The 57,165-nt window shown below is 66.0% G+C and carries 57 protein-coding genes (2 of these 57 running past the window's edge); 45 read left to right on the top strand and 12 right to left on the bottom strand.

All coding sequences use genetic code 11. From position 1 onward, the window contains the following. The 6 genes from rpsE to map all read left to right on the top strand — a co-directional run. A protein-coding gene (rpsE, locus tag CH295_RS00895) for a 30S ribosomal protein S5 (RefSeq protein ID WP_032397534.1) crosses the window boundary here: on the top strand, positions 1–42 show its final stretch. 630 nt of this gene lie to the left of the window's left edge; the window shows 42 of its 672 coding nt (coding positions 631–672); its start codon lies beyond the left edge, outside the window; it ends in the stop codon at positions 40–42. Next, positions 42–221, top strand: a complete 180-nt coding sequence (gene rpmD / locus CH295_RS00890) for a 50S ribosomal protein L30 (protein ID WP_008718256.1) — start codon at positions 42–44, stop codon at positions 219–221. Before rpsE ends, rpmD begins: the two co-directional genes overlap by 1 nt. A gap of 2 nt (positions 222–223) precedes the next feature. Beyond that, complete coding sequence (rplO, locus tag CH295_RS00885; RefSeq protein WP_032397532.1) at positions 224–667, top strand: 50S ribosomal protein L15; 444 nt, start codon at positions 224–226, stop codon at positions 665–667. A gap of 315 nt (positions 668–982) precedes the next feature. Then, entirely contained in the window at positions 983–2,305 is a 1,323-nt protein-coding gene (gene secY / locus CH295_RS00880) for a preprotein translocase subunit SecY (RefSeq protein ID WP_032397531.1), read from the top strand. Further along, positions 2,302–2,856 carry an adenylate kinase gene (locus tag CH295_RS00875; protein ID WP_094739494.1) on the top strand — a complete coding sequence of 185 codons (555 nt, stop codon included), beginning with the start codon at positions 2,302–2,304 and terminating at the stop codon, positions 2,854–2,856. The genes secY and CH295_RS00875 overlap by 4 nt, the downstream gene beginning before the upstream one ends. Further along, on the top strand, positions 2,856–3,653 hold the full coding sequence (gene map / locus CH295_RS00870; protein ID WP_094739493.1) for a type I methionyl aminopeptidase: 798 nt from the start codon (positions 2,856–2,858) through the stop codon (positions 3,651–3,653). The genes CH295_RS00875 and map overlap by 1 nt, the downstream gene beginning before the upstream one ends. Before the next feature lie 16 nt (positions 3,654–3,669). Here the strand turns inward: map and CH295_RS00865 are convergent, their stop codons facing one another. Beyond that, positions 3,670–4,563, bottom strand: coding sequence for a glycosyltransferase family 2 protein (locus CH295_RS00865; protein WP_170945696.1), 894 nt, complete (start codon positions 4,561–4,563; stop codon positions 3,670–3,672). A 348-nt stretch (positions 4,564–4,911) separates the two neighbouring features. Here CH295_RS00865 and infA point away from each other — a divergent pair, with 348 nt between their 5' ends. The 9 genes from infA to CH295_RS00820 all read left to right on the top strand — a co-directional run bounded on the left by infA (position 4,912) and on the right by CH295_RS00820 (position 10,231). Further along, positions 4,912–5,133, top strand: a complete 222-nt coding sequence (infA, locus tag CH295_RS00860; RefSeq protein WP_005140011.1) for a translation initiation factor IF-1 — start codon at positions 4,912–4,914, stop codon at positions 5,131–5,133. 89 nt (positions 5,134–5,222) lie between these two features. Beyond that, positions 5,223–5,336: a 50S ribosomal protein L36 gene (rpmJ, locus tag CH295_RS00855; protein WP_025347279.1), complete on the top strand. Its 114-nt coding sequence runs from the start codon at positions 5,223–5,225 to the stop codon at positions 5,334–5,336. Positions 5,337–5,540: 204 nt separating this feature from the next. Continuing rightward, the gene (gene rpsM / locus CH295_RS00850; protein WP_008718227.1) at positions 5,541–5,915 is read left to right on the top strand and encodes a 30S ribosomal protein S13; all 375 of its coding nucleotides are present in this window, start codon (positions 5,541–5,543) and stop codon (positions 5,913–5,915) included. Further along, the gene (gene rpsK / locus CH295_RS00845; RefSeq protein ID WP_027496331.1) at positions 5,915–6,328 is read left to right on the top strand and encodes a 30S ribosomal protein S11; all 414 of its coding nucleotides are present in this window, start codon (positions 5,915–5,917) and stop codon (positions 6,326–6,328) included. Before rpsM ends, rpsK begins: the two co-directional genes overlap by 1 nt. Positions 6,329–6,349: 21 nt before the next feature. Continuing rightward, positions 6,350–6,955, top strand: a complete 606-nt coding sequence (gene rpsD / locus CH295_RS00840; protein ID WP_032397528.1) for a 30S ribosomal protein S4 — start codon at positions 6,350–6,352, stop codon at positions 6,953–6,955. 99 nt (positions 6,956–7,054) lie between these two features. After that, the gene (locus CH295_RS00835) at positions 7,055–8,119 is read left to right on the top strand and encodes a DNA-directed RNA polymerase subunit alpha (RefSeq protein ID WP_008718222.1); all 1,065 of its coding nucleotides are present in this window, start codon (positions 7,055–7,057) and stop codon (positions 8,117–8,119) included. Between the two features lie 34 nt (positions 8,120–8,153). Continuing rightward, positions 8,154–8,741, top strand: coding sequence for a 50S ribosomal protein L17 (gene rplQ / locus CH295_RS00830; protein ID WP_032397527.1), 588 nt, complete (start codon positions 8,154–8,156; stop codon positions 8,739–8,741). A 5-nt stretch (positions 8,742–8,746) separates the two neighbouring features. Continuing rightward, the gene (truA, locus tag CH295_RS00825) at positions 8,747–9,643 is read left to right on the top strand and encodes a tRNA pseudouridine(38-40) synthase TruA (RefSeq protein WP_094739491.1); all 897 of its coding nucleotides are present in this window, start codon (positions 8,747–8,749) and stop codon (positions 9,641–9,643) included. A gap of 30 nt (positions 9,644–9,673) precedes the next feature. Continuing rightward, positions 9,674–10,231 (top strand): NADPH-dependent FMN reductase, encoded by a 558-nt coding sequence (locus tag CH295_RS00820; RefSeq protein ID WP_094633697.1) that lies wholly within the window; start codon positions 9,674–9,676, stop codon positions 10,229–10,231. 7 nt (positions 10,232–10,238) lie between these two features. Here CH295_RS00820 and eccE read toward each other — a convergent pair whose 3' ends face one another. Further along, entirely contained in the window at positions 10,239–11,933 is a 1,695-nt protein-coding gene (gene eccE / locus CH295_RS00815) for a type VII secretion protein EccE (RefSeq protein WP_094739490.1), read from the bottom strand. Positions 11,934–12,068: 135 nt separating this feature from the next. On the opposite strand from eccE, the gene eccB reads away from it, so the two are divergent. Further along, positions 12,069–13,523: a type VII secretion protein EccB gene (eccB, locus tag CH295_RS00810; RefSeq protein WP_037188294.1), complete on the top strand. Its 1,455-nt coding sequence runs from the start codon at positions 12,069–12,071 to the stop codon at positions 13,521–13,523. Between the two features lie 8 nt (positions 13,524–13,531). Here the strand turns inward: eccB and mycP are convergent, their stop codons facing one another. From mycP to CH295_RS00795, 3 genes are all read right to left on the bottom strand, one after another. Beyond that, complete coding sequence (gene mycP / locus CH295_RS00805; protein ID WP_373453613.1) at positions 13,532–14,923, bottom strand: type VII secretion-associated serine protease mycosin; 1,392 nt, start codon at positions 14,921–14,923, stop codon at positions 13,532–13,534. Continuing rightward, positions 14,920–16,494, bottom strand: a complete 1,575-nt coding sequence (gene eccD / locus CH295_RS00800) for a type VII secretion integral membrane protein EccD (RefSeq protein WP_170945695.1) — start codon at positions 16,492–16,494, stop codon at positions 14,920–14,922. The genes mycP and eccD overlap by 4 nt, the downstream gene beginning before the upstream one ends. 128 nt (positions 16,495–16,622) lie before the next feature. After that, positions 16,623–17,612 carry an LLM class flavin-dependent oxidoreductase gene (locus CH295_RS00795; RefSeq protein ID WP_094739488.1) on the bottom strand — a complete coding sequence of 330 codons (990 nt, stop codon included), beginning with the start codon at positions 17,610–17,612 and terminating at the stop codon, positions 16,623–16,625. Positions 17,613–17,843: 231 nt separating this feature from the next. Between CH295_RS00795 and eccCa the strand changes: the two genes are divergently transcribed. From eccCa to glmM, 8 genes are all read left to right on the top strand, one after another. Then, positions 17,844–21,842, top strand: a complete 3,999-nt coding sequence (eccCa, locus tag CH295_RS00790; protein WP_094739602.1) for a type VII secretion protein EccCa — start codon at positions 17,844–17,846, stop codon at positions 21,840–21,842. Next, positions 21,839–23,296 (top strand): type VII secretion-associated protein, encoded by a 1,458-nt coding sequence (locus CH295_RS00785; protein ID WP_141216923.1) that lies wholly within the window; start codon positions 21,839–21,841, stop codon positions 23,294–23,296. The genes eccCa and CH295_RS00785 overlap by 4 nt, the downstream gene beginning before the upstream one ends. Before the next feature lie 159 nt (positions 23,297–23,455). Further along, on the top strand, positions 23,456–23,821 hold the full coding sequence (locus CH295_RS00780; RefSeq protein ID WP_141216922.1) for a WXG100 family type VII secretion target: 366 nt from the start codon (positions 23,456–23,458) through the stop codon (positions 23,819–23,821). Positions 23,822–23,885: 64 nt separating this feature from the next. Further along, positions 23,886–24,167, top strand: coding sequence for a WXG100 family type VII secretion target (locus CH295_RS00775; RefSeq protein WP_068051312.1), 282 nt, complete (start codon positions 23,886–23,888; stop codon positions 24,165–24,167). Between the two features lie 82 nt (positions 24,168–24,249). Beyond that, positions 24,250–24,618, top strand: coding sequence for a TraR/DksA family transcriptional regulator (locus tag CH295_RS00770; RefSeq protein WP_094739601.1), 369 nt, complete (start codon positions 24,250–24,252; stop codon positions 24,616–24,618). Positions 24,619–24,816: 198 nt separating this feature from the next. Beyond that, the gene (gene rplM / locus CH295_RS00765) at positions 24,817–25,260 is read left to right on the top strand and encodes a 50S ribosomal protein L13 (RefSeq protein WP_037188282.1); all 444 of its coding nucleotides are present in this window, start codon (positions 24,817–24,819) and stop codon (positions 25,258–25,260) included. Further along, positions 25,257–25,781, top strand: coding sequence for a 30S ribosomal protein S9 (gene rpsI, locus CH295_RS00760; protein ID WP_032397516.1), 525 nt, complete (start codon positions 25,257–25,259; stop codon positions 25,779–25,781). Before rplM ends, rpsI begins: the two co-directional genes overlap by 4 nt. A gap of 107 nt (positions 25,782–25,888) precedes the next feature. Then, a complete protein-coding gene (glmM, locus tag CH295_RS00755) occupies positions 25,889–27,244 on the top strand; it encodes a phosphoglucosamine mutase (RefSeq protein ID WP_094739485.1) in 1,356 nt (451 codons plus the stop codon). A gap of 4 nt (positions 27,245–27,248) precedes the next feature. Here glmM and CH295_RS00750 read toward each other — a convergent pair whose 3' ends face one another. Next, the gene (locus CH295_RS00750) at positions 27,249–28,289 is read right to left on the bottom strand and encodes an LLM class F420-dependent oxidoreductase (RefSeq protein WP_037188278.1); all 1,041 of its coding nucleotides are present in this window, start codon (positions 28,287–28,289) and stop codon (positions 27,249–27,251) included. A 152-nt stretch (positions 28,290–28,441) separates the two neighbouring features. Here CH295_RS00750 and CH295_RS00745 point away from each other — a divergent pair, with 152 nt between their 5' ends. The 3 genes from CH295_RS00745 to CH295_RS00735 are packed head-to-tail and all read left to right on the top strand — an operon-like array spanning position 28,442 to position 30,824. Continuing rightward, the gene (locus tag CH295_RS00745) at positions 28,442–28,747 is read left to right on the top strand and encodes a type VII secretion target (protein WP_094739484.1); all 306 of its coding nucleotides are present in this window, start codon (positions 28,442–28,444) and stop codon (positions 28,745–28,747) included. After that, positions 28,744–30,558, top strand: a complete 1,815-nt coding sequence (locus tag CH295_RS00740; RefSeq protein ID WP_094739483.1) for a hypothetical protein — start codon at positions 28,744–28,746, stop codon at positions 30,556–30,558. Before CH295_RS00745 ends, CH295_RS00740 begins: the two co-directional genes overlap by 4 nt. After that, a complete protein-coding gene (locus CH295_RS00735) occupies positions 30,555–30,824 on the top strand; it encodes a hypothetical protein (protein ID WP_141216921.1) in 270 nt (89 codons plus the stop codon). The genes CH295_RS00740 and CH295_RS00735 overlap by 4 nt, the downstream gene beginning before the upstream one ends. A 22-nt stretch (positions 30,825–30,846) precedes the next feature. Here CH295_RS00735 and CH295_RS00730 read toward each other — a convergent pair whose 3' ends face one another. Further along, complete coding sequence (locus CH295_RS00730) at positions 30,847–31,707, bottom strand: dienelactone hydrolase family protein (protein ID WP_037188269.1); 861 nt, start codon at positions 31,705–31,707, stop codon at positions 30,847–30,849. Positions 31,708–31,807: 100 nt separating this feature from the next. On the opposite strand from CH295_RS00730, the gene glmS reads away from it, so the two are divergent. From glmS to tsaD, 8 genes are all read left to right on the top strand, one after another. Next, complete coding sequence (gene glmS, locus CH295_RS00725) at positions 31,808–33,670, top strand: glutamine--fructose-6-phosphate transaminase (isomerizing) (RefSeq protein WP_037188267.1); 1,863 nt, start codon at positions 31,808–31,810, stop codon at positions 33,668–33,670. Positions 33,671–33,678: 8 nt separating this feature from the next. After that, on the top strand, positions 33,679–35,112 hold the full coding sequence (locus CH295_RS00720; RefSeq protein ID WP_094739482.1) for an NAD(P)H-hydrate dehydratase: 1,434 nt from the start codon (positions 33,679–33,681) through the stop codon (positions 35,110–35,112). A gap of 80 nt (positions 35,113–35,192) precedes the next feature. Beyond that, positions 35,193–36,395, top strand: a complete 1,203-nt coding sequence (alr, locus tag CH295_RS00715) for an alanine racemase (RefSeq protein WP_179274863.1) — start codon at positions 35,193–35,195, stop codon at positions 36,393–36,395. Positions 36,396–36,398: 3 nt separating this feature from the next. Further along, entirely contained in the window at positions 36,399–37,418 is a 1,020-nt protein-coding gene (locus CH295_RS00710; RefSeq protein ID WP_037188263.1) for an alpha/beta fold hydrolase, read from the top strand. After that, a complete protein-coding gene (tsaE, locus tag CH295_RS00705) occupies positions 37,411–37,920 on the top strand; it encodes a tRNA (adenosine(37)-N6)-threonylcarbamoyltransferase complex ATPase subunit type 1 TsaE (protein ID WP_094739481.1) in 510 nt (169 codons plus the stop codon). Before CH295_RS00710 ends, tsaE begins: the two co-directional genes overlap by 8 nt. Positions 37,921–37,972: 52 nt before the next feature. Further along, positions 37,973–38,644 carry a tRNA (adenosine(37)-N6)-threonylcarbamoyltransferase complex dimerization subunit type 1 TsaB gene (gene tsaB / locus CH295_RS00700; RefSeq protein ID WP_094739480.1) on the top strand — a complete coding sequence of 224 codons (672 nt, stop codon included), beginning with the start codon at positions 37,973–37,975 and terminating at the stop codon, positions 38,642–38,644. Further along, positions 38,641–39,132, top strand: coding sequence for a ribosomal protein S18-alanine N-acetyltransferase (rimI, locus tag CH295_RS00695; RefSeq protein ID WP_502694455.1), 492 nt, complete (start codon positions 38,641–38,643; stop codon positions 39,130–39,132). Before tsaB ends, rimI begins: the two co-directional genes overlap by 4 nt. Next, positions 39,129–40,166 carry a tRNA (adenosine(37)-N6)-threonylcarbamoyltransferase complex transferase subunit TsaD gene (gene tsaD / locus CH295_RS00690; RefSeq protein ID WP_037188255.1) on the top strand — a complete coding sequence of 346 codons (1,038 nt, stop codon included), beginning with the start codon at positions 39,129–39,131 and terminating at the stop codon, positions 40,164–40,166. The genes rimI and tsaD overlap by 4 nt, the downstream gene beginning before the upstream one ends. Here the strand turns inward: tsaD and CH295_RS00685 are convergent. Then, positions 40,151–41,803 (bottom strand): DUF7159 family protein, encoded by a 1,653-nt coding sequence (locus tag CH295_RS00685; RefSeq protein WP_094739479.1) that lies wholly within the window; start codon positions 41,801–41,803, stop codon positions 40,151–40,153. The genes tsaD and CH295_RS00685 overlap by 16 nt on opposite strands. A 533-nt stretch (positions 41,804–42,336) precedes the next feature. Here CH295_RS00685 and groES point away from each other — a divergent pair. Together groES and groL are read left to right on the top strand one after the other, a co-directional pair. Continuing rightward, positions 42,337–42,636: a co-chaperone GroES gene (groES, locus tag CH295_RS00680; protein WP_008718149.1), complete on the top strand. Its 300-nt coding sequence runs from the start codon at positions 42,337–42,339 to the stop codon at positions 42,634–42,636. A 98-nt stretch (positions 42,637–42,734) separates the two neighbouring features. Beyond that, positions 42,735–44,348 carry a chaperonin GroEL gene (gene groL, locus CH295_RS00675; RefSeq protein ID WP_037188249.1) on the top strand — a complete coding sequence of 538 codons (1,614 nt, stop codon included), beginning with the start codon at positions 42,735–42,737 and terminating at the stop codon, positions 44,346–44,348. Between the two features lie 65 nt (positions 44,349–44,413). On the opposite strand, the gene CH295_RS00670 is transcribed toward groL, so the two are convergent. Next, entirely contained in the window at positions 44,414–44,707 is a 294-nt protein-coding gene (locus CH295_RS00670; RefSeq protein WP_027496361.1) for a WhiB family transcriptional regulator, read from the bottom strand. Positions 44,708–45,425: 718 nt separating this feature from the next. Between CH295_RS00670 and CH295_RS00665 the strand changes: the two genes are divergently transcribed. From CH295_RS00665 to CH295_RS00655, 3 genes are all read left to right on the top strand, one after another. Next, positions 45,426–46,253: a hypothetical protein gene (locus CH295_RS00665; RefSeq protein WP_252341846.1), complete on the top strand. Its 828-nt coding sequence runs from the start codon at positions 45,426–45,428 to the stop codon at positions 46,251–46,253. Positions 46,254–46,389: 136 nt separating this feature from the next. Continuing rightward, positions 46,390–46,968 carry a sigma-70 family RNA polymerase sigma factor gene (locus CH295_RS00660; protein ID WP_032397500.1) on the top strand — a complete coding sequence of 193 codons (579 nt, stop codon included), beginning with the start codon at positions 46,390–46,392 and terminating at the stop codon, positions 46,966–46,968. Further along, positions 46,961–47,977: an anti-sigma-D factor RsdA gene (locus CH295_RS00655; RefSeq protein ID WP_094739478.1), complete on the top strand. Its 1,017-nt coding sequence runs from the start codon at positions 46,961–46,963 to the stop codon at positions 47,975–47,977. The genes CH295_RS00660 and CH295_RS00655 overlap by 8 nt, the downstream gene beginning before the upstream one ends. Before the next feature lie 82 nt (positions 47,978–48,059). Here CH295_RS00655 and CH295_RS00650 read toward each other — a convergent pair whose 3' ends face one another. Continuing rightward, positions 48,060–48,464, bottom strand: coding sequence for a DUF5319 domain-containing protein (locus tag CH295_RS00650; RefSeq protein ID WP_032378069.1), 405 nt, complete (start codon positions 48,462–48,464; stop codon positions 48,060–48,062). Positions 48,465–48,763: 299 nt separating this feature from the next. Here CH295_RS00650 and guaB point away from each other — a divergent pair, with 299 nt between their 5' ends. From guaB to guaA, 4 genes are all read left to right on the top strand, one after another. Beyond that, positions 48,764–50,287: an IMP dehydrogenase gene (guaB, locus tag CH295_RS00640; RefSeq protein WP_170945694.1), complete on the top strand. Its 1,524-nt coding sequence runs from the start codon at positions 48,764–48,766 to the stop codon at positions 50,285–50,287. Between the two features lie 57 nt (positions 50,288–50,344). Beyond that, on the top strand, positions 50,345–51,484 hold the full coding sequence (locus CH295_RS00635; RefSeq protein WP_037188243.1) for a GuaB3 family IMP dehydrogenase-related protein: 1,140 nt from the start codon (positions 50,345–50,347) through the stop codon (positions 51,482–51,484). Between the two features lie 187 nt (positions 51,485–51,671). After that, positions 51,672–53,426 (top strand): FAD-dependent oxidoreductase, encoded by a 1,755-nt coding sequence (locus CH295_RS00630; RefSeq protein WP_037188242.1) that lies wholly within the window; start codon positions 51,672–51,674, stop codon positions 53,424–53,426. A gap of 30 nt (positions 53,427–53,456) precedes the next feature. Continuing rightward, positions 53,457–55,046, top strand: a complete 1,590-nt coding sequence (guaA, locus tag CH295_RS00625; protein WP_094633718.1) for a glutamine-hydrolyzing GMP synthase — start codon at positions 53,457–53,459, stop codon at positions 55,044–55,046. A gap of 5 nt (positions 55,047–55,051) precedes the next feature. On the opposite strand, the gene CH295_RS00620 is transcribed toward guaA, so the two are convergent. Together CH295_RS00620 and CH295_RS00615 are read right to left on the bottom strand one after the other, a co-directional pair. After that, positions 55,052–55,312 (bottom strand): hypothetical protein, encoded by a 261-nt coding sequence (locus tag CH295_RS00620; RefSeq protein WP_252341845.1) that lies wholly within the window; start codon positions 55,310–55,312, stop codon positions 55,052–55,054. Next, positions 55,309–56,685 carry a PspC domain-containing protein gene (locus tag CH295_RS00615; RefSeq protein ID WP_252341844.1) on the bottom strand — a complete coding sequence of 459 codons (1,377 nt, stop codon included), beginning with the start codon at positions 56,683–56,685 and terminating at the stop codon, positions 55,309–55,311. Before CH295_RS00615 ends, CH295_RS00620 begins: the two co-directional genes overlap by 4 nt. Before the next feature lie 242 nt (positions 56,686–56,927). On the opposite strand from CH295_RS00615, the gene CH295_RS00610 reads away from it, so the two are divergent. Further along, on the top strand, positions 56,928–57,165 hold the 5' portion of the coding sequence (locus tag CH295_RS00610) for a sensor histidine kinase (RefSeq protein ID WP_094739597.1). The gene runs 1,043 nt beyond the window's last position; 238 of the gene's 1,281 nt are visible here — the first part of the coding sequence; it begins with the start codon at positions 56,928–56,930; its stop codon lies off the right edge, out of view.

Raw genomic sequence — 57,165 nt, 5'->3', positions numbered from 1 at the left:
GGAATGCTGCGCGCACGCGCACAGGCAGGAGCGGTGAAGTAATGGCTCAGCTGAAGGTCACCCAGATCAAGAGCACCATCGGCCAGAAGGCGAACCAGCGTGACAGCCTGCGTACTCTCGGGCTCAAGGGCATCCGCCAGACGGTCGTCCGCGAGGACAACCCGCAGAACCGCGGACTGGTCAACACGGTGCGCCACCTCGTAACTGTTGAGGAGGTCTAACCATGACCATCAAACTGCACCACCTGCGCCCCGCAGCCGGATCCAAGTCGACGAAGATTCGCGTCGGCCGCGGTGAAGGTGGCAAGCGCGGCAAGACCGCAGGTCGCGGTACCAAGGGAACCGGCGCACGCAAGAACGTGCCGGCACGCTTCGAGGGTGGCCAGATGCCCCTCCACATGCGGCTCCCGAAGCTCAAGGGCTTCACCAACCGCAACCGTGTCGTGTTCCAGGTCGTGAACCTGCGCGACATCGAGCGTTTGTTCCCCGAGGGCGGTCAGATCGGTATCCCCGAGCTCATCGCCAAGGGCGCCGTTCGCAAGAACGAGCCCGTCAAGGTTCTCGGCGACGGAAACCTGACCGTGAAGGTCGAGATCTCGGCCAACAAGTTCACGGGCTCCGCCAAGGAAAAGATCGCCGCTGCCGGCGGTTCTGCAACCGAGGTATGAGCATCGGTTCGATGTGCTGAGTAGTAGCGCATCGACCAGCAGTTCGTGACGATGGCCGCAGCCACAGCTCTCGCAGCTGAGCTGCGGCCATCGTTGCCTCGGCACCACGTGCCGAGGTCGACCGAACGGACAGGGTCCAACACTGACCGTCGGGCGGTTCGATACGCACTGTTAGAGTTCTAGAGTTCACAGAAGTTCGTTTCGATGCGGGCGACGCATGTCGCTTGCAGTCCATGCTCGTGAGGCTCACGGGAGCAGCAGTTGCGCTCCCGACGATGCACTCGCAGCGTCAATGCAGTCGTGCCAGGAGGATCTTTGCTTTCCGCCTTCGTGTCGGCCCTCAGGACTCCTGACCTGAGACGGAAGATCCTCTTCACGCTCGGTCTGGTCGCCCTGTATCGCTTCGGTGCAACATTGCCGTCGCCGGGTGTCGACTACGCCAATGTCCGAGCATGCATCGACCAGGTCTCCGGTGGAGACTCGGCGGGCATCTACTCGTTGATCAACTTGTTCTCCGGTGGAGCGCTCCTACAGCTCTCGGTGTTCGCGATCGGCATCATGCCGTACATCACCGCCAGCATCATCGTGCAGCTGCTCACCGTCGTCATCCCGAAGTTCGAGGAACTCCGCAAGGAGGGGCAGTCGGGGCAGGCCAAGATGACGCAGTACACGCGTTATCTGTCGATCGCGTTGGCCATCCTGCAGGCGACCGGCCTGGTGGCACTCGCTTCGCGTGGGCAGCTCCTTCAGGGATGCCAGCAGGACATCATCGCCGACCAGTCCATCTTCGGCCTCGTCATCATCGTGCTCGTCATGACCGCAGGTGCAGCCGTCGTCATGTGGTTCGGTGAGGTCATCACCGAGCGCGGCGTCGGTAACGGCATGTCGCTGCTCATCTTCGCCGGAATCGCCTCGCGTATCCCGTCCGAGGGCAACTCGATCCTCGAGAGCCGCGGCGGGTTGGTGTTCGGATTCGTCTGTTTCGCAGCGTTCCTGATCATCACCGGCGTGGTCTTCGTGGAGCAGGGTCAGCGTCGAATTCCCGTCCAGTACGCCAAGCGCATGGTCGGTCGAAAGATGTACGGCGGCTCGTCCACGTACCTTCCGCTCAAGGTCAACCAGGCCGGCGTCATCCCGGTGATCTTCGCGTCCTCGCTGCTATACCTGCCGAACCTCATCGCCCAGCTCACCTCGGCGAGCACCGCGGTCGATCCGAGTTGGTGGCAGCGCATCATCAACGAGTACCTGGTGAACCCCGCGAACCCGGTGTACATCGCGATCTTCTTCGGTCTGATCGTCTTCTTCACGTACTTCTACGTGGCGATCACGTTCAACCCCGAAGAGCGCGCCGACGAAATGAAGAAGTTCGGCGGCTTCATCCCGGGCATCCGTCCGGGCAAGCCGACCGCCGACTATCTGAACTACGTCCTCAGTCGCATCACGTTGCCGGGCGCGGTCTACCTGGGCACCATTGCCGTGCTCCCGAACCTGTTCCTCGACATCGGTAGTTCGGGTGGAGGACAGAACCTCCCCTTCGGTGGCACCGCCGTGCTGATCATGGTCAGCGTCGGCCTGGACACCGTGAAGCAAATCGAAAGCCAGCTGATGCAGCGTAACTACGAAGGGTTCCTCAAGTGAGACTTGTTCTGCTCGGTCCCCCCGGTGCCGGCAAAGGCACCCAAGCCGTCCTCCTGTCCGAGAAGCTGGGCGTTCCGCACATCTCCACCGGCGACCTGTTTCGCGCGAACATCGGTGAGAAGACGGCCCTCGGACTCGAAGCGAAGAAGTACCTCGATGCCGGCGATCTGGTTCCCAGTGAGCTGACCATCGACATGGTCCGCAGCCGCCTCTCCGAGCCGGACGCCGTCAACGGCTTCCTGCTCGACGGCTTCCCTCGTTCGGTGGGTCAGGCCGAGGCACTGGTCGGCATCCTGGCGGATCTGAACGCGAAGCTCGACGCCGTACTGTCCTTCGTCGTCGACGAGGATGTCGTCGTCGAACGCATGCTCTCGCGTGGACGCGAGGACGACAAGGAAGACGTCATCCGGAACCGGCTCAAGGTGTACCGGGACGAGACCGCGCCGCTGCTCGACTACTACGAGGGTCAACTCGTCACGGTCGACGCGATCGGTGAGGTGGACGAGGTCAACGCTCGCGCGCTGAAGTCCATCGAGGACCACGGCAAGTAATGGCGTTCGGCCGTAAACGCAAGGTCGTGCCGTTCCGCAGTGCCGGCGAACTCGACGCCATGGCTGCGGCCGGCGCGGTCGTCGGCGCTGCTCTGGTTGCCGTCCGGGCAGCGGCGGTACCCGGTGTGTCGACACTCGAGCTCGACCGAGTGGCCGAGGCGGTCATTCGTGACGCTGGTGCCGTGCCGTCGTTCCTCGGTTACCACGGCTTCACCGGCAGTATCTGCTCGTCGGTGAACGACCGTGTGGTGCACGGCATTCCGTCGGCAGACGAGCTCTTGGTCGCGGGCGATCTGGTGTCCATCGACTGTGGGGCGGTTCTCGACGGTTGGCACGGAGACTCTGCATGGACATTCGGTGTCGGCGACATCATCGAGGCCGACGCCATGCTCAGTGAGGCTACGAGGCTGTCGATGGAAGCCGGCATCGCCGCGATGCTTCCCGGCAACCGGCTCACCGACGTCTCGCACGCCATCGAATCCGGAACCCATGCGGCCGAGCACGCGCACGGACGCAAGTACGGAATCGTCGACGGATACGGCGGTCATGGAATCGGCCGTGAAATGCACATGGACCCGTTCCTCGCGAACGAGGGTGCCCCCGGCAAGGGACCGGAGCTGGTCGTCGGATCCACCCTCGCGATCGAGCCCATGTTGACTCTCGGTACGTACGACACCGACATCCTCGACGACGGGTGGACGGTCGTGACGACCGACGGATCCCGGTCCGCGCACTGGGAACACACCGTTGCCGTCACCGAGGACGGGCCCCGCATTCTGACCCTGCGACCCAGCTAGGTCCGACCCGGCCAGGTCACCAGGCCAACGATCCGTAGCGTCGACCGCCGCGGACCAGGCCGAGGTGCGCAGCCACCAGACGGAGCCAGAGTCGAGTGGGCATCTTGGTCACCGCAGTCGGAAGCAGTGGGTTCCGTACGCCGAGCATCAGCAGGGCGACGGAGATCGATCGGGCCCGGAAGGGCGGGCAGCCGTGTGCTCGGTAGAGGCCGCGCACGTGAGCCGATCCGTATCCCAGAGCGCCTGCTTGTTTCCAGTTCTCCCGGTGGCCGGTGCGCAGTCGGTACGAGACCAGCGGTTCGGCGATGAAGTGCAATCGACAGCCGGCGTGCTGTGCGCGCCACGAGAACTCCATGTCCTCGCTCGCGTGTACGTGCTCGAGCATGCCGCCGAGCTCACGGTAGGTCGATCTGCGGCACGCCATGCTGGCACCGATGGCGAACGGGAGGAACGTCGACTTGCCTTGGTCCGACGGCGGTGCGAAGGGGGTCGATGCTCGCGTGGCAACGGAGTTCAGTGTCTCCGTCTCCAAACCGGTGCCCACCAGGCCGTACTCGTCGAGGCCTGCAACGATGCGTCGGAGCCAGGTCGGATGCACCGCGTCGTCCGCGTCGCAGAATGCGAGCAGTTCGGTGCGGGCGGCGTCTGCGCCCCTGTTACGAGCGAACGATGCGCCCGGTTTTCCTTCGGCATCGACGTACTTCAGGTCCAGGGCACCACGGAGGCAATGGTTCTCGATGTGTTCGCGAAGGCCGTCGGTCGACCCGTTGTCGCTGATGATCACCGTGAACGGATGCTCGTAGTCCTGTCGAGCGAGAGCTCGTAGTTGATCGTCGAGAACATCCTTGGCGTTGTGGACTGGGATGATGACGGATACGACCGGGTTTCCGGCGCGCGTGTCTGATTTCAAGAGGGGTGCCTTGTAGTCGTCGTCGCGGAGACGGCCGTCGCTGCGAGCGCAGGCGGGACGGCCCGAAGTTGCGCGGCTGTGATGCAGCCCGGCAGAACGGTAGTCCAGGAAATCGACGAGGGGCAAACGATGACCTGGAGCATGGACGCGGGACGCATTTGGCCAGACGTGCTTTACCCGGTAGCATGGATCGACGGTGCGCCCTGCGTACCGGATGTTCGCGTGCCCTGGTGGGCTGCGAACCGTTCCGGCGACACATCGTCCCGTTCATTCGGGTCGGTCAGTGGGCATCACGGTAACGGAAACAGATGCAATCAACCAGGTGTGAGAGCCAGGATCGCGGAGGATATGGCCAAGAAAGACGGTGCTATCGAGGTAGAGGGCCGAGTTGTCGAACCGCTGCCCAATGCGATGTTTCGCATTGAGCTCGAAAACGGCCACAAGGTACTCGCTCACATCAGCGGAAAGATGCGTCAGCACTACATCCGCATCCTTCCCGAGGATCGCGTCGTGGTGGAGCTTTCGCCCTACGACCTCACGCGTGGACGCATCGTTTACCGCTACAAGTAACAGCTTCCCCGGCCACGTCCGGTCGGGGAGAACCATGCTCGGGGCCAATGCATGCAGCGGGGCCGAGCTACACACAGGAGATCAACGACGTGAAGGTTCAGCCGAGCGTCAAGAAGATCTGCGAAAAGTGCAAGGTGATTCGTCGTAACGGACGCGTCATGGTGATCTGCGACAACCTGCGTCACAAGCAGCGTCAGGGATAACCACCGAGCATTTCGCACGTCGGCTTGGCAACAGCTAGAAGATGACCTCCCAGCACCAACCGCGACACACGCGTCGCGGCATACCCCCGGCACGGAGGCCGGGGCCCCACTGAGTTTGTTGAAAGACGCTTCACACCCCAGCGGTGAGAAGGACACAGGGGACGGACTGGGAGCAGACCTCCGGACAAGAAAAGGAAATGCCACATGGCACGTCTCGCAGGTGTGGATCTGCCGCGCGAAAAGCGCATGGAGATCGCACTGACTTACATCTACGGCGTCGGCCGTACCCGCTCCAAGGAAATCCTCACAGCGACGGGCGTCAGCCCCGACCTGCGAAGCAAGGATCTCGGCGACGACGATCTGCGCAAGCTCAGCGATTACATCAACGAGTCCCTCAAGGTCGAGGGCGACCTGCGCCGCGAGGTGCAGGCCGACATCCGTCGCAAGATCGAAATCGGCTGCTACCAGGGTCTTCGCCACCGTCGTGGTCTGCCCGTCCGTGGACAGCGCACCAAGACCAATGCGCGTACCCGTAAGGGACCCAAGCGCACCATTGCCGGCAAGAAGAAGGCGAAGTAATGCCCCCCAAAGCACGCGGTACCGGTCCGAAGAAGGCGCAGAAGACGCGTCGCAGGGACAAGAAGAACGTCCCGCACGGATCTGCGCACATCAAGAGCACGTTCAACAACACGATCGTGTCGATCACCGACCCCGCCGGAAACGTCATCTCATGGGCGTCCTCGGGACACGTGGGCTTCAAGGGCTCGCGCAAGTCGACTCCGTTCGCCGCACAGCTCGCAGCCGAGAACGCTGCGCGCAAGGCACAGGAGCACGGCGTCAAGAAGGTCGACGTCTTCGTCAAGGGTCCCGGCTCCGGCCGTGAGACCGCGATCCGCTCGCTTCAGGCCGCTGGCCTCGAGGTCGGCACCATCTCCGATGTCACCCCTCAGCCGCACAACGGCTGCCGTCCGCCCAAGCGGCGTCGGGTCTAGCGGGAAGGAAAGGTTTAGAAAATGGCACGTTATACCGGTCCTATCACCCGCAAGTCGCGTCGTCTGCGCGTCGACCTCGTCGGAGGCGACCAAGCGTTCGAGCGTCGTCCCTACCCGCCCGGCCAGCACGGCCGCGCGCGGATCAAGGAGAGCGAGTACCTGCTCCAGCTGCAGGAGAAGCAGAAGGCTCGCTTCACCTACGGCGTCATGGAGAAGCAGTTCCGTCTGTACTACAAGGAAGCCAACAGGACCGTCGGCAAGACCGGCGAGAACCTGCTGACCATCCTCGAGAGTCGTCTCGACAACGTCGTCTACCGTGCCGGACTGGCACGTACGCGTCGTCAGGCCCGTCAGCTGGTCACGCACGGTCACTTCCTGGTGAACAACAAGCGCGTCGACATCCCCAGCTACCGCGTCTCGCAGTACGACATCATCGATGTCCGTGAGAAGTCAGCACAGACGCTGCCGATCCAGATCGCCCGCGAAAGCTACGGCGACCGTCCCGTCGCCCCGTGGCTGCAGGTCGTTCCCAACCGTCTTCGCATCCTGGTGCACAGGTTGCCGGAGCGCGCACAGATCGATGTGCCGCTCCAGGAGCAGCTCATCGTCGAGTACTACTCGAAGTAAGGCGCAGCACGCATGTGAGTCTCCCCGCGAGGCTCACATGCGTCTTCGCCTCCACACGTGGGCGTCAAATAGCGGACGCCCGTACAGGAGGAACACACAATGCTCATTTCACAGCGCCCGACGCTGACCGAAGAGGTCATCGCCGACAACCGCTCGAAATTCGTCATCGAGCCGCTCGAGCCCGGCTTCGGTTACACACTCGGCAACTCGCTCCGCCGCACCCTGCTGTCGTCGATCCCCGGCGCTGCTGTCACCAGCATCCGTATCGACGGCGTCCTCCACGAATTCACCACAGTCCCCGGAGTCAAGGAAGATGTCACCGACATCATCCTGAACCTCAAGGGCCTCGTGGTGAGCTCCGAAGAAGACGAACCGGTCACCATGTATGTCCGCAAGCAGGGCCCCGGCGCTGTGACCGCAGGCGACATCGTGCCTCCGGCCGGCGTCACGGTGAACAACCCCGATCTGCACATCGCGACCCTGAACGACAAGGGCAAGTTGGAGATCGAGCTCGTCGTCGAGCGCGGTCGCGGCTACGTCCCCGCCGTTCAGAACAAGGCATCGGGTGCCGAGATCGGCCGTATTCCGGTCGACTCGATCTACTCGCCCGTGCTCAAGGTCACCTACAAGGTGGAGGCCACCCGCGTCGAACAGCGCACCGACTTCGATCGGCTCGTTCTCGACGTGGAGACCAAGAATTCCATCACCGCGCGGGACGCGCTCGCTTCGGCGGGCAAGACCCTGGTTGAGCTCTTCGGCCTCGCCCGTGAGCTGAACGTCGAAGCAGAAGGCATCGAGATCGGACCCTCGCCCGCCGAGGCCGATCACATTGCTTCCTTCGGACTCCCCATCGAGGATCTGGACCTCACCGTCCGGTCCTACAACTGCCTCAAGCGCGAGGGTGTTCACACCGTCGGCGAGTTGGTTGGTCGTACCGAGTCCGATCTGCTCGACATCCGTAACTTCGGGCAGAAGTCCATCGACGAGGTGAAGGTCAAGCTGCATTCGCTCGGCCTCTCCCTCAAGGACAGCCCCGCGTCGTTCGATCCGAGCACCGTGCCTGGCTACGACGCCACCACGGGCACGTGGAGTGACACCGACGCCGGCTCCTTCAGCGACACCGAAGGTGCCGAGCAGGACTACGCCGAGACAGAACAGCTGTAATCAGCTCGCTGGAGCTCTTACTAGGAGATTCATCATGCCCAAGCCCACCAAGGGCCGCCGTCTCGGCGGGTCGGCGTCGCACCAGAAGGCCATCCTGGCCAACCTGGCGACGTCACTCTTCGAGCACGGCCGCATCACCACCACCGAGTCGAAGGCCAAGCGCCTTCGTCCCCACGCCGAGAAGCTCGTCACCCATGCGAAAAAGGGTGATCTGGCGCATCGTCGTGAGGTTCTCAAGACGATCAACAACAAAGATGTCGTGCACAAGCTGTTCGCCGAGATCGGGCCTTTCTTCGCCGATCGCGACGGTGGCTACACGCGCATCATCAAGACCGTCCCCCGCAAGGGTGACAACTCGCCGATGGCCATCATCGAGCTCGTCAACGAGCAGACGGTGTCCAACGAAGCCGATCGCGCTCGCCGCGTGAAGGCTTCGCAGGCTGCTCCCGCCGCAACCGAGGCTCCGGCCGAGGACGCGACCGACGAGAACGTCGTCGAGGCTGTCGAAGCCGACGCGACCGACGCCGAGGTTGCCAACGCCGACGCAGTCATCGACGGCATCGAGGACAACGACGCACACGCGTCGGACGCCCCCGAGGCCGAGGAAGCAAAGAAGGACTAGTCCTTTTGAGCTCCGAGCACGATCGAAGCGGGCCCGCCATTCCCTCCGGGGAGGGCGGGCCCGCTTTTTCGGTACCCACCAGATTTCGGCTCGACATCTCGTACGACGGCACGAGCTTCTCCGGGTGGGCGCGCCAACCGGGCATTCGCACCGTGTGTGGAGTGCTCGAAGAAGCTTTCTCCACGGTGCTGCGGCAACCGATAGAGCTGACCGTGGCGGGGCGAACCGACGCGGGAGTCCACGCAGCGGGACAGGTGGCGCACTTCGACGCCGTCGACGTTCCGGACGATCTCGACCGACTGGTCCGCCGAATGGCACGGTTTCTGCCCACCGACGTTCGCGTGCGTGCCATCAGCGCCGTCTCCGGTGATTTCGACGCGCGATTCTCGGCGTACCGCAGGCATTACGAATATCGTTTCGGCACTGCGCTCTACGGCGTCGACCCCCTCGATGTCGCCGGTGTCGTCTCCTGGCCCAGGCCTATCGATCTGGACGCGGTGCGCGAGGCGTCCGCGGGATTGATCGGCCTGCACGATTTCGCCGCGTTCTGCAAGCGACGTGACGGTGCCACCACCGTTCGGGAACTGCAGCGCTTCGACTGGGAGCGCGACGGCGACCGTCTCACCGCGTACGTCAGCGCCGACGCGTTCTGCTGGTCGATGGTCCGTAGCCTCGTCGGTGCAATGCAGGCCGTGGGGGAAGGGCGTCGAACTCCCGACTGGGCGCGGTCGCTGTTGACTCGCCGGGAGAGGGCGAGCGAGGTGGCGGTGGCTCCGGCGCACGGATTGTCCTTGGTTCGAGTCGACTACCCGCCGGCCGACGAGCTGGCTGCCCGTAACGCGGCCACCCGAGAAGTGCGCACGGCGATCACCGATGACAGTTGCTGTGGGGGAGAGGGCTGACCGAGCGTCACCGGGTCTAGTGTCGGAGCGATGCAGCCGATACAGCTCGCCATCGTCGTCGGTAGTGTGCGTGCCGGTCGAGTAGGACCGACCGTCGCGGCCTGGGTTCGAGGTGTTGCAGCCGAACGCACCACCGTCGAGGTGGTCGACGTCGACTTGGCCGATTTCGAGTTGCCCAACTCCCTGGCTCCGTGCGAGGACTCCGAACGCTTCACCGGAATCATCGGTGCCGCCGACGCCTTCGTGTTCGTCACCCCCGAGTACAACCACGGCGTACCCGGTGCGTTGAAGACTGCGCTCGACACGGTGAAGTACGAGTGGCGCGGCAAGCCGGTGGGGTTCGTCTCGTACGGCGGGCTCGGCGGGGGAGTTCGAGCCACCGAACAGTTGCGGCAGATCACCGCCGAACTGCACATGGTCTCCGTTCGAGACGCGGTGTCGCTGCATCGGGTGCGCAAGCGGTTCGACGAATCGGGAGGCATCGACGATGCAGCCGCCGTCGACGCTCTCGGGCGTCTTCTCGACCAACTGGAGTGGTGGGCCGACGCGGTGGCCGGCGCTCGTGGGCGTGCCGACTACCCCGGCTGAGAATCGGTCATGCTCGAACCGCGGGGCGCAGACTTCTGGGCCGTCCGATGAAGGCCGTTTCCTGCGGAATGGTGACCAGAGTCAACTCGACGTCGAGTGGACCGGACCGGACTCGAATTCGATCACCCGATGCGTGGGGTTGGACGATCGTCAGATCCGCCTCCGAGCGCTGCATGCTTCGCTCCTGTTCGGGGCGGCCGGTCCGCGGTAGGTGCTCGGACAACGAGATCACGGTGACGCCCGACGGTCCCTGTTGCGCAGGCGGTGCCGAACCGTCGGCGAAGTCGATGAGGATCACGTCGTACGAGGGACGGGATCGGGATGTGGTTCCGTCGACCAGTAGTCGATCGGGATCCCCGATGGCGTCGAGGAGTGCGCGCCAGGCGTGGGGGCGATCGGTGCGGACGAGGACCCTGGCACCGGTGGCGATGGCGCGGAACAGCAGTTGCTGAGCGAGGTAGAGCTCTCCGACGATGCGCACTCGCGTCAGTCCAGGCCCGAACAGCCGCACCGCGACACCGTGTCCGCGGGCGTCGGATCCCAGCAGCTGGCCGCAGCCACTCACCGGGAGCATCAACTCGTTCACCGTCGAGACATCGAGGATTCGGCTGGGAGACAACGATTTCGGTGCAGGTACGGCCAGTGGAAGCTGGGCGAGAATACCGTCGCGTTGACTTCCGCTCATCGAGCTCAACGCGCGTACGCGAGGCTTCGTGATCGGTGTCCGGGCGGCGAATCTGCACGACGCACGGACGTGCACCTTTCCTGGGTCGCGGGTGGGCTGCAGGTGGAAGGACATCGTCGTTCCGAGGGACGGTGTTGCCCACAGGGTGGTGATGTCCTCGGCAGTGATTGCGCTGCAATCGATTCCGAACCCCGTACTCGACGCACCCGGCATGGGTGCCGTCGACCATGTCTGAGTCAGGTCGTCGGTGCTCACTCCCCGGCAGAGCTGCGACACGGCCGACCGAAGTTCGGAGCTCGTCAACAGTCGCGAGGACAGACCGTGGGCGTGCAGAGCGCGGAGGACACGCGTGGTCGCGACGACAGCGGTGCGGGCTGCGCCGGCCCTGCCTCCGCCTCTGACCTCGATCGCCCGAACATTCGCGCGCAGGTCGAGAGTGACCGCCACCCAGACGGTTCGCACCGCTACGGCCGGTAGCGGACCGATGAGTCCCTCGTACACCTCGGTGGCGACAGAACCTGCCGAGCTGCGGAAACCGAGGGCGACGACATCGATCGAGCAGACCTCGATGTCGTGCTGGGTCAGACACGACGCCAACGCGTCGACAGGGAGCGCGTACTGCGTCTCGGCGCTCGCCCTGCCGAGGACCGTGGTGGAGTGCCCTGGCGGGACGATCTCGATGGTGCAGGTGACGGTGTCGCGCTGCCAGTGGACGCCGACCGGGCCGCCTGCGGTGTCGGTGTGTTCCGTGGTCACGCCTACATCGGGGGCGCGATCGGCGAGAAACCTCCCGATGGCCCGGACCCAGTCGACGACCGGTCTACGCCGAACGGCCACGAACGGAACGAGCGCTACTGCCACAGCGGCGAGCAGAGCCCATCCGGTCCGCACCTGTGCCGCATACAAAGCCAGACTGATCGCCACGGCTGCGGTCTCGGCCACGATCACCCGCCGGACCGTGGGCGCGACGAAGGGGACGGCGGCGCGCCCACGCTCTGCCCAACCGATACGCGTCATCGAAACCCTCCCCCCGAAGGTCGCAGTGCCCCATCGATGACCGCCAACGCGGTCGCCGAGGTGTGCGGAGGAACTGTACTGTGTCGCGTGACCCGAATGGGGATCGGGTCGTCTGCACAATCCTGGGGAGGAATCATGGCGTCGACGCCGACAACCAAGTGGCAGGTCGGCGGTTACCGCTTTCTCGTCCGCAGAATGGAACACGCACTGATCAGACGCGACGTTCGGATGCTGCACGATCCGATGAAGTCGCAGTCGCGGGCACTGCTGGTGGGTGTCGTCATCGCCTGCATCGGTTTGGCGGGATGCGCTGCGCTGGCACTGTTTCGGCCACAGGACAAGATCGGCGACGCGTCGATCGTGGTCGGTAAGGACTCGGCCGCCATGTTCGTGAAAGTGGACGACGTGTTTCATCCGGTGCTCAATCTCGCGTCGGCTCGCTTGATCGTCGGCAAGCCCGACAACCCGCTGACGGTCAAGGAATCCGAATTGTCGTCGCGACCCCGCGGCGCGCTGGTGGGTATTCCCGGTGCTCCGTCTGCGCTGCCGTACGACGGTGACGGCAGCGCGGAAACGTGGACCGTCTGCGACACCGTCGACCCGATCGCAGGAGTGACCTCGACAACGGTTGTGGTGGGCGATCCTCGATACGGTGAAAGCACGGCTGCGCTCGCCGATTCCGAGGCGTTCCTCTGGACATCCGACGGCACTGCGTATCTCGTGCACAACGGCACCAAATCGCCGGTCGATCTGAACAACAGGGCAGTGGTCCGCGCACTCGGACTCGAGGATGCGACACCGTCCCCGGTCAGTGCGGGTCTGCTCAATTCCGTGCCCGAATCGCCGCCGGTCGCAGCACCGTTCGTTCCCCGAGCGGGTGAGGCTCCTGCGTTCCCGTTCGACGGCCGGACGATCGGTTCGGTCGTGCAGGTCGCCGGTCGCGACGTTCGGTACTACGTGGTTCTCGAGGACGGAATCCAGGCGATCAACGAAACTGCGGCACTGCTGATCAAATTCACCGATTCGCAGGGCAGTCCGGATATTGCCGCCGTCAATCCCGACCTGCTCGCGAACGCTCCCAAAACCTCTTCAGGACTGGAGGTTTCGACGTTTCCGGCGACCACGCCTGCGATCGTCGATACCGGTGAGCGCCCTGTCGGGTGCTTGACGTGGGAACCACTCGGAGCTGCCGACGGCGGACCGTCGGCTCGACTGATCGAGTCCGCCGGTCGCGGATTGCCGCTCGAGACCGGTTCCCAACCGGTTGCGTTGGCTCAGGCAGATGGCGGCGGCGACGCCGTCGACCAGGTCTATCTGGCACCCGGTAGCGGCGGGTTCGTGCGCAGTACCGGAATCTCCACGTCGAGTACACGTCAGGGCAGTGTCTTCTTCGTGGCCGACACCGGAGTGCGCTACGGCGTCGACGGTGCCGAGGCCGCGTCGGCGCTGGGGTTCGGACCGCCGGCACCCGCGCCCTGGCAGATACTCCAATTGCTCGGCAGTGGGCCCACTCTGGGGCGCGGCCAGGCCCTGACGATGCACGACGGTGTCGCTCCCGACCCGCAGGCCGCGGCACTTCCGACGAAGTAGCGTCCGGCTCAGTCGAGTCTGCCGCGTCGGCGCAGAGGCACCGACAGTGCCAGCCCTAGTGCCAGGATCACCGCCACCAGCACCGAACCGGTGACCGCTGTGGTCCGCGGGCGATGATCCGGAGTGGGCGGCGGCAACGGCGCACTCATCGCAACACTGTCCGCAGGGACCGGGAGGGGAGCAGGCGTCACCGAATCGGTCACCGCTGCAAGCGGATCGACGATGCCGTGGCCGACGAGGGGATTCCACCCTTCGGCCGGCGCATGCGCCGTTCGTTCGATCCGGTCCACCACCTCCAGCGCCGACAGCTCGGGCCGGTGAGCGCGCACCAGCGCCGCCACCGCCGCAACCAGCGGTGCCGCAAAACTCGTTCCCGTCATGGGAAGCACGCCATCGGTGCCGAGGGTGCCGTTCGCCAGTCCGTTGCCCGTCGGCGACAGCGAGGTCATATTCGAGCCCGGAGCGGCGACGTCGACCCACGGACCGGCCAGGCCGAACGGAGACGGTGTGCCATCCGACTCGACCGAACCGACAGTCAATACGTCGTCGAACCACGCCGGAGTGGCGATGGTCGCGAAGGATGCCCACGGGTCGGCACCGGGCCGAAGCGGGTCGGTCATCGGGTTCTGTGCCTGGCAGGCAGCGCTGCCGAGATTGCCCGCTGCTGCGACGACGACGACATTTCTTTCTCGGACGGCGTAATGCACGGCCGCACCGAGCGGACCGTCGGCCACGCCGCCTCCCGCAGGCACACAGGCGACCTCGGAGATGTTGATGACCGAGGCGCCGGAGTCCACCGCGGTGCGGATGGCCATCGCCATCGTGCGTACGTTGCCGTAGCCCGCTGCATTCTCCGGTTCGGCCCCCTGCTCCTCCTCCGGCCTGTTGTCGACGATCTGAAAGACATTGCTGGACTGACGAATCGACAGTATGCGTGCATCGGGTGCGCCCCCGGCGAATCCGCTGCCCGGTGCGGTCTGCGCGGCGATCAGGCCGGCGACCATCGTTCCGTGCGCGTCGCAGTCGAACAACCCGTCGCCTGCGCTGACGTAGTCACCGCCGGCGATCAAGCCCGGTAGGCGCGGATGAGCGGTGACTCCGGTGTCGATGACGGCAACCACTTGACCTGCCCCACGGGTGATGGGCCAGACCGATGCGAAGTCGAGTGCCTTCTGCGCGGTCGGGACGTCCTGGGCATCGGCGGTCGAGGACGGAAGGGCGCAGGCATTCTTCTGTTCGGTGGGTTCGAGTGGGCCGGGAGGACTCGGTGCAGGCAGCTGGAACGGGTCGATCACCGGACGTTCGGCGAGTGCCGGATACACGCCGATGACGGCGTTCGACGACAGGGCAAGAGCAGTGAACGCCGCGATGACGATCGTTCGCTGTTTGCGCGGCGTCACAGCCCGCGGACGACGCTGTACAGACCGCACACCCACACTGCGATCGGAATGACCAGGGCGATGGTGGCATATTCGAGCAGCTCGGCCGATCGCCGCATCACCGGCGAGTACGTGCGGGTGGGCACGAAGGCCCCGAAGGTCGATGCCGTCACCGCGCCTGCCAGTGCCACACCGAACAAGGCGAGAGCGTATTCGGGTGATGCAACGACCGCACCGGCGAATAGCGCCAGCAGAATCGCCGTTCCGCCTGCGACCAGCGGAACTGCGTGCGTCACAACGGCATACGTGCGTCCGCGCAGCAGCAGGACAAGCGCACACAGTGCCGCGAGCGCGACTGCCGGCCACCGGACGCCACCGTCGGAATCCGCTGTAGCCGAAACGAGCACGCCCGCCACCACGGCGACGGTGAAGGCCGACAGCAGACCGGTCAGGTAGCTACGCGCTCCGGCCGCGGCGATCTGCAGATCGGCGAACGAGATCGCGTCGAGTTCAGCTTCCTCCACAGTGTCCAACGGTGCGCCTGCAGTGGGAACCGGGGGAAGCGGCAACTTGGCCTGCATCATCGACACTCTGGCAGAGAGCGCAATTCCGGCCAGGCCGGTGAGCGCAGCGGCAGTGCCGATCGCCGGTTGCGGGATGGTGGTGAACAGTGCGCACACCGCGGCAGCGAACGTCAGAAGTGACAGCACTATCGCAGCGGTGAACAGTGCGAACCCGGTCCCGCCGATACGAAGTGACAGGAGGGCGATCGCGCCTGCCATGGCCGAACCCAGCATCAGCTGAGCCGCACCGAACTGCCCGGGTACCAGCACAGTTCCGCCGGTGAACATCAGCGCGACGGCACACCCACCGAAGAGGACAGCGACGGAGTGCTGGCGATAGACCCGCCCCAGAATCACCCCCGCGATCGCGAAGAGAATCGACGCAGTGACCGCAGCGAGTCCCTCGACAAGACTGCCGACGTGCTCGGCTCCCGCCCGGATCGGCCCGCGCAACACGACCGCGCAAGCCGAGATCACCAGGACTCCGGTGACGACCGAACCCACCGTGCGCGCCGTACGCGCAGTCCAGTGCGCAACATCGTCACTACCCGATCGCGCAACGGAATACATGAGGTCGTCGAACAGCGGAACCGGCGCGGGCCGCTCGGCCACACCCAACACGAGCAACTCCCCGTCGCGCACCGACAACTCGGCCAACGTCGCAGTCTGCGACAACGGTGGACACCCGATCCGCGCAAGCGTCCATGCCACGGGCAACCCGTCCGACGAGGGATCCTCGTCGCCGGGATCTCCCGCTCTCCCAGGTCGTTCCGCAGGCTCCACTCCCGCCGCAATCATGTCGACGATCCCCGGAACGAGAAGCGAAACCGGAACGTCGGCCGGCAGCGCCATGTCCACCTGTGTGGACCTGGCCAACACCGTCACCCGGCAGACTTCCTGGGCAAAGACGGACTGCGCGCCCGATGCTCGCCTACTCGCGTCCGATGCACTCGGTGACTGTGTCGGATCGGCAGGTGCCGTGCGTGACGGCGCAATGCCGGCCGATGGACGGCTGTCGGCGCGTGTCATGAAGATCCCCCCGGATACGTTCGATTCGCGTTCCGATGCCCGCCCCAGTGGGCATCGGTGTCCAAACCTTACGACATCGCGGCGACAAGCCATTGCTCGTCGGGATCTGCCGGCGGAGTGCGCAGCTCTCAGGCAGGAACCAGGTCACTCACCTGTGCGAGCAACTCGAACGAGCGAAGCCACGACGCGCGGTCGGACACACCGGACGCGACGATCAGCTCGTCCGCCCCGGTGCGTTCGGCGAATCGATCCAGGTAGTCCTTCACCATGTCCGGCGTACCGACGGCCGAGTACTTGGTCATCTTCGCGATCTGTTGGCCCGCAGGCGCTTCGAGGACCATGTCGGCTTCCTCGTCGGTGAAGGTCCGGCCGCGGCCGAGCAGTAGGCTGGCGCGACTGCGCTTGGTGCGGAGGAACTGCGCCTGTGCATCGGCGAGCGAATCGGCCGCGATCACGTTGACACCCACGATCAGGTGCGGCTCCGACAATTGCGCGGACGGTCGGAAGTCACGTCGATAGATCTCGACGGCCTGCTCGAGGGCGTCGGGTGCGAAGTGCGAGGCGAAGGCATAGGGCAGGCCGAGTGCAGCGGCGAGCTGCGCGCCGAAGAGCGACGACCCCAAGATGTACAGCGGTACTTCGGTACCTGCGCCGGGAGTCGCGCTCACTCCTGGGATCAGGGACTCCGTCGACAGGTAGCCCTGCAGTTCCTGGACATCCTGGGGAAAGCGATCGGCCGACGCGGGATCGCGCCGCATCGCTCGCATCGTGACCTGGTCGCTGCCGGGGGCGCGGCCCAGACCCAGATCGATTCGTCCCGGGTGCAGCGTCGCCAAGGTGCCGAACTGCTCGGCGATGGTCAACGGCGCGTGATTGGGAAGCATGATCCCGCCGGATCCGAGCCGGATTCGCTCGGTGTTGGCGGCGACGTGGCCGATGAGAACCGATGTGGCCGACGACGCGATCGTCTTCATGTTGTGGTGCTCGGCGTACCAGATGCGTCGGTATCCCCAGTTCTCGGCATGCTGAGCGAGTGTGACGCTTGCATCGAAGCTGTCGCGGACTGTTTCGCCCTCGCCCACATGAGCGAGATCGAGGATGGACAAGGGTACGGACACGGTGGGGCCAGCCTTTCGTTCGTCGAGCGCGCGGCGAGGAGCCGCATTCAGGTGCAACGGTGTCGGGCAGCGTTCTATTTCTCGTCGGACGGACCGGTGGTCCCGTGGGTCCGTCCTACGAGACGGCAGCTGTGGACCGCCCGGTCTTCGATGCGTTAGCCTGTCGACCTGCGGCCTCGGGGGGAGGCTGCCGCGATGCAGTTCTGGGGGCGTTGCCGTGGGGGCGGATCGATGAGTACCGTGCGCTTCGTTCGCGGTGCCCGACGCGAAGTACCTCGATCTCCGGGCGGGGAAGTCACCCTGCAGCCGCCGCCCGAAATTCCGCGCGCGGTGCCGGGCAATCTACTGATGAAGCTGATGCCGCTGGTGATGGTCGCCGCGATGGTCGGGATGGTCGCGCTGATGTTCACCTCCGGGGCAGCAGCGAACCCGATGATGCTGATGTTCCCGGCCATGATGTTGATGTCCATGGTGGGGATGTTGGCCGGCGGCGGGAAGTCCGGCGGAGCGCGCACGGCCGAGGCGAACGAGGACCGCAAGGATTACCTCCGCTATCTGGATCAGCTCCGCCGCGACGTCGCCGAGACCGAGCGAGCGCAACGCCGAGCCCTCGAATGGAGTCACCCGGCCCCCGACACGTTGTGGTCGATCGCCGGAACCGAGCGCATGTGGGAACGGCGACTGTCGGATCCGGATTTCGCACACGTACGAGTCGGCCGTGGGGATCAGCGGCTTGCCACTCGACTGGTTCCGCCGGAAACCGGGCCGGTGGAAGAACTCGAACCCGTCTCGGCCGTGTCTCTACGTCGATTCGTGCGGGCGCATTCGGTGGTGGCCGCGCTGCCGACTGCGGTGTCGCTGAGGGGATTTGCGGCGTTGTCCGTAGCGGGCGACCGCGACGGAGCCCGCGCGATGGTGCGCGCGATGTTGGCCTCGCTGTGCAGCTTTCACGGACCCGATCACGTCGCTGTCGCGATCGTCTGCGGCCCGGACACCGTGCAGCAGTGGGAGTGGGCCAAGTGGCTGCCGCACACTCAGCACGACGCTCTGCGCGACGGGGCCGGGTCCGCTCGGATGATCTTCGGCAGCTTTCTCGAACTCGAAAGTGCGCTGGGCGACGTGCTGTCGATGCGAAATCGGTTCGCGCGCGGAGCTGTGCCGGTTGCAGGCGTCGTGCAGTTGGTGATCGTGGTGGACGGCGGGCTTCTCGACAACCGATCGACCGACCTCACCGACACGGGCCTCGATTCCGTCACGATCGTCGATCTGTCCGGCATGTGCCCAGGACTCGCCGCGTCGCGTGGACTCCGATTGTTCGCCGAGAACGGATCGATAGGCGCGGTCAGCGGAACCACGGTCGAGGTGTTCGCCGTCGCGGATTCGATGAGCACCACCCAAGCGCACGCCGTCGCTCGACGCCTGTCGCCGTATCGTGTGCCGTCGTCCTCGTCGGTCGTCGATGTGGTCGACGACGACGGAGTCCGGATCTCGGGATGGAACAGCCTGGTCGGTATCGCCGATGTCGGCGCACTCGACACGGATCGAGCGTGGACGATGCGGCGCGGACGCGAGAGGCTGCGGGTACCGATCGGTGTCGCCCCCGACGGCAGCGCCGTCGAGATCGACCTGAAGGAATCCGCCGAGAACGGCATGGGACCTCACGGATTGTGTATCGGAGCAACAGGTTCCGGAAAATCGGAGTTCCTCCGCACACTCGTGCTCGGCTTGGTGTCGACTCACTCGCCGGAACAGCTGAACCTGGTGCTCGTCGACTTCAAGGGCGGCGCGACGTTCGCGGGCCTGGAATCGGCACCGCACGTGGCCGCGGTCATCACCAACCTGTCCGAGGACTTGGCCTTGGTGGATCGAATGCGCGACGCGTTGGCCGGTGAAATGAACCGACGGCAGGAGTCGCTGCGCTCGGCCGGGAACTTCGCGAACGTCTCCGACTACGAGAGGGCGCGCGCCGCGGGAGCGGATCTGGCACCGATGCCCGCGCTGTTCGTGGTGGTCGACGAGTTCTCGGAATTGCTCAGCCAGCAACCGGAATTCGCCGAGCTGTTCGTCGCGATCGGCAGGCTCGGACGTTCGCTGCACATGCACCTGCTGCTCGCCAGCCAGCGCCTCGAAGAAGGAAAATTGCGCGGTCTCGACAGTCACCTGTCGTACCGCATAGGTCTGAAGACGTTCTCCGCGAACGAGTCTCGATCAGTGCTCGGAGTTCCCGACGCCTATCACCTTCCCGCGCAGCCGGGTGCGGGCTACCTCAAGTGCGATTCGGCCGAGATCGTCAGGTTCGCTGCGGCATACGTCTCCGGTCCGTACTCGCCGCCGCGGTCCGGTCCCGGCGCTCGGCCCTCGCTCGGGGGCGACATCAGGCCGAAACCCTTCACCGCGTACGCGGTACCGCTCGACTCCATCGATCTCGGCCGCATCGAGGCTGCCGCTGCGCCGGAGGTCGAACAGGATCCGGTCGACTCCGACAGCACCGGTGCGACGGTGCTCGACGTGGTCGTCGGACGCATTCGGGGTCGCGGAATGCCGGCCCACGAGGTGTGGCTGCCACCGTTGGACACCTCACCCACCTTGAACCGGTTGCTGCCCGGATCGGTTCCGACCGAGCGCATCGGTCCGCTCAGCACGCTGCGGGCCCCGATCGGCATCATCGACCGGCCTTTCGATCAGCGCCGCGATCTGCTGACCGTCGATCTGTCCGGTGCTGCGGGCCACGTCGCCATCGTCGGTGCCCCGCAATCGGGTAAGTCGACGGCGCTTCGGTCGTTGATCCTGGCTCTCGCGATGACGCATTCGCCGGCACAGATCCAGTTCTACTGCTTGGACTTCGGCGGCGGAACGTTGGCCGGGCTGGCCGATCTGCCACATGTCGGATCGGTGGCCAACCGCCTCGATGTCGATCGGGTTCGGCGGACCGTGGCCGAGGTCGCCGGTGTCGTTCGGCAGCGGGAGAAGACATTCCGTGATCGCGGGATCGACTCGATGGCCGAGTTCCGACGGCGACGTTCAACGCAACCCGTCGACACCGAGGATCGGTTCGGCGACGTCTTTCTCGTCATCGACGGTTGGCCGTCCATCAGGTCCGATTTCGAGAGTCTCGAACAGCAGATCGCCACCTTGACGACTCAGGGCCTCGCTTTCGGTCTGCATCTGATCCTCACCGCGTCGCGGTGGGCGGAAGTTCGGCCTGCGACCAAGGACCTGATGGGTACCCGATTGGAACTGCGGCTCGGCGACCCGTCGGATTCGGACATGGGGCGCGCCAAAGCGGCGAGCGTTCCCGAGGGCCGGCCGGGCCGGGGCATGACCAGGGACGGTCTGCATCTGTTGATCGCACTTCCACGGGTGGACGACGTCTGCTCCGTCGACGATCTGTCTCGCGCAGTCGGTCGGTCGGTCGCCGCGATCGCGGCGGCATCTGCGGGAACCCAAGCGCCGCCGGTGCGGATGCTGCCGGAGCTGCTCGAGAGATCCGCGGTACTCGATCAGCTCGGTGATGCGTGGCCACGAACCCGTGGCGATATCCCTGAGCTCGGAGTTCCCATCGGCATCGACGAGGCAGAGTTGGCACCCGTGGTGGTCGACTTCGCGGAGAATCCACACTTCGTCGTGTTCGGCGACAGCGAGTGCGGCAAGACTTCTCTGTTGCGCGGAATCTGTCGATCGCTCGTCGAGGCGAACTCGTCCGGCAGCGTCAAACTCATCGTCGCGGACTACCGCCGAACTCTCCTGGGCGCAGTCGATTCCGAGCATCTGGCCGGGTATGCGGCTTCGCAGGCGACGCTGACGGCCATGCTCGTCGACCTCGCCGGCCGCATGGCCGATCGCATGCCGGGTGCAGACGTGACCCAGCAGCAGCTTCGTGAGCGGTCGTGGTGGAACGGCCCCGAGGTGTTCGTCGTCGTCGACGATTACGACCTGGTCGCCACGTCGTCGGGAAATCCGTTGGCCCCGTTGGTGGAACACCTTCCCCATGCCCGAGACATCGGGCTGCACGTCATCGTGGCGCGTCGTTCGGGCGGCGCAGGCCGGGCGCTGTTCGACCCGGTGATCGGGCGGTTGCGTGATCTGGTGACGCCGGGACTGGTCATGAGCGGAAGCCGCGACGAGGGGAACCTGCTCGGGACGGTACGTCCCAGTGCCATGCCGCCCGGACGTGGGGTGTTCGTCGACCGCTCCGGCCAGTCACTCGTTCAGCTCGGACATTCGAGTTGACGGGCACCTCGTGGCGTTATGCCGCAGTGCATCTGGGCTACACGGAGATTTCCGTCGTTGCCACGGGCGGAGTATTCGAGGGCCCGAGAGAGAGCGTCGGATCGGCGTTCGCCACGGTGGAGGGTGGCCGTCTGGTGTTCGGCCGGGGCCCGGCCGAAGACGAGATTCCGCCCCTGCTCTGTATCGACGATGCGTCGATCCCGGTGGGGGCCACGGTGTGGGACCGGGAGGCGGTACTCCACGGAATCGTGTGGTCGGCCCTGCAGAGCGCCGGAGTGCACGACCGACTCGACGTGCTCGAGATCGCGTATCCGTCTACCTGGGGCGAGCAACGCTCGGGCATCGTTCGGGCACTGTTTGCGACCTCGGCAAACGAGGTGGTGCTCGTGGAGACGGCCGAGGCCGCCCTGTCGTGGTCGGGTGAACGAGCGCCGTCCGCCGCGGTGGTCGTCGAAGTCGGAGCTCTCGACACGTCCGTCGTCGTCCTCGACGAGTCGGGGGCGCACGGCGGAGACACCGGCGCGATACTTCCGTTCGGTACGGGTGACGACGACGCGTGGCGACGAGCGGTCGGCGACTACGTTTGGTCGTCGGTCACGCGCTGCCCCGACGAGGTGTACGTGGTGGCGGCGACCAGCGCCGGGGCGGATCCCGTCGTCGATCACCCCACACAGTGGTTGACCGGCCTCGACATCGCCAGGTCGCTGTACCGGCGAGCCGGGGCGGATCTCGTTCCGGCACCGTCGGTCCGTGCCGCGACGACGCGATCGGCGGCATGGCTCGACGACGTCACAGCACCGACGCGGTCCCGGCAGAAGCGGCGTCCCCCGATGCTCGGGGCCGTGGGTGTCGTGGCAGCGGTCGTCGTATTCGGTTGCGCAGCCGTGTATTTCGCCGGACAGTCTCCGGGCGGTTCCGATGTCGTGGCGGCACAACCCTTTTCGCCTGTCGCGGCCCCGAACGCTACGTCCTCGTCCGTCGTCGAACCGCCACCGACCACGATCGCCGACGCGCCGACGCCGGTCGAGACGGTGACGTTCGTGTCCGGGCGCGTCTCGATGCGGTTGCCCGGTACCTGGACGAAGGTGGACGACCCGGATCGTATGGTGCTGATTCCGCCGAACCCGCCCGAGCGTCGGATCGTCGTCACCGTGGCAGAGCTGTTGCCGGGTACGGCACAGGAGCAGGTCGCCGACGAGCTGCGGTCGGCCATCGATGCTCGTGGGCCGGATTCCACCATCGGATCTTTCGAATCCACACGCGATTTCGGCGGCCGCGTCGGAATCGCTTACACCGAGAGGCCGATCGACGACTCGACGGTGCTCTGGCGTGTGTTCGTCGAGTCCGACCTACAGGTCAGCATCGGTTGCCAGTTCGAGGGAGGCGACGTGTCGGTGATCGACGCCGAATGCGGGCAGGCAACGCAGACGTTGGAGATCGTCCCGGCGTCGTGAGAGCCGCCCACAGTTTTTCGCGCACGGCCGGAACCGAATCGAGGGGGCGTTGCGTCAAAGGAGATGTAGGGGAGTGAGCGGGCCGACAGTGGCCTCTCGGTCGAGCAGCACGTGCGCCGCGGGTGCACGTGAATCGAGTATCGAAGACAAGGAGTCGAAGTGGGATATCCAGGGGGACCGGAAGCTATGGGTTCGTCGAACGGCGTCACGGTCACACCGCAGGAGCTCGTCGCTGCCGGAGCGACGATCGAAGGCCTGAGCGTGTCGATCAACGCGTCCAATTCGGCCGTTCGCTCGATCGTCGAGCAGACCGCCGAGGCGTGGGTCGGTAAGGCGGGCAAGTCGTTTCAGGACGTCATGGCCCAGTGGGACACCAGTGCGCAGAAGATGCGGAGTGCGCTCGAGCAGATCTCCGCGGACATCAAGACCAACGGCCACGGTTACTCGGACGCCGACGACGACAACGTGTCGGCCGTGAACCAGGTGGCCGGATCCCTGAACTCGGGACTGTCCTCGTTCACGTGACGCCGCATCCGGTGACCACACGACCATCCACACGACCATGCTCGACCAAGGAGACCGATCCGACATGAAATACGACTTCGCGCAGATCGCGGCGCTGACCGAGGCGATGAACAAGCAGGCGAACGTGACCAAGGACCTTCTCGGGGACGTGGACAGCACCGCGAAGCGGCTCTACCAGTCGTGGGAGGGCGACGCGATGACGTCCTACTACGAGCTGCAGCGTCAGTGGAACTCCGCATCCGACGAGCTCAACCTCATTCTGTCGAGCCTCGTCGCGGCCGCGCGCACCGGTGGCGAGACGATGCACGGCGTCGAGATGGCCAACAAGGCGCGGATGGCTCGCTGACCCATCGTCACGAAAGCGGATGCCCCGACCGAGACATCGGTCGGGGCATCCGCTGCGTCTGGGGCCCTGCGTCCTGTTCACGATGCCGGCCGGGGTGTCTACTGGTCCGGTGACGGACTTCGCAGCGGTACTGGGGGCCGAACGGTCTCGTGCCGAGCATCGACGGGTGTCCCTGCGAGCAGAACTGGCGTCGGTGATCGAAGGATCGCGGTTCACGACCGACGACGACGAGCACGATCCCGAGGGGTCGACGATCGCATTCGAGCGAGCGAAGATCGCGGCGCTCATCACCGACACCGAATCCGAGATACGCGAGATCGACGCGGCGGTGTCACGGCTCTCGGCCGGGACGTACGGTACCTGCGAGCGGTGCGGCGGCGAGATCCCGGCGATCAGGCTCGAGGCGCTGCCCGCTGCCCGTCGGTGCATGCAGTGTGTGCGCCTGCGCTGACGACGTCGACGAGTTCAGGCCTCGACAGCGGAGGCGTTTTGACCTGGGCGTCCGCTCCCGGTATCGTTCCCCGTTGGCGTGTATGGGCTCGCCGCGCACTCCTGTGCGTATCGAGCTCTTGTCCTCGGGTCTCAACTGGCCGCCGAGGGCATCCACTCGTCTTGGCCAGCAGCGACATCATGAAGACAGGAATTTTCTGTGTCTACTTACGCCCCGAAGGCCGGGGACACCACCCGGACGTGGCATGTGATCGACGCCACGGACGTCGTGCTCGGACGCCTCGCCGTCCAGGCCGCGACTCTGCTCCGCGGTAAGCACAAGCCCACCTACGCACCCAACGTCGATGGCGGCGACTTCGTCGTCATCATCAACGCCGAGAAGGTTGCCATCAGCGGCAACAAGCTCGACGGCAAGTTCCACCACCACCACTCCGGCCATCCGGGCGGTCTGAAGTCGCGCTCGACCCGTCAGGTCCTCGAGAGCAACCCCGATCGTCTCGTGGAGAAGGCCGTCGTCGGCATGATCCCCAAGAACAAGCTCGGTAGTGCCATCGCGAGCAAGCTGAAGGTCTACGCGGGACCGAATCACCCGCATGCCGCTCAGCAGCCCGTTCCGTTCGAGATCAAGCAGGTGTCCCAGTGACGGCGCCGGAGGGAAATGACGTGACGTCGCAGGAGAACATCGAAGAGATCGCCGCCGACGAGTTCGTGGCAGTCGAAGATCCCGAGGTCGTCTCGGACATCGAAGCTGCAGCCGCTCCGGCCCCGATCGTGTTCGATCGCCCGATCCAGACCGTCGGACGCCGTAAGGAAGCCGTCGCTCGTGTTCGGTTGTCCTCGGGCACCGGCGGATTCAAGCTCAACGGCCGCACCCTCGAGGATTACTTCCCGAACAAGGTGCACCAGCAGCTGATCAAGGCTCCTCTCGTTCTGGTCGACCGCGCGGAGTCCTTCGACATCGTCGCGCTGCTGCACGGTGGCGGACCGTCGGGACAGGCAGGCGCATTGCGTCTGGCCATCTCGCGTGCGCTGATCGAACTCGCACCCGACGATCGCCCGCCGCTCAAGGCCGCGGGCTACCTCACGCGTGACGCGCGTGCAGTCGAGCGCAAGAAGTACGGCCTGAAGAAGGCCCGTAAGGCGTCGCAGTACTCCAAGCGCTGACGCGTCTTACCCGCTTCATCCTCGAGGGCAGGCATCCAGCAGTATCGGACGCCTGCCCTCGAGGCATTTCACACCACATTCTCTCCGCTCGAAGGGGTTCTTGGTTCATGGCGCGATTGTTCGGCACCGACGGAGTTCGGGGACTGGCGGGCGGGGTTCTGACCGCTGAGCTGGCGTTGAGAATCGCGCGCGCCGCAGCCGCCGTGTTGGCACCGAATGTCGACGGCGTCAGGCGTGTGGCAGTGGTCGGTCGTGATCCGCGTGTCAGTGGCGCGATGCTCAGCGCAGCCGTGTCCGCCGGACTCACCGCATCGGGTGTCGACGTGATCGATGTCGGCGTGCTGCCCACACCCGCAGTCGCCTTCCTCACCGCCGAATACGACGCGGCGCTCGGTGTGATGATCTCGGCATCGCACAATGCGATGCCCGACAACGGAATCAAGATCTTCGCCGCAGGCGGGCACAAGCTGGACGACGACGTCGAAGACCGGATAGAAGCTGCCCTCGATCCCGAGGGGCGCTCCCGGAACGACGCACAGCCCTACGACGCCACCGGTGCCGCGATCGGCCGTATCGACGTCGCACAGGACGCGGCAGCCCGCTACACCGAGCATCTCGCCGGATCTATGTCGCATCGACTCGACGGCGTGACCGTCGTGGTGGATTGCTCGCACGGTGCCGCCTCGGTCGTCGGGCCCGAGATCTACCGACGTGCCGGTGCGACGGTCGTGGCGATCAATGCAGAACCCGACGGCATCAACATCAACGACGGGTGCGGGTCGACGCACCTGGAGGGGTTGCAGAAGGCCGTCGTGGAGCACGGTGCGGACCTCGGTATCGCGCACGACGGAGACGCCGACCGATGTCTCGCCGTCGACGCGGCGGGTTCGGTGGTGGACGGTGACGCGATCATGACGGTGCTGGCCATCGCGATGCACGACGCGGGCCACCTGACCGACGACACGTTGGTCGCCACGGTGATGAGCAACCTCGGTCTGCACATTGCGATGCGCGAGGCCGGAATCACGTTGCGCACCACCGCCGTCGGAGATCGCTACGTGCTCGAGGAGCTCCGCCGCGGCGGCTTCGCACTCGGGGGTGAACAGAGTGGACACGTTGTGCTGCCCGCAGTCGGAACAACCGGAGACGGGATCGCCACTGCACTGCGACTGATGGAGCGGATGGCGCAGACCGGGCGTTCCCTCGCGGATCTGGCGTCGGCCATGCGGACACTGCCGCAGGTGTTGATCAACGTCCGCGTGTCGGACAAAGCAGCGGTGGCGTCGGCACCGTCGGTATCGGACGCCGTGGCGTCGGCCGAGCGGGAACTCGGGGAATCGGGTCGAGTTCTGTTGCGCCCCAGCGGTACCGAACAGTTGGTGCGAGTGATGGTCGAAGCGTCGGAACTCGACGTCGCGACCCGACTCGCCGAAGAGCTGGCGGGCCGGGTCGCGTCGGTCTGACGTCTCAGGCGGTCAGTTCGCGCAGTGCGGTCAGCTGTGCGACGCGGCCTGCGGTGTTCTCGGCGAGCGGCGCGACGTTGAGAGTGGTGACACCCGCTTCGGCGAAGGCTGCGACCCGCTCCTTGACGAAGCTCTCCGGGCCGATGAGGTTGACCGCGCGAGCGAGCTCGTCGGGAACCGCCGCAGCGGCCTCCTCCTTCTTGCCGGCCAGGTACAGGTCCTGGATCTTCTCGGCCTCGGCCTCGTACCCGTATCGCTGAGCCAGGGAGTTGTAGAAGTTCTTGCCCTTGGCTCCCATGCCGCCGATGTACAGCGCCAGGTGCGGCTTGACCCAGGGGAGGTACTTCTCGGCATCCTCGCCGATCGCCAGCGTGGGACTTGCGAACACCTGGAGTTCGCCGAGCGACGGATCACGCTTGGCCTTGCCTGCCGCGAGAGAGTCGCCCCAGACGTCGGCGGCCTTCTCCGGGAAGTAGAAGATGGGCTGCCAGCCCTCGGCGATCTCGGCGGTCAGCTCTACGTTCTTGGGGCCCAGCGCGGCAATGACGACCGGAATGCGATCGCGCACAGGGTGATTGATCAACTTGAGCGGCTTGCCCAGGCCTGTTCCCTGGTCGGCCGGCAGCGGGATCTGATAGTGCTTGCCCTGATACTGCACCTTTTCACGACGCCAGACCTGGCGGCAGATCTCGATGACCTCGCGGGTTCTGGCGATGGGTGCGTCGTACTTGACGCCGTGGAAACCTTCGACGACCTGCGGTCCCGATGCGCCGAGCCCGAGTACGAATCGACCCTCGGAGACGTAGTCGAGACCGGCCGCGGTCATGGCGGTCAGTGACGGTGTCCTGGTGTAGATCTGGAAGATGCCGGACGCGATCTTGATCGTGCTCGTCTTGGCTGCGAGGAATCCGAGTTGGCTGACGGCGTCGAACGAGTAGGCCTCGGGCACGAAAATGATGTCGAGACCTGCCTTCTCGAGCTCGGCGACCTCGGCAACGGTCTCGTTGAAACCACCGCTGTAATTCAGCATCGTTCCGATGTGCATGGGACTCCTCGTTCGGTGAGCAGCTGGTGCAGCCACTTCAGGTACCTGTTACGGACATTTCACATCGGGACGTTACCGCTCCCTGTGGAACCGATGTGAGTCGGCGCACGTCATAGTGAGATAGGGGCACTTCGAGGGGGGAACGGGAACGTATGAGCGACGGAGTTCGGGTGGACGCGGACCGAGTTCGCGGCGTGGCAGATGCATTGGCGTCGTCGGCGGAGGCGCTCGGTGATGCCGCCGATTCGGTCGCCGACGCGGGCTTCGGCGCAGCCGCGGCCGGACGGAACTACGGCGACCTGGGCGCTGCCTATTCCCAGGCGCACCTCGGGCTCGGGCGTGCAGTCGGGGCATGGAGATCTTCGGTCGAGGACATTGCCGGTGCCCTCACCACCGCGATGAACGAGTACGAGCAACAGGACGACGCCACCGCATACGCGATCGAGACACCCCGGTGACACTTCCTTCGGCCTCGTCCGGTGACGGGGCGTCGATCGACGAGATTCTCGATGCGAACGCAGAAGGACTGCTGTTCTTCGAGCGTTTCCTGCCGCTGGTCGGCCGTGTCCCGGGCGTCGAAGTTCCGCAGTATCAGGACATGTGCGCCAGGTACGACGAGCAGCGCGGACTGAACCTGGGTGCGCTCGGTAACGATGCCGACGCCGTCGGGGCGGTGTCCGCAGTACTCGCCGATCAACTCGAGGAACAGATTCAACTTCGCCGAGTTCTGCAGTTGCGCTGGCACGGTGACGCAGGGGAGGCAGTGCAGACCTATCTTTCGGCCGAACAGGAGAAGGCGTCTCAGTTCCTCGCGTCGATCGAAGATTCCCATCAGACGATGTGTGCGGCCGTCGACGTTCTCCGTGACGCAGTGACCGACAAGGCAGAGCTCGTCGGCGGCCTCGACATCGACCTAGTGGACGGCAAAGACATGGACCTGATCGATGCGATTCTGCTCGCGTCGGGAATCGAGTGCCTGCCGGTGGATCGAGAGTCGGTGTTCCCACGATTGGCGTCTGCGTTCGAGGATCTGAACGACGGGGCGAGCAGCGTCGATGTCTCCGACGAGTTCGCCGCCGAGGTGACCGAACGCTGCAGGCGCTGGATCGACACCGAGTTCGTTCCGCGGGTGCAGGGTACGTGCGAGGCAGTCCTGGCAGCGTGCACCGCTACGGATATCGCCGTCAGAAACTGTCTGGCGTTGGTGGTGGACGTTCTGGGCAGTGTCCACGAGCCGTCGTTCGGTGAACTCGACGAGCGTGGTTGGGCAATGGAACCCGGTGCAGCAGCGAGGTGGCCGGGGCCCGACGGCTCTTGCGCAGACCCGGATCATGCCGGGATCGGTTCCGCGCCTTCCGCTTTCGGAGCCGCACCGGCGGCTGTCGTACCGGCGGCTGTCGGGCCCGCAGCGACCGGACCGGTGGCGACACTGCCCGGCGAGAACGCACTCGTCGGAGCAGACAGCGTGGATCCGGCCGGATCTCTCACCGCCGACGGTGGTGTGGGTGAGGAGCTGGGGGATTCTCTCGACGGGCTCGTGGATCGAGTGGTCGCCGAGATCATCGACCGAGTCGACAACGCGTTGACCGAGACGATCGACGGCGGAGATCTCGAAAGCTCGGGTGACACCGCCGTCGACAGTCGGGCAGGTGACGGCAACCCCGAGGAGGCTTCTCCGGACGGGAGTGGCGACCAGCGACCCGAACCGACTCCGTTGCCGCAGCCCGAGCAGTCGTGGACCGCGGCCACCGACGAGCGCGGCCATCTCGAGGCCGAGCTCGACGGGCATCGGGCCCGCATCGCGCTCGAACACGACGGCACGGTGTCCCTCGAACTCGAGACTCCTGGACTCGGAACGCGCTCGTTCGAGCTCGGAATCGGACCGTTCGGCCTACCCGAGATCGTCGAAGTTCCCGGTGTCGCCGACGCGGTGGACGCACCGGCCTCGGCTGCACCGTTGCCGACCGAACCGGTGCCCGCGGCCGAATCCGCGGCGGCAGAGGAACCCGTGCCGCCTGCCGAACCCGTGCCGCCTGCCGAACCGGAGCCTGCCTCCGGGCCGGTTCCTGCGGTCGAACCTGCGCCTGCGACCGCACCTGTGCCGCCGTCCGAATCCGTTTCGGATGCACAGGCGCAGTGCTCACCCGAGGCACCCGACACCGAGCAGCCTGCTGTGCAGCATCCGGTGGTTGCGGATCGACCGGTCACCGATCCGCAACCCGCCGACACGGGTAGCGGTGCAGGCCTGAGTGAAGCAGGGGAGCTGTGAGCACCGACAGTGCGTGGCGTCGGGAGTTGCATCGAATACGCGATGAGCACCGGATCGCGATGGCGCGGGCGGCCGAGGCGTTGAGTCGGGCACAGGCCCCGGCAGTGGACCGAGGCGGACGGATTTCAGCGACGGCGAGCGGAGCGGACTCCGACGTCGAGTCGATGTCGGATTCGGTGCTGCAACCGGCTCACCTGGACCGGCGAGCACCCACACCGCACGTCGAGACCGATCCCGACGAACGGCCGAGGTCCTGGCTGGTGTGACACCGGTCGGTGAAAAACGGGACTAGCCCCGGCCGAGCAGGGCCTTGATCGACGCGGACGCCTTGGGCTTGGGCTGCGCGTCGAGCGGCGCGTGCGGATCGACCGCTCTGGTTCCGTCGATCTCACCTGCCGATCCGGCCAACTCCTCGTAGTCGGAGTCACCTGTCAGGTGGAACAGCAGAAACGCGGTGAGTACGGCACGGGTGCGTTGTTGGGTCTTGCGGTCGGGCTTGTTGATGCCCAGTGCGCCGAGGATCCGCCTGCCTTCGACGAATCCGTCTGCCGTCGAGCCGTCGATTCGTCGGAGCACGGACGGTCCACGCCAGGACTGGGCGAGAGCGAGTGAGTTGTCGGTGAGCGAATCGGCGTTCGAGTTGTCGCCGACGACGAGCCCGGGGATGGCAAGTCCGGCGGCTGCCTCCTCGGACGACGGTGCCGTCGGTGCCGGGAACAGTGCGGCTACGGCCTTGATGTCCGCTCGCCGAGAGGCTGCGAGAACAGCGGTCCCGGCACCCATCGCGTGGCCTGCTGTGGCGAGTTTGTCCGGATGCACGCTGATGTTGCCGGGGCCGAGACGCACGCCGGTCATGATGTCGAGCACAGTGCCCAGGTCGGTCGCGAGTCCGCGGTGCGAGGGTACGAGGCCGCGCTCGGTGTCCGGTGCCGCAACCACGATGCCCCAGGACGCCAAGTGCTTCAGAGTGTCGGTGTAATGGCTGGGACGCAGCATCCAGCCGTGTGCGAAGGCCACGCCGGGCAGGCCGAAGCCCTCGGCGGGGGTGTAGACGACACCGGGTTGCCCGGCGAGGGCCAGGTCGCCTCGGAGCACCTTGTGCGGGCCGCGCTTGGAGAGAGCAGATGCCAGCTTCTTCGGTTTCGCCACGAGAGATGACGCTACCGAACTGCGGCGCGTCAGGGGGACACCGGACACGGCAACCCGAGCGAATGGGTCGTGCGCGCCCCGCCGAGTACCCTGATTGTCCATGTGCGGAATCGTGGGTTACGTCGGCCACCGCCCAGCTCTGGGTGTGGTGGTCGAAGCGCTTCGGCGTATGGAATATCGGGGCTACGACTCCGCTGGCATCGCAATTCTGGACGGTGCGGGAGCGACAGCCGTCGAGCGCAAGGCAGGTCGACTGGCGAATCTCGAAGCCGAATTGGACGACATCGGCACCGATACATTCGTCGGCACGACCGGCATGGGCCACACCCGGTGGGCGACGCACGGCCGTCCCACCGATCGCAACGCCCATCCCCATCGGGACGCGTCCGGCACGGTCGCCGTGGTCCACAACGGCATCATCGAGAACTTCGGTCCGCTGCGTGCCGAACTGGAAGCGGTCGGGATCGAGTTCCTGTCCGATACCGACACCGAGGTCGCAGTGCACCTCGTCTCGCGTGCCTACGCCGAGGGTCCGACCGCGGGCGACTTCGTGGCCAGCGCCAAAGCTGTTCTGCGTCGTCTCGAGGGTGCGTTCACTCTGGTGTTCACCCATTCCGATCACGCGGACACGATCGTCGCGGCTCGTCGCTCCACGCCCCTGGTACTCGGTGTCGGCGAGGGCGAAATGTTCCTCGGGTCGGACGTGGCTGCCTTCATCGAGCACACGCGCGACGCCGTCGAGCTCGGCCAGGATCAGGTCGTCGTCATCACCGCCGACGGCTACGACATCAGCGATTTCGAGGGCAACGAGGCGCAGGGGCGTCCGTTCCGAATCGACTGGGATCTGGCAGCCGCCGAGAAGGGCGGCCACGACTACTTCATGCTCAAGGAGATCCAGGAGCAGCCCGCCGCTGTGGCGGACACGTTGCTCGGTCACTTCGACAACGGTCGAATCGTGCTCGACGAGCAGCGACTGTCCGATCAGGAACTGCGCGACGTCGACAAGGTGTTCGTCGTTGCCTGCGGTAGCGCGTACCACTCGGGCCTGCTTGCCAAATATGCGATCGAGCACTGGACCCGGTTGCCGGTCGAGGTGGAACTGGCCAGCGAATTCCGTTATCGCGACCCGGTTCTCGATCGTTCGACCCTCGTCGTGGCCATCTCGCAGTCCGGCGAGACCGCGGACACCCTCGAAGCCGTTCGGCACGCCAAGGATCAGAAGGCGCGTGTTCTCGCGGTCTGCAACACCAACGGCTCGCAGATTCCGCGGGAGGCCGACGCCGTCCTCTACACGCGGGCCGGTCCGGAGATCGGCGTCGCGTCGACCAAGGCCTTTCTCGCCCAGGTGACCGCGAACTATCTGGTCGGTCTGGCGTTGGCGCAGGCTCGCGGCACCAAGTATCCCGACGAGGTCGCCCGTGAATTCGCCGAACTCGAAGCGATGCCCGAGTTGGTGCAACGGGTGCTCGAGACTGTCGAGCCGGTTAGGGCGCTCGCGCGAGAGCTCTCGACGGCCACGACGATTCTGTTCCTCGGCCGACACGTCGGCTATCCGGTTGCTCTCGAAGGTGCGCTCAAGCTCAAGGAGCTGGCGTACATGCACGCGGAGGGCTTCGCGGCCGGCGAGCTCAAGCACGGTCCGATCGCGCTCATCGAGGACGGTGTGCCGGTGATCATCGTGATGCCCTCGCCCAAGGGTCGGGCGGTGTTGCACTCGAAGATGCTGAGCAACATTCGCGAGATCCAGGCGCGTGGTGCGCGAACGGTCGTCATCGCCGAAGAGGGCGACGAGGCAGTGCGGCCTTTCGCGGACAACTTGATCGAGATCCCGGCTGCGTCGACGCTGCTGCAGCCGTTGTTGTCGACCATCCCACTGCAGGTGTTCGCCGCCGAGGTGGCTCAGGCGCGCGGCTACGACGTGGACAAGCCGCGCAACCTGGCCAAGTCCGTCACCGTCGAATAGCGCTCGGCATGCGCGGCTACTACACACCCGAGCAGATTCGGAATGCGGAAGCGCCGCTACTGAATTCCCTGCCGAACGGCGTTCTCATGCGTCGCGCCGCCTATGGTTTGGCCGCTGTGGTGGCAGCCGAGCTCACGGTGCGCACGGGCGGCGTCGCGGGACGCCGCGTGACGATTCTGGTGGGCACGGGAGACAACGGCGGCGACGGTCTGTGGGCGGGGGCGTATCTGCGTCGACGCGGTGTCTCGGTGTCGGCTCTGCTGCTCGACCCGACGCGGGTGCACGCCGAGGGCCTCAAGGCCCTGCGATCGTCCGGCGGACGTGTGGTGACTCGGTGCGGACCGGCGGACATCGTGGTCGACGCCATCGTGGGGATCTCCGGCAAGGGCCCGCTGCGGCCCGATGCTGCTGCGGTGGTCGAGCGGATCACCGCCCCGATCGTGGCCGTGGACGTTCCCAGTGGAGTCGATGCGGAGACCGGTGCCGCGCCGGGGCCGGCGGTGACGGCCGAGGTGACGGTGACGTTCGGTGCCCGCAAGCCGGTTCACGTGCTGGCCGTACCTCGGTGTGGCCGAATCGAACTCGTGGACATCGGCCTGGATCTGCCGGCACCTGCGATGGCGTCGTTCGAGCCGTCCGACGTCGGACGGGTGTGGCCGATCCCGTCGGCCTCGGACGACAAGTACTCGCAGGGCGTGGTGGGTGTCCTGGCCGGTAGTGCCACGTTCCCCGGTGCCGCACTGCTCTGTGTCGGTGCGGCGGTCGCGGCCACCTCCGGAATGGTCCGCTACGTGGGAAGCGCAGGGGCAGAAGTCGTTTCGCACTGTCCGGAGGTCGTTGCCGCCCCGGACCTCGACGCGGCGGGAAAGGTGCAGGCGTGGGTGGTCGGTCCCGGTTTCGGCACCGACGAGGATTCGGCGGAGATCGTGCGTCGAGTGCTGGAGACGGATCTGCCGGTCGTCGTCGACGCGGATGCGCTCACGATCCTCGCACGCAACGAACGCTGGGTCGCCGGACGCACCGCACCGACTCTGCTGACCCCGCATGCCGGGGAGTTCGCGCGCCTGACCGGATCCGACCCCGCACCCGACCGAGTGGGATCGGTTCGAGATCTCGCCGCGCGTTGGGGCGTCACCGTTCTCCTCAAGGGGCGAGCGACGATCGTCGCCGATGCGGACGGCACCACGTTCGTCAACGATGCCGGGGGATCGGCTGCATCGACCGCCGGTTCGGGCGACGTACTGTCGGGCATTCTCGGGGCGCTGCTCGCGTCGGGAATGGCACCGTCCACTGCGGCTGCCTGCGGCGCGAAGGTTCACGCACTGGCCGCGGCCCGTGCGGCTCACGGATCGGACGGAGAGTTCGCAGCGCCCATTTCTGCGAGTCCACTGTGTGAGTCCATCCCAGACGCCATCCGGACCGTGCGCTCGCTCACAGTCTGACCGTGGTCGTGCGTGGCCCACGTCCGATGCCGGGTGTGTCACGAGTTGTGGCACCCTGATCCGTCGTATCGGCGGCTCGGATGGCACTATCGAATGTTGTGAGTATCGGCTGCGGCGACGAGAGGACCGATCCTCGGACGGGTTCGGGTGCTGTGGCGTCCGTGGACCTCGACGCAGTGGCTCACAACGTCCGCGTGTTGCAGCGGTTCGCCGGGGACGCCGCCGTGATGGCGGTCCTCAAGGCAGACGGATACAACCACGGTGCCGTCGAGGTCGCACACGCCGCAGTGGCAGCCGGTGCACAGGAGCTCGGCGTCACCACCATCGGTGAGGCCCTCGAACTCCGCGCTGCGGGTGTGACGGTCCCGGTGTTGGCGTGGTTGCACCGAACGGACTCCGATTTCGCTGCGGCGATCACCGGGCAGGTAGGGATCGGGGTGTCCACGGCGGCCCAGCTCGATGCTGTGGTCGAAGCGGCACGCCGAGTCGGTTCCACCGCTGATCTCTCGCTCAAGATCGACACCGGACTCAATCGCAACGGGGTCCCGGAATCGGATCTCGATGCAGTCCTGGACGGTACGGCGGCCGCCGTCGCGGAGGGAACTGTGCGGTTGACGGGAATGTTCTCGCATCTGGCCTGCTCCGACGAACCGGGGCACCCCGCCAACGACGCCCAGGCCGAGCGGCTCCGCGACGCGGTGCGGCGCGCGACCCGGCGCGGAACGCCTCCCGCCGTCGTGCACCTGTCCAACTCTGCAGCCACGCTGACCAGACCCGATCTCGGTTTCGACATGGTCCGCCCGGGTATTGCTCTGTACGGCTTGTCGCCGGTGCCCGAGCTGGGAACGTTCGGGTTGCGCCCGGTCATGACGCTGTCGGCGCAGGTGGCGAACATCAAGAAGGTGAGCGAAGGTGAATCTGTGTCCTACGGCTACACCTGGACCGCTCCTGCCGACACCGTGGTCGCACTCGTCGCTCTCGGATACGCCGACGGGGTCGTTCGCCGCCTCAGCGGGCGGTTCGAGGTGACCATCGCAGGTCGTCGCTATCCCTCGGTGGGGCGAGTGTGCATGGACCAGTTCGTCGTCGATCTCGGTGGTGACCGCTCGGGTGTCGCGGTCGGCGACGAGGCGCTACTGTTCGGATCAGGGGACAGGGGAGAGGCGCACGCTCAGGATTGGGCGGATGCGCTCGACACGATCAGCTACGAAGTCGTCACCGGCGTTCGTGGACGCGTCCGACGACGGTTCGTCGGCGCTCGCGTAGGGGAGGCGACGGTCTAGATCATGCTCGGATTGCTGGAGAGTATTGCGATTGTAGTGCGGGAGACGGCGTTTCGGTCCAACAAGGATCCGTTGGCCACCGAAAACCTCGACCTGATGGATGCCGATCGCGGCAGTATCGTCACCGCGGACGACGGTGTACCGCTTGCGGTACGCGAAGTGGGTCCGTGTGACGCCGAGACCACCGTGATCTTCGTGCACGGCTACTGCCTGCGCATGTCGTCGTGGCATTTTCAGCGCCGCGCGCTCGAACAGCAGTGGGGTTCGACGGTACGCATGGTCTTCTACGACCAGCGCGGTCACGGACGTTCGGGAGTGCCGAGCCCGGAGAGCTGCACCATCGGTCAACTCGGCCTCGATCTCGACGCGGTGATTCGCTCGGTGGTACCCAAGGGTCGCATCGTTCTGGTGGGGCACTCGATGGGCGGGATGTCGATCCTGTCCATGGCGCGGCAACGATCGGACGTGTTGCGCCAGCGGGTCATCGGCGCAGTTCTGATCTCGACGACAGCGGCCGGTCTCGCACAGTCCGGGGTGGGTCGTAGTCTGCAGAATCCGGCGGTCGACGCGTTCCGGCTCGCGGTGCGGACCTCGCCCGGTTTCGTGCAGTTCGGTCGCGGTGCCGTGCGTGCGCTCATTTCACCGATACTGCGGGCGGCGTCCTACGGCACCAGGGTCTCCCCGCGGCTGGTGGCATTCTCCCAGTCGATGATCGACGACACCTCCGTCGTCACGATCGTCAACTTCCTCGAGACTCTCGAGTTGCACGACGAGTCCGAGGCCCTGCTGGAATTCGAGAACATCCCGGTGTCGGTGGTGTGTGGCGACGAGGACTGGATCATTCCGTTCGCCAGCTCGGAGGCTCTGGCTCGGGCCCTGCCGCGTTCGGAGACGGTACGTGTGCGCCAGGGTGGGCACCTGGTCCAACTCGAATTTCCCGAACAGGTCAACGGCGCGATTCAGCGGCTCGTGGCACGGGCGACGGAGGCCGCAGGCAAGAAGCGACGGTGGGGCGTTGTCTGACGAGCGGTTGACCTTGCCGGTGAACGTCGAATTGGTCACTGCCGCAGACACTGCCGAGTTCGGTGCACGGCTCGCCGACGTTCTGGTCGCCGGCGATCTGGTGATTCTCGACGGCCCGCTCGGGGCCGGAAAGACAGCGATGACCAAGGGGATTGCGGCCGGACTCGGTGTCCAGGGCCGCGTCACCTCGCCGACGTTCGTCATCGCCCGCGAGCACCGGGCCGGGTCACGGCCGGGTGGACTACCGCCGGTTGCGCTGGTCCACGTCGATGCCTATCGGCTCGGCATGACGGGGCAGTCGGCGGTCGACGAACTCGATGCCCTCGACCTCGATACCGACCTCACCGACGCCGTCGTTGTGGTCGAGTGGGGCGAGGGGTTGGTCGAGAAGCTGACGGACGGCCATGTGTCGGTGCGTCTGACGCGTGATCCGGATTCCGATGTTCGGCGCGTGACGGCGAAACGGGTGAACAGCGGATCGGATCCGCGAGAACGACGCTGACCGGGTACCGGGTGCGCGGCCGTATCCCTGGTGACGGGTAATCTGAAACATCGTGCTTGTACTTGCCGTCGACACCTCGACCCCCGCCGTCACCGCAGGTGTGGTGAGCCTGACCGAGCCCGGCGCCGGTGCAGTGGCCACGACCCTCGCCACACGGGTTCGGGTGGACGCGCGATCTCATGCAGAAATCTTGACGCCCAACATTCTCGAGTGCTTGGCCGAGGCCGGAATCACCGCGGCCGAGTTGGGGGCCGTCGTCGTCGGCGTCGGTCCCGGCCCGTACACCGGGTTGCGGGTGGGCATGGCGACAGCTGCGGCATTCGGTGACGCGCTCGGTCTTCCCGTGCACGGCGTCTGCAGTCTCGACGCCATCGCCGCAGATGTCTCCGAGCCCGGGTCCCTGTTGGTGGTGACCGACGCGCGCCGGCGCGAAATCTACTGGGCGCGTTACGAAGCCGGGATTCGGGTTGCAGGGCCCGACGTTGTCGCCCCGGCCGAACTGGATCGTGTCGGAGTCGACGCGGTCGCCGGATCGGCACCGCATGCTGCGGCATTCGAGCTTCCGATTCGTGATGTGCAGGCACCGTCTCCGGCCGGATTGGTCGCCGTTGCCGCTGCCGACATCGGCAGCGGGATCGTCCCGGGCCCGCTCGTCCCGTTGTACCTGCGTCGTCCCGACGCCAAGACGCTCGACGAGCGCGCCGCAGCGAAGGCTTCGAGGTGACGGTGTCGATCGAGTCGATGACGACGGCGGACGCTGCTCGGTGCGCGTATCTCGAGACCGTGCTGTTCCAGGGTGACGACCCGTGGGCGGAGGATGCATTCATCGCGGAACTGGCGGCGCCACACAATCACTACGTCACGGCGCGAGAGAACGGCGAGGTCGTCGGCTACGCAGGCATCTCCCTGCTGGGGCAGCCCAGTCGCGGCGCGTTCGTCGTCGGTGAGTCCGAGGTGCACACCATCGGTGTCGATCCGTCGCATCACCGCCGAGGAATCGGCGGGCGACTGCTCGACGAATTGCTCCGAGTGGCCGACGAGCACGGTGGGCCGGTCTTCCTCGAGGTACGTACCGACAACGAGCCCGCCATCGAGTTGTACCGACGCGAAGGGTTCGAGATCGTCGGTACCAGGGTCGGGTACTACCAGCCGAGCGGGGCCGACGCCTTCACCATGCGTCGGTCCGAGAAGACGGAAGGATCAGCCCGATGATCGTCATGGGTATCGAAAGTTCTTGCGACGAAACAGGAGTCGGGATCGTCCGGTGGGGCGGGGCGGGGACGTGCGAGCTGATGGCCGACGAGGTGGCCTCCAGCGTCGACGAACACGCGCGGTACGGCGGAGTGGTGCCCGAGGTGGCGTCGCGCGCGCATCTGGAAGCCATCGTGCCGACCATGCGGCGGGCTCTGGCGACCGCTGACATCGAGCGTCCCGACGCCGTCGCGGTGACGATCGGGCCGGGGCTGGCCGGGGCGTTGCTGGTCGGGGTTGCCGCTGCGAAGGCGTACGCCGCGGCCTGGGGCGTGCCGTTCTACGCGGTCAACCATCTCGGTGGCCACGTCGCGGTCGACACGCTCGAGCACGGCCCGATGCCGTCGTGCGTGGCGCTGCTGGTCTCCGGAGGTCACACTCATCTGCTGCACGTCGACGATCTGTCCCGGCCGATCGCCGAGCTCGGGACCACGGTCGACGATGCGGCCGGTGAGGCCTTCGACAAGGTTGCGCGGCTCCTCGGATTGGGCTATCCCGGTGGCCCGGCCCTCGATGATGCTGCGCGCGAGGGTGATCCGGCCGCGATCGCGTTTCCCCGGGGAATGACCGGTCCGCGCGATGCCCGTTACGATTTTTCGTTCTCCGGGGTCAAGACGGCCGTCGCTCGGTTCGTCGAGGCCAGGCATCGTGCCGGAGATCCGATTCCTGTCGCGGACATCGCCGCGTCCTTCCAGGAATCCGTCGCCGATGTACTGACGATGAAGGCCGTCCGTGCGGCAACCGATGTCGACGTCGACACGATCGTTCTGGGTGGGGGCGCCACCGCCAACTCTCGCATTCGTTCGCTGATCGAAAGTCGTTGCGCAGAGCAGGGTTTGACGCTGAGAATCCCGAAGCCGCGACTGTGCACCGACAACGGGGTGATGATCGCCGCACTGGGCGCTCACCTCGTGGCAGGCGGAGCCGAGCCCTCGGCGTTGACCGCCGTGACCGATCCCGGCCTCTCGGTCGCGACCAGTCAGGTGCCCGGCTGAGCGTCCTGCGTCGCCGCGGTGGTCGAGGACGAACGCGGAGCCGACGGCTCGGCTGCCGACAGTGGGTCCGTCGTGGATTCGGACACCTCGGGAGCTGCAACCGGCGGTGACCATACCGTCGGTGGTGCCGTCAGTTCCGGCGTGGGCTGCGAACCGCTCACATCGGTGGTCGGCACAGTGATCGATTCGGTCGGTACCGGAGTGAACTCGGGTGTGACCTCGGGCGTCGGACTCGGGACGATCTCGGTCGTATCGCTCGGGTCCGAGGGCTCGATCGGTTCGGAAGGCCGAACCGGAGTCGTGGTGACCGAGGTCGGCGGTTCCACCGGGATTGGGGTGGTGACGTCGGGTGACACTGGATTCGACGTGGGGTCGACCGGCCAGTCGATCCGCGGGAGGTCGGGTGCAGGCCGCAGCGTCGGGGTACTGGTCGGCGGAGCGGTGGTGGTGAACCGCGTCGACGATCCGGTGGCGTCGACCGACGTTGCCGTCGGGTCGGATCGATCGCCAGAAGTGAGTCCGGCCGTGGGCGGGGTCTCGTCGGGGGAGTAGCCCTCGGTGACCGGTGTACCGGAATCGTTCGACGCGGTCGCGGATCGGGCTGCACTTCCGGCCGGTGAGACGTCGGCATCGTCGGCAGGTGTCATGGTCTGCACACCGTAGGCCAGTACCAGTCCACCTGCGACGACGGCGGCCGCGATCGCGCCGGAGTATCGGCTCATTCGGCTTGCGGTGTTGCGCGTGGCCGAGACGAGTTGGTAGTCGCTGCCGACGGCCGATGCGGCGACGGCAGCAGCGCCGACGGCGAGAACAGCATCGGGTTCGGACAGTCGAACGACCGGGGCGTGGAACACGTCGGTGAGCGTGGCGGCGAGCAGGGGAATGTGTGCCCCACCGCCGATCAGCACGATGGTCTCGGGTTCGTGGGTGCTCTCGTCGAACACCCCGCGGACGAACTGCGCGGCGGTGTCGAAGATCGGGCTCACGGCGGCATCGAACGCGTCACGGGTGACCGCCAGCGGCATTCCGCTGTACCGCTCGATGCGGACCTCGTCCTCGCGGGAGAGTTGTTCCTTGATCGATCGGTACCGTGCAGACCCGATTCCGCGGTCGTCGCGGATGTCGTCCCGAAGGTTGTCGCGGGTCATGTCCTGCACGAGGTTCTTGACGAGCACGTCGAGTGCGTCGCCGCCGACGGCGTCCGATCGGCCGTGCGCCAGTACCTTGTCGGTGGTCCGATCGGTGACGGTGACCGACATGCCCGAGGCACCGAGATCGACCAGCGCGATCGAGTCGTACCGATCGATCAGGCCGGTGGTCGCCAGGTGCGCGGACGCGGCTGCGGACTCGGGCACCAGTCGGACATCGCGGGTGGTGTGGGCCAGCGCTGCGCGAATACCCGCAGCGTGCTCCTCGGTGCGGTAGGTGACGGCGATCGCGTCGGGGGCCCGGTGGCCGGGGATGAGCGAGGCCATGAGTTCGATGGCCGAGGTGACCAGATCACCGATGTCGGTGTTCGCTTGGCGATCGGTCGAGACGGTGCGGTACTCCACCGTGCGACTACCGTCGGTGTCGACGGTGACGAGGGCTGCGCACACGACCTCGGATCCGGTGGATATGCCCACTCCTACCCGCATGCTGCACCTCCCGCCCCTGTGTGTCCGTCAGGAATCGACTGCTCTGTGTGCCGTGTCGCGGCACAGCTGTCGATCGTTATCGTTCGGACAGCTTCGTTATCGTAACGTTACTTCGCGGTCCGGCGCGAACGTAATATGCCGCTCGGTCGGTTACTCGCCGAGTGTTCATGGCCTCTCACCAGTGCGTACGGCGGTGTCGCGGATGCCGGGAAAACGGCGAGAAAAGACTCCGGTGTTCGGCGTTTCGGACCCGAATTCGCCCGATTTCGGATCTCCGCAGTCGAGCAGGACGGTGCGTGATCAGTCTCGTGCGCACGCGCGCAACCACCGCGTCGCGAACCTGGCGAACCCAGCCCTTGAGTGCTGGCACTCTCGTGTATAGAGTGCTAGTTGGCACCGAGCGAAGTCCCGGCACCCGCGACGACGGGAACGAGTTCAGGCCGTGATTGTCAGAACCGCACGAGAAGTACTTACACACAGCTGTCCGGGGATCCGACCCCGGACGCGTACCCCATAACTTTGGAGGGCTCAACGTGGCGAGCGTGAAAATCAAGCCGCTCGAGGACAAGATCCTCGTCCAGGCCAACGAGGCCGAGACGACGACCGCCTCCGGTCTGGTCATCCCCGACACAGCCAAGGAGAAGCCCCAGGAGGGCACCGTCGTCGCCGTGGGCGAAGGCCGTGTCACCGAGAAGGGCAACCGCATCCCGGTCGACGTCAAAGAAGGTGACACCGTCATCTACAGCAAGTACGGCGGCACCGAGATCAAGTACGCCGGCGAGGAGTACCTGATTCTGTCGGCACGCGACGTGCTGGCTGTCATCGCCAAGTAGGCCACAACGCATCCCGCCCCGGTATCCGATTTTCGTGTCGGTCCCGGGGCGGTGTGCGTTCGATCGAGTTTCTTTACTCGAAGGAGTAACACCGAAACATGGCAAAGCAAATCCAATTCAACGAGGAAGCGCGCCGCGCACTCGAACGCGGCGTCGACAAGCTGGCCGACGCAGTCAAGGTGACGCTCGGGCCGCGGGGACGCCACGTCGTCCTGTCCAAGGCCTTCGGCGGTCCGACCGTCACGAACGACGGTGTCTCGATCGCTCGTGAGATCGACCTGGAAGATCCGTTCGAGAACCTCGGTGCGCAGCTGGTCAAGAGCGTCGCTACCAAGACCAACGACGTTGCAGGCGACGGAACCACCACCGCGACGGTCCTCGCGCAGGCGCTCGTGCGCGGCGGTCTGAAGAACATCGCCGCAGGTGCCAACCCGATCGCGCTCGGCACCGGCATCTCCAAGGCGGCCGACAAGGTCGCCGAGGCTCTGCTTGCCGCCGCAACCCCGGTCGAGGGCAAGCAGGCGATCGCTCAGGTCGCCACCGTGTCCTCGCGTGACCCCGAGATCGGCGAACTCGTCGGCGAGGCGCTCACTCGCGTCGGCGCGGACGGCGTCGTCACCGTCGAAGAGTCCTCGACGCTGCTCACCGAGCTCTCGGTCACCGAGGGCGTTCAGTTCGACAAGGGCTACCTCTCGCCGTACTTCGTCACCGACGTCGACGCGCAGGAAGCAGTTCTCGAGGACGCGTACGTCCTGCTGTACCGCGAGAAGATCACCTCGCTTCCGGACTTTCTGCCTCTGTTGGAGAAGGTTGCCGAGAGCGGCAAGCCGCTGCTCATCATCGCCGAGGACACCGAGGGTGAAGTTCTCTCGACGCTGGTCGTCAACTCCATCCGCAAGACGATCAAGGCCGTGGCAGTCAAGGCACCGTTCTTCGGTGATCGCCGCAAGGCGTTCCTCGACGATCTCGCGGTCGTGACGGCCGGGCAGGTCATCACCGCCGATGTGGGTCTGAGTCTGAAGGAAGCCGGCCTCGAGCTGCTCGGTCGCGCTCGTCGCGTCGTCGTCACCAAGGACGACACGACCATCGTCGACGGTGCGGGCACGCAGGACGACATCGATGCGCGCGTCGGTCAGCTCCGCCGCGAGATCGAGAACACCGACTCCGAGTGGGATCGCGAGAAGCTCGAAGAGCGTCTGGCGAAGCTCTCGGGCGGCATCGCGGTCATCAAGGTCGGCGCTGCCACCGAGACCGAGCTCAAGGAACGCAAGTTCCGCGTCGACGACGCTGTGGCTGCGGCCAAGGCTGCCGTGGAAGAGGGAATCGTCCCCGGCGGCGGCTCGGCTCTGACTCAGGCAGCGTTGGCTCTGGCCGACGACCTCGGCCTGACCGGCGACGAAGCCACCGGTGTTGCCGTTGTGCGTACCGCGCTCAACGCACCGCTGTTCTGGATCGCCTCCAACGCCGGCATCGACGGTTCCGTCGTCGTCAGCAAGGTGGCAGAACTGCCGAAGGGTCACGGATTCAACGCCGCGACCCTGACGTACGGCGACCTGCTGGCCGACGGCGTCGTCGACCCGGTCAAGGTGACTCGCTCCGCCGTGGTCAACGCTGCGTCGGTTGCACGCATGATCCTGACGACCGAGAGCGCGATCGTGGAGAAGCCGGAAGAGGCCTCCGAGCCTGCTGCCGGTCACGGACACGCTCACTGACGTTCGGTGACACGAGAAAGCCCCCAACCCGAAAGGGTTGGGGGCTTTCTTGCGTGTTCGGGTGACTACACCGCGATGCGGCGGCGGTTGTGACGAGCGTGCAGTTCTCGCTCGGTCTCGGACATCCCGCCCCAGATCCCGTAGGGCTCGCTGACGTTGAGAGCGTGTGTACGGCACTGAGCGAGTACGGGGCAGCTGCGGCACATTTCCTTGGCTCGCATCTCGCGCTGCGCTCGTGCGCGGCCCCGCTCGCCGTCCGGGTGGAAGAACATGGACGAGTCGACGCCACGGCACAGGCCGTGCATCTGCCAATCCCAAATGTCGGCGTTCGGCCCAGGGAGGTGATTCGGCTGCGGCATGGAAACTCCTAGGGTGGTGTGGCTTCTCGGATTCGTGATCCGAATGCCGACAACGTTATGTGGATCGACGAAATCGAGTCAATAGTTCTCTGTCGTGGGCAAATGCATAGTTATGGGGCAAAGAATTAACACGGGCGATATTTACTTCGACTCACCCGCATGCGTGTCCTTCCTGTTGAAGAATCCGTCGACACGCGAGACGATGGGGAGTGCACCGGCTTTCCGGCTGCAGATGCGGTGTGGCGGAACGCAGGCGTCCGGCATCGGTCGACAGTGATGCCGCTCGATCCGACCGGGCCGCCGTGGTCGGCATTTCCGCTGATCAGAGCCGTTTGCGTGATGTCGAGGGTGGTTAGGTTCCGTGCGTCGGATTCGACGTCGGTGCATTCGGTCCAGGAGGCGCGAAGTGCTCGACGCGATCGCGCGGATCGCCGGGCGACGGTCGAGCGGGCGCACGGACGGCAGGCGACGCCTCGGTGGCCGATTGTTCGATCGAGTGCGCTGATTAACCTATTCGCCACACAGCGTTCAGATTCTCGACTTCGAGTCGGCCCGAGTTCACATTGTTAATTCCTTGAAAACTGCATTCTGGGCGAGCGAAACGACGCGCTGATGCTCCTTTCGGACCGATAGTGAATTCGACCGTGCAATTGCGTCGCTTCGAATCGGTAGGACTCACGCGCAGTTCGTCATCGGAGAAGGCCCTACCCTTGCGTCCGTGCCAACAGAGCCGAGCTCGCTGTTCACCGCGACGCAGTCCGAACTCTCCGACGCGGCTTTCGGCGGCAACCCCGGCCGATTTCCGCTTCCCGCAGCCGGCGATCCTTGGGAGAGCTGGTTTCGCAGTGTCGCGTTGGCGGGCCAGGGGCGGTACAGCGCCGCCGTAACCGAGCTCCGGCGGCATCGACCCACCAGCCCGGAACTCCGGTCACTGCACGCGTCGACCAGAGCGTCGTGGTTGCGTCAGGTGGGCCGACACGAGCGGGCCCGGCGCTTCGACGGCATCGCAGTCTCTCTCGTCGGACTCGTGGGACCGTCGACGTCCAGGGACTCGGTGGAGGCCCGTAGCGATGCGCTGATCGGTCTCGCCGCGGATGCACTGGGAAGTGGACGTTTTCACCTCGCGGACACCCTGCTGGCCCGCAGTGCGGAGCAGCGGCAGGGCCCCGTCGGTCGGGGGCTGTGGCGTCCGGCACTGCGGGCGGCGTGGGTGGCAGCCGAGCTGGCGATGATGCGCGGCGACGGCCCCGAGGCGATCCGACACGCCGAGGCCGCTCGAGCTCTCGCCGACGATGCCGATTCGTTACGCCACATCGTCAAGACCGACCTGGTGGGTGCGGCGGCGCTGAGCTGCATCGGTGAGACCGACCGGGCGCGTGAGTCGGCCGTCCAGGTGGCCTGCGCTGCGGAGATGGCCGGTCTGCTGCCCCTGCGCTGGGCCGCCACGATGCTGTGCGAGGGAACAGGCGGCGTCGACGCCGGGATGGTGGCGTCGGCAGACCTGGCCGCCGACATCGATCGTCGGGGTGGTTCGACGGTCGGTTGACCAGGACCTGGGTCGAAGGCGGACCGAGTGGTTCGGTTGTGGCTCGGTGGTGTCGCTATCCTTGGTCTCGTTCCACCACCACGTGGAAGCGCTCCCAGGCGGGTGCGTACCTGTAACGCGGGGAAAATTGTCGACGATGAACAGTGCGGGTGAGGAGTTGGACTCTTTCGTCGTTGCCGCAGCGCAAGGCGATCGACTGGCTCTGTCCCGGGTCCTGGAATTCATCCGACCACTCGTCGTTCGGTACTGCCGGGCACGGGTCGGTTCGGCTGAGCGCGGTCAGCTTTCGGCCGACGACGTGGCGCAGGAGGTCTGTTTGGCAGTCATGACCGCCTTGCCGCGATACCAGGATCAAGGTCGTCCGTTCATGGCATTCGTGTACGGCATCGCGGCTCACAAGGTCGCCGACGCCCATCGCAGCGCCTCGCGTAACAAATCGGACCCGGCCGCCGAAGTACCAGATGTCGTGTCGATGGAGCACGGACCGGAGCAACGCGCTCTCGAATCCGAGTCGAGTCGACAGATGACTGCACTGCTGGACACCTTGCCCGCCAAGCACCGCGAAATTCTGGTGCTCCGACTCATCGTCGGGTTGTCGGCCGAGGAAACAGCAGCCGCCGTCGGCAGCACTGCAGGCGCTATCCGCGTGGCTCAGCACCGAGCTATCGCAAAACTGAAGAACGAAGTTGTGAGAGCAGGTGAAATGTATGGCTAGGGACAATGGTCACGGTGGCCCCGGTGAGACGCCGCGTCGCGGAATCTCGCGAATCGGTGGGCACGTGAACCCCACTGGACCGAAGCAGAACGATCCCTATGCCGACATCGGCGCAGACGGTGGTCCAGTGGACCTCGTCGCCGTACGTCGTGACGATGCGTTCATCGATGCGATCAGTGGTGACGGACCGATTGCCACCGATGACGCAGACGAGTACCAACTCGCCCTTCTGTTGGCCAATTGGCGAGCAGACGTGATGGCCCCGGCGATGCCGGCCGGCCCCTCGCTCGATGTGGTCGTCGCCTCCGTCGAACGCGAGAAGCTCGCCGCCGACATGGCGCGCTCGAGCTCGGCCAACCGCGGTGGACGGATGCGTTTGCTGCGTCCCATCGCCGGTGCCGCAGCCGCGATCGCGGTCGTGATGGGTGGCCTGGTGGTCATCTCGTACAACTCGACACCGGACGATCCGCTGTGGAGCGTCAAGTCGGTCGTGTTCTCCGAACAGGCCGATTCGACCGTGGCGCAGATCGACACGACGTCCAAGCTGCAAGAGGCGGAGAATCTCCTGTCCTCAGGTAACACCACTGCCGCTCGCGCACTGCTCGACGGCGCGTCGAACAGCAGTTCCTCCGTGCTCGACGACGGGCAGCGCGCCGAGCTCGATCAGTGGCTGGCGCGTCTACTGCAGGAGCTGCAGGCTTTGACGCTGCCCGCGCCTGTTCCGCTCCCGGCCGAGGTCGTCCCGGCTCCGGTGCCCAGCTCCGAGGCCCTGTTACCGCCGGCTCCGGTGGATCCGGTCACGCCCGACACCACGGGTGCTCCGATCACGCCGGCTCCGACCACAACGACGCCAGAGGTGCCGCCCACGACGACGACTCCGAGTCCCTCGACGACGACGGACGTCACGCCGACGGTGCTTCAGGAGCCCGATCAGCCGACGGCGACCGCCGGTGGCAGCAGTTCGTCGGACAACCGCGACCGCATGTCGGTCCCATCCGGCGGCAGCTGACAGGGTTTTCCGGTCCCGCCCGAACAACGAAGAAGCCCGACACGATGATCGTGTCGGGCTTCTTCGTACGAAGTGTCGGGAGTCAGCTGTCGAATCCGTCGCCGTGCAGCGCGTCGTTCATGGATGCGTCCGCGAAGCCGCGGCAGTAGTCCCAGGTCACGTAGGCGTCGGGTACGGGGTCGTAGGCGGGCTCGTGCGGCCGGACCGTTCCGTCGACGAGCAGCTGGAGCAGATTTGCGCGCAGCATGTCCCAGTCGTGGTAGTGGTCCTGCTGGCAGTCTTCGCAGCACACGACGAGGCCGCGGATGCCGCGGTGGCCCAGGAGAGCCTCGTAGACAGCCAGGTCCGCCAGGTCTTCTTCGACGGCCAGGCGCTCCTGAGGATCGAGGGGCTGGCCTGGCTCGATGGCGTCGAGGGCGGCCGACGGGTCGGCTGGGTCTCCGGCGAACGGATCCGGGGGTAGACCGGGAGGCAGTTGATCGCGCACGCCTCCACGGTACGCAGGACTGGTGGGTCTGCGCCAGCCGTTCGAATGCGACATGCCGGACGCGTTCGTCGCCGACGATGCTGCGGACCGGGATTTCGGTGCTCGACGGCCACCCACAGCGGGAGGCATTCGCACTGGTTGTGCCCTAGCCGATACCATGGTTCACGGCGCTGAACAGATGAGTGCAAGTGCCGAAACTCCATCCGTTCTCCAACACCGCACCGCGGTGCGCCTGCGAGCTCTCACCGGCCGCACGCTGCGCCGAGTTGCACACAGGCTCTAGGGAGGGCCAGATTCGCATGAGTAGTCCCGGAGCCCACGTCCGCACAGGCGGCGACGATCCCAACAAGGTCGCGATGCTCGGCCTCACGTTCGACGACGTCCTGCTGTTGCCGGCCGCTTCGGACCTGATTCCCAGCTCGGTCGACACGTCCAGTCAGATCACCCGCGAGATCCGCCTGCGGGTGCCGCTGGTCAGCTCCGCCATGGACACCGTCACCGAGGCCCGGATGGCCATCGCCATGGCCCGCGCGGGCGGTATGGGCGTGCTGCACCGCAACCTGTCACTGCAGGATCAGGCGTCCCAGGTCGAGACGGTCAAGCGCTCGGAGGCCGGGATGGTCACCGATCCCGTCACCTGCAAGCCCACCGACTCGTTGGCCGAGGTCGACGCCATGTGCGCGCGCTTCCGTATCTCCGGTCTTCCCGTCACCGACGAGACCGGCGCACTGGTCGGCATCATCACCAACCGCGACATGCGGTTCGAGGTCGATCAGAATCGCCGCGTCGCCGACGTGATGACCAAGGCCCCGTTGATCACCGCACAGGAAGGCGTCACCGCGGAAGCGGCGCTCGGCCTGCTGCGTCGCCACAAGATCGAGAAGCTGCCGATCGTGGACGGCAAGGGCGCACTCACCGGCCTGATCACCGTGAAGGACTTCGTCAAGACCGAGCAGCACCCCGATGCCACCAAGGACCGTGACGGTCGTCTGCTGGTCGGTGCCGCTGTTGGCGTCGGGCAGGATGCCTGGGCTCGGTCCATGGCACTGACCGACGCCGGCGTGGACGTGATCATCGTCGACACCGCGCACGGTCACAATTCGCAGGTGCTCGAGATGGTCAGCAAGCTCAAGGCCGAGGTGGGCGATCGCGTACAGGTCGTCGGCGGCAACGTGGCCACCCGCGCGGGCGCACTCGCCCTCGTCGAGGCAGGTGCGGACGCGGTCAAGGTGGGCGTCGGACCGGGATCCATCTGCACCACCCGCGTGGTCGCAGGCGTCGGCGCTCCGCAGATCACCGCCATCCTCGAGGCCGTCGCCGCGTGCAAGCCGCACGGTGTGCCGGTCATCGCCGACGGCGGTCTGCAGTTCTCCGGTGACATCGCCAAAGCGCTCGCTGCCGGTGCCTCGACCGCCATGCTCGGATCGTTGCTGGCCGGAACCGCGGAGTCCCCGGGCGAGCTGATTCTGGTGGGCGGCAAGCAGTTCAAGAGCTACCGCGGCATGGGTTCGCTCGGCGCGATGCAGGGACGAGGGGGAGCGAAGTCGTTCTCCAAGGACCGCTATTTCCAGGACGATGTGCTGGCCGAGGACAAACTCGTCCCCGAGGGCATCGAAGGTCGCGTCCCGTACCGCGGACCGTTGAACCAGGTGATCCACCAGCTCACCGGTGGCCTGCGTGCTGCGATGGGCTACACCGGATCGACGTCGATCGAAGACCTGCAGAAGGCTCAGTTCGTGCAGATCACTGCGGCCGGGCTCAAGGAAAGCCACCCGCACGACATCACGATGACCGCTGAGGCCCCGAACTACACCACCCGATAGTCGCTTCGGCCGTTTCTCGGCCGATGCGATTCGCTCTCGAAGTAGAAAGGTGCGCGCGTGCGCGACCTCGTTGAAATCGGCATGGGCAGAGAAGCCCGCCGCACCTACCAGCTGGACGACATCGACATCGTGCCGTCCCGTCGGACTCGGTCGTCGAAGGAGGTGTCGACGGCATGGCAGCTCGACGCGTACCGCTTCGACATTCCCCTTCTCGCGCATCCGACCGATGCTCTGGTCTCGCCCGAGTTCGCGATCGAGCTGGGTCGACAGGGTGGGCTGGGGGTCATCAACGGTGAAGGACTGTGGGCGCGCCACTCGGACGTGCAAGCCAAGATCGATCAGCTGATCCACATTGCCGAGACCGATCTAGATCCCGACGCGCCGATCGCCTTCCTGCAGGAACTGCACGCCGCGCCGCTCCGGCCGGATCTGCTGGCCGCAGCGGTCGGTCAGGTCCGTGACTCCGGGGTGACCGTCGCCGTTCGGGTGAGCCCCCAGAACGCTCGCTCGCTCACGCCTGCCCTCGTTGCATCGGGCCTGGATCTGCTGGTCATCCAGGGTACGATCATCTCCGCTGAGCACGTTGCTCACGGCGAGGACGAGCCGCTCAACCTCAAGACCTTCATCGCGGAGCTCGATGTTCCCGTCATCGCGGGCGGCGTGAGCGATCACCGCACCGCGCTGCACCTGATGCGTACCGGCGCGGCAGGCGTCATCGTCGGTTACGGCTCGGTCGAGGGTGGCACGACCACCGGTGAGGTGCTCGGCATCGGCGTTCCGATGGCCACCGCCATCGCAGACGCCGCCGCGGCGCGCCGGGACTACCTGGACGAAACCGGCGGGCGCTACGTGCACGTCATCGCCGACGGCGACATCACCACCTCCGGTGCCCTGGCCAAGGCCATCGCCTGCGGGGCCGATGCTGCGGTTCTCGGTGCTCCGCTGGCCGTCGCTGCGGAAGCTCCCGGCGGGGGTTGGTACTGGCCGTCGGCCGCGGCGCACCCGTCCATGCCGCGCGGCGCGCTGCTGCCGATGTCTGCGGGGGACCGTCCGAGCCTGGATCAGGTGCTCAACGGACCGTCGCGCGAGTCGTACGGCTCGATCAACCTCGTCGGCGGACTGCGTCGATCGATGGCGAAGTCCGGGTACTCCGATCTCAAGGAATTCCAGAAGGTGGGCCTGAACGTCAGGGCCTGATCAAGTCTGCTCCAGCAGGGCGCGCACTCCTTTTCACACCGGGGTGCGCGCCCTTTCTGTTGCGTGTCGTCCACGTAAGCCGACCCTGGGTTGGTGATACCTCTCGTAACAGCTAGAATCGGTTGTGGCGGTAGTCACATGGGGATGTGCATACTGTTCGACAGCATCGGATGTAGCGGAGGTCACCATGGGTTCAGCTGTTCGCGCAACGGATTACGACGTCTTGATCGTCGGTTCGGGCTTCGGCGGGAGCGTCACCGCGCTTCGGTTGGTGGAGAAGGGATACCGCGTCGGCATCCTGGAAGCCGGACAACGCTTCGAGGACAAGGACTTCGCGAAGAACAGCTGGGATCTCAAGCGCTTCCTGTGGGCACCGAAACTCGGCCTCTACGGCATCCAGCGCGTGCACCTGCTGCGCGACTGCCTCATCCTCGCCGGTGCCGGAGTCGGCGGCGGCTCGCTGAACTACGCGAACACCCTCTACAAGCCCCAGGCACCGTTCTTCGAGGACAAGCAGTGGGCGCACATCACCGACTGGAGCAGTGAGCTCTCGCCGTTCTACGACCAGGCCACCCGCATGCTCGGTGTCGTGCGCAACCCACACATGACCCCCGCCGACGAGGTGATGAAGTCGGTTGCCGAGGACATGGGCGTTGCCGACACCTTCATCCAGACCCCGGTGGGCGTGTTCTTCGGAGACGAGCCCGGCAAGACCGTCCCTGACCCGTACTTCGGCGGTGCAGGCCCCGAGCGCACCGGATGTATCGAATGCGGCGAGTGCATGACCGGTTGCCGCCACGGAGCCAAGAACACCCTGCTGAAGAACTACCTCGGCCTGGCCGAGCGCGCAGGAGCCGAGATCGTGCCGATGACGACCGTCACCGGTCTCGTTCCCCGATCCGACGGCACCTGGGACGTCGACACCGAACGCACCGGCGCTCGGCTGCGTAAGGGCAAGAAGACGTACAGCGCAGCCAATGTCGTGTTGGCGGCGGGCACTTGGGGCACCCAGAACCTGCTGCACAAGATGAAGGACACGGGCGCGCTGCCCGAATTGTCGGACACACTCGGCGAACTGACACGTACCAACTCCGAGTCGATCGTCGGAGCGGCCAAGCTGGCGGTCGATCCGAACATGGACCTCACCCGCGGAGTCGCGATCACGTCCTCGTTCCATCCCAGCCCCAACACCCACATCGAACCGTGCCGCTACGGCAAGGGCTCGAACGCGATGGGCATGCTGCAGACACTGATGACCGACGGCGGCGGGAAGATTCCGCGGTGGCTCAAGTTCGTGTTCGCGCTGATCGCACACCCGATCCAGTTCCTGCGCGTCGTCAACGTCCGGCACTGGAGCGAGCGCACGATCATCGCGCTGGTGATGCAGAACCTCGACAACTCGATCACCACGTTCACCAAGCGTGGCCCCTTCGGCCGCAAGATCTCGAGCAAGCAGGGGCACGGTGAGCCGAACCCGACGTGGATCCCCGAGGGCAACGACGCCACTCGACGCATCGCGAAGAAGATCGGCGGCGTCGCAGGCGGTACCTGGGGAGAATTGTTCAACATTCCGCTCACGGCCCATTTCCTCGGTGGCTGCGCGATCGCCTCGGATTCCGAGCACGGCGTCATCGATCCGTACCACCGCGTCCACGGCTACCCGACGCTCAGCGTCGTCGACGGGGCTGCCGTATCGGCCAACCTCGGTGTGAACCCGTCGCTGACCATCAGCGCGCAGGCCGAGCGTTCCGCCGCGCTGTGGCCGAACAAGGGCGAGCTGGATCTCCGTCCGGCACAGGGACTGCCGTACCAGCGTCTCGATCCGATCGCCCCGAACTCTCCGGTCGTCCCGGTGGATGCTCCGGGTGGTCTGCGACTGCCGATCGTCGAGATCAGGTCGGGCTCCTCGGCGAAGCCCGTCGCGCATTCGGGTGTTGCATGAGCGCAGCAGCAGTCCCATTAGACTGACCCGGTGACCGACTCCTCTGCACACGATCCCGCACACGCACGCCCGGTTCTCGTCGTCGATTTCGGCGCCCAGTACGCGCAGTTGATCGCCCGCCGTGTGCGCGAGGCCAATGTGTACTCCGAGGTGATCTCGCATACCGCGACCGCCGAGGAGATCGCGGCCAAGAACCCTGTCGCGCTTGTGCTTTCCGGCGGACCCTCCAGCGTCTACGCCGAGGGTGCGCCCGAGCTCGATTCCGCGCTCCTCGACCTCGGCATCCCCGTGTTCGGCATCTGCTACGGATTCCAGGCCATGGCCCAGGCCCTCGGCGGAACCGTCGAACACACCGGAACGCGGGAGTACGGTCGCACTCAACTCAGCGTGGACGGCGGTCGTCTGCACGACGGTCTGCCCGCCACACAGCCGGTCTGGATGAGTCACGGTGACGCCGTCACCGCGGCCCCGGACGGCTTCACCGTCACGGCCACCAGCGCTGGCGCGCCGGTCGCTGCCTTCGAGAACGAGGGCAAGCGCATGGCAGGCGTGCAGTATCACCCCGAGGTTCTGCACTCCCCGCACGGACAGCAGGTGCTCAGCCGATTCCTGCACGAGACGGCGGGCATCGCCCCGGACTGGACTGCAGCGAACATCGCCGACGCTCTGGTCGACGCTGTGCAGGAACAGGTGGGCCCCACGGGCAAGGCCATCTGTGGCCTCTCGGGCGGTGTCGACTCCGCGGTGGCGGCGGCACTGGTGCAGCGGGCCATCGGTGACCGTCTGACCTGTGTCTTCGTCGACCATGGATTGTTGCGCGCCGGCGAGCGTGAGCAGGTGCAGCAGGATTTCGTCGCCGCGACGGGTGCCAAGCTGGTCACCGTCGATGCGGTCGACACCTTCCTCGGTGCGCTCGAGGGCGTCTCCGACCCGGAGGAGAAGCGCAAGATCATCGGCCGCGAGTTCATCCGGAGCTTCGAGGGTGCCGTGGCCGAGGTGCTGGGCGAGAACGCCGAGCACGGCGACGCGGTCGAGTTCCTGGTGCAGGGCACGTTGTACCCGGATGTCGTCGAGTCCGGCGGCGGTTCGGGTACCGCGAACATCAAGAGCCACCACAACGTCGGCGGCCTGCCGGACGATCTGCAGTTCGCCCTGGTCGAACCACTGCGTGCGCTGTTCAAGGACGAGGTGCGTGCGGTCGGACGCGAACTGGGATTGCCCGAGGACATCGTCGGCAGGCAGCCGTTCCCCGGACCGGGTCTGGCGATCCGTATCGTCGGTGAGATCACCCGCGACCGTCTGAACACGCTCCGCCATGCCGATTCGATTGTCCGAGAAGAACTTACGGTCGCCGGCTTGGATCAGCAGATCTGGCAGTGCCCGGTGGTGCTGTTGGCCGACGTGCGCAGTGTCGGGGTGCAGGGCGACGGCCGTACCTACGGGCACCCGATCGTGCTGCGTCCGGTCTCGAGCGAGGACGCGATGACGGCGGACTGGACCAGGCTGCCGTACGACGTGCTGGAAACCATCTCGACTCGGGTGACCAACGAGGTTCCGGAGGTCAACCGAGTCGTTCTCGACGTGACGAGCAAGCCGCCGGGCACCATCGAGTGGGAGTAGTGGCGTCAGCTCTTTCTGCTGGGGCCCAGTAGTAGCGCGAAGCCCACGACCACCGCGGCGACCACGAACACCCAGCGGAACTGGACGTCGCTCAGTGCCACGATCGCATCTCGGCCGATGAGTGCTGCGACCGAGACGACCATGGCCGCCAGCCCGGCGAGAAGCAGGAGTGCCGAGGGACCGCGTCGGCCAGAGGTGCGAGCCTCGGTGTCGGAATCACTGTCGCCGTAGTCGTGGCCGATGCGATCGGTCCTGTTCTTCTTCACGGGTTCCCCACTTTCAGCTCGCCGATTGCCACATCGCCCACGATCGTCAATGTCGGGGTATCGGTGCTCGTTCCCGGGCCGAACCGGGTATCGGTGGGGCACGACCCCACGGCCGACTCGCACTCCACGGTCACGTTCATCGAATCGGGCACGGTGACCGACGCGCTGCCCAGTGCCACATCGATCTCGACGGTGCGGTCCTCGGTGAGGTCGAGCCCCGTGAGGTCGAGGTCCAGTTCACCGAGGCCGACGTCGTAGGTATGGGCGAGATCGGCAACGGTGAGCGGTGCGATGCGCTGCGTTCCCGACGCACCGTCCACGTGCATCGGACCGACCGCTGACGCCAGGACGACGAAGCCGGCCAGGGGTGCTGCGATCACCAACAGTCCGTAGCCCTTGCGCAGGAACGCGCCGAGTACGAGTCCCACGGAGATGACCGCGAGAGCGACGGCTCCGACGCGGCCGGCCGAGGCCCAGTCCCCTCCGGTTGCGGCACCTACCGCCGCGGTGATGCCGGCTGCGAGCAGCGCCAAGCCGACAAAGCTTGCCGTCCAACGTGATCGGCGTTTACGTTCGATCGGCGCAGGCGGGAAGGTGCCCGCCGGTTCGGGAAGATCCCAGGCGAAGGGGGCCACACCGAGTGGATCCCACGACGGGGGAGTCACGGTGGGAAGGTCGGCCGGCTTCTCGGTCGACTTCTCGGCGAATGTGGTCGACTTGCTCAGGTTCACGGTGTGCGCGTCTGCGTCGATTCCGGTGTGCTCGACGGGCTTCGGCGTCGGAACGTAGCTCTTCGGCAGGGTCGTGTACGGGGTGTAGCGCTCGTGCTGGAACTGGGGCGGACGGTACTGCGCGGCCGTCCACTGCTCGGCCGATGCGCTGGGAGAACCGAAAGGCATCGGGGCGTAGCGATTACGGGAGAACTCTGCCGTCCGCATGTACGGGGGCGGCTCCGGGCACCGTTGGTGCAGCAACCACAGTCCACCGAGCATCGCCACCAGAGAGATCAGCCCCGAACCGCCGAGTCCGACACCGACCGGACCGATGGTCGACACCGCGATGACCAGTGCCACCGCAACGACCACCATCTTGGTCGCCGAATCGGAGCTGTGTCCTCGCCCGACCAGCGACTCCGCGCCCGACGCCGTGTCGCCGGCGCGATTGAGCACCAGCCACGCCGCCAGATACAGCACGATGCCGGTGCCGCCGAACAAAGTGGAGACGACGAACGCGATCCGAATCAGAACGGGGTCGACGTCGTATCGATAGCCGATACCGGCCGCAACACCCGCCACATGCCCGCGTTGCGGCAAGCGGTGCGGACGGGTGCGCCACATCTGCTGAAGTTGATCCGAGACGGTCACGTTGCTCATGCCAACCATCGTGGCCGCCGCGACCACGAAACACATCAGGGATACCCCTGATCTTCATCCCCGAAATCGTGTTCACCTCGACAGACCGCGAAACATCAGGGCGAACCCTGATGCGACACTCGCCCTGTCCGTGCCAGGATCGAGGCGTGCACCCTGTCGACAATCCACCCGTTGACGCCGCCCGCAACGCACCACCCGTAGCCGGCGACGCGCCGGTCACCCCTGCCATCCCTGTCACCTCGATTCCTTCGGCTCCTGCCTTTCCTGTTTCTCCTGCACGTTCTGCTCCTGCGCCCTATCGACGACGCGGCGGCGGACGCATCGTCGGCGGCGTCGCCGGGGGTCTGGCCGACCATCTCGGCGTCGACGTGTTCAAGGTTCGGGTGGCCTTCGCGCTGCTTGCCGCCTCGGCCGGTGCCGGCATCGCCGCCTACGGATTGATCTGGATGTTCACGCCCGCCGGCGACGACACTGCGCACC

Origin of the sequence: Rhodococcus sp. 14-2483-1-2 (genome assembly GCF_002259405.1) — a bacterium.
Lineage (GTDB): Bacteria > Actinomycetota > Actinomycetes > Mycobacteriales > Mycobacteriaceae > Rhodococcoides.
Note: the sequence above shows the minus strand (reverse complement) of the source record. Positions and strands in the feature narration are given on the sequence as shown.

Excerpts from the sequence above, each read along its gene's own strand:
- glmM (WP_094739485.1), top strand. The coding sequence starts at position 25,889 with ATGGCGCGATTGTTCGGCACCGACGGAGTTCGGGGACTGGCGGGCGGG.
- eccE (WP_094739490.1), bottom strand. The coding sequence starts at position 11,933 with ATGACGCGTATCGGTTGGGCAGAGCGTGGGCGCGCCGCCGTCCCCTTC.
- CH295_RS00630 (WP_037188242.1), top strand. The coding sequence starts at position 51,672 with ATGGGTTCAGCTGTTCGCGCAACGGATTACGACGTCTTGATCGTCGGT.
- alr (WP_179274863.1), top strand. The coding sequence starts at position 35,193 with ATGGCACTATCGAATGTTGTGAGTATCGGCTGCGGCGACGAGAGGACC.
- glmS (WP_037188267.1), top strand. The coding sequence starts at position 31,808 with ATGTGCGGAATCGTGGGTTACGTCGGCCACCGCCCAGCTCTGGGTGTG.
- rpsK (WP_027496331.1), top strand. The coding sequence starts at position 5,915 with ATGCCCCCCAAAGCACGCGGTACCGGTCCGAAGAAGGCGCAGAAGACG.
- eccB (WP_037188294.1), top strand. The coding sequence starts at position 12,069 with ATGGCGTCGACGCCGACAACCAAGTGGCAGGTCGGCGGTTACCGCTTT.
- CH295_RS00685 (WP_094739479.1), bottom strand. The coding sequence starts at position 41,803 with ATGCGGGTAGGAGTGGGCATATCCACCGGATCCGAGGTCGTGTGCGCA.
- CH295_RS00775 (WP_068051312.1), top strand. The coding sequence starts at position 23,886 with ATGAAATACGACTTCGCGCAGATCGCGGCGCTGACCGAGGCGATGAAC.
- CH295_RS00660 (WP_032397500.1), top strand. The coding sequence starts at position 46,390 with ATGAACAGTGCGGGTGAGGAGTTGGACTCTTTCGTCGTTGCCGCAGCG.
- CH295_RS00670 (WP_027496361.1), bottom strand. The coding sequence starts at position 44,707 with ATGCCGCAGCCGAATCACCTCCCTGGGCCGAACGCCGACATTTGGGAT.
- eccD (WP_170945695.1), bottom strand. The coding sequence starts at position 16,494 with ATGACACGCGCCGACAGCCGTCCATCGGCCGGCATTGCGCCGTCACGC.
- CH295_RS00710 (WP_037188263.1), top strand. The coding sequence starts at position 36,399 with ATGCTCGGATTGCTGGAGAGTATTGCGATTGTAGTGCGGGAGACGGCG.
- groL (WP_037188249.1), top strand. The coding sequence starts at position 42,735 with ATGGCAAAGCAAATCCAATTCAACGAGGAAGCGCGCCGCGCACTCGAA.
- rpmD (WP_008718256.1), top strand. The coding sequence starts at position 42 with ATGGCTCAGCTGAAGGTCACCCAGATCAAGAGCACCATCGGCCAGAAG.
- CH295_RS00655 (WP_094739478.1), top strand. The coding sequence starts at position 46,961 with ATGGCTAGGGACAATGGTCACGGTGGCCCCGGTGAGACGCCGCGTCGC.
- rplO (WP_032397532.1), top strand. The coding sequence starts at position 224 with ATGACCATCAAACTGCACCACCTGCGCCCCGCAGCCGGATCCAAGTCG.
- CH295_RS00820 (WP_094633697.1), top strand. The coding sequence starts at position 9,674 with ATGCAGCCGATACAGCTCGCCATCGTCGTCGGTAGTGTGCGTGCCGGT.
- CH295_RS00615 (WP_252341844.1), bottom strand. The coding sequence starts at position 56,685 with ATGAGCAACGTGACCGTCTCGGATCAACTTCAGCAGATGTGGCGCACC.
- eccCa (WP_094739602.1), top strand. The coding sequence starts at position 17,844 with ATGAGTACCGTGCGCTTCGTTCGCGGTGCCCGACGCGAAGTACCTCGA.
- rpsD (WP_032397528.1), top strand. The coding sequence starts at position 6,350 with ATGGCACGTTATACCGGTCCTATCACCCGCAAGTCGCGTCGTCTGCGC.
- CH295_RS00720 (WP_094739482.1), top strand. The coding sequence starts at position 33,679 with ATGCGCGGCTACTACACACCCGAGCAGATTCGGAATGCGGAAGCGCCG.
- rpsM (WP_008718227.1), top strand. The coding sequence starts at position 5,541 with ATGGCACGTCTCGCAGGTGTGGATCTGCCGCGCGAAAAGCGCATGGAG.
- rplQ (WP_032397527.1), top strand. The coding sequence starts at position 8,154 with ATGCCCAAGCCCACCAAGGGCCGCCGTCTCGGCGGGTCGGCGTCGCAC.
- CH295_RS00750 (WP_037188278.1), bottom strand. The coding sequence starts at position 28,289 with ATGCACATCGGAACGATGCTGAATTACAGCGGTGGTTTCAACGAGACC.
- CH295_RS00745 (WP_094739484.1), top strand. The coding sequence starts at position 28,442 with ATGAGCGACGGAGTTCGGGTGGACGCGGACCGAGTTCGCGGCGTGGCA.
- CH295_RS00835 (WP_008718222.1), top strand. The coding sequence starts at position 7,055 with ATGCTCATTTCACAGCGCCCGACGCTGACCGAAGAGGTCATCGCCGAC.
- infA (WP_005140011.1), top strand. The coding sequence starts at position 4,912 with ATGGCCAAGAAAGACGGTGCTATCGAGGTAGAGGGCCGAGTTGTCGAA.
- tsaD (WP_037188255.1), top strand. The coding sequence starts at position 39,129 with ATGATCGTCATGGGTATCGAAAGTTCTTGCGACGAAACAGGAGTCGGG.
- CH295_RS00770 (WP_094739601.1), top strand. The coding sequence starts at position 24,250 with ATGCCGGCCGGGGTGTCTACTGGTCCGGTGACGGACTTCGCAGCGGTA.
- map (WP_094739493.1), top strand. The coding sequence starts at position 2,856 with ATGGCGTTCGGCCGTAAACGCAAGGTCGTGCCGTTCCGCAGTGCCGGC.
- guaB (WP_170945694.1), top strand. The coding sequence starts at position 48,764 with ATGAGTAGTCCCGGAGCCCACGTCCGCACAGGCGGCGACGATCCCAAC.